This is a genomic window from Pantoea sp. SGAir0183 (assembly GCF_043545505.1).
Map to the genome: position 1 here is coordinate 2,699,049 of NZ_CP028053.1, position 57,179 is coordinate 2,756,227.

General features: G+C 53.8%; 56 protein-coding genes and 2 pseudogenes (2 of these 58 cut by a window edge). 33 read left to right on the forward strand and 25 right to left on the reverse strand.

The window, feature by feature from the left end; all coding sequences use genetic code 11:
- The 4 genes from C1N59_RS12515 to C1N59_RS12530 form a co-directional block, all read left to right on the forward strand.
- Positions 1-1,635 carry the 3' portion of a beta-glucoside-specific PTS transporter subunit IIABC gene (locus C1N59_RS12515; protein ID WP_394549646.1) on the forward strand. It extends 213 nt beyond the left edge of the window, so the window shows 1,635 of its 1,848 coding nt (coding positions 214-1,848); its start codon lies beyond the left edge, outside the window; it ends in the stop codon at positions 1,633-1,635.
- 10 nt (positions 1,636-1,645) lie between these two features.
- Complete coding sequence (locus C1N59_RS12520) at positions 1,646-3,118, forward strand: glycoside hydrolase family 1 protein (RefSeq protein ID WP_394549648.1); 1,473 nt, start codon at positions 1,646-1,648, stop codon at positions 3,116-3,118.
- Between the two features lie 127 nt (positions 3,119-3,245).
- Positions 3,246-4,196 carry an alpha/beta hydrolase gene (locus C1N59_RS12525; protein ID WP_394549649.1) on the forward strand — a complete coding sequence of 317 codons (951 nt, stop codon included), beginning with the start codon at positions 3,246-3,248 and terminating at the stop codon, positions 4,194-4,196.
- A gap of 51 nt (positions 4,197-4,247) precedes the next feature.
- Positions 4,248-4,940 carry a DUF4440 domain-containing protein gene (locus C1N59_RS12530; RefSeq protein ID WP_394549650.1) on the forward strand — a complete coding sequence of 231 codons (693 nt, stop codon included), beginning with the start codon at positions 4,248-4,250 and terminating at the stop codon, positions 4,938-4,940.
- Positions 4,941-4,982: 42 nt separating this feature from the next.
- Here C1N59_RS12530 and C1N59_RS12535 read toward each other — a convergent pair whose 3' ends face one another.
- The 3 genes from C1N59_RS12535 to C1N59_RS12545 form a co-directional block, all read right to left on the reverse strand.
- Entirely contained in the window at positions 4,983-6,191 is a 1,209-nt protein-coding gene (locus C1N59_RS12535) for a cupin domain-containing protein (RefSeq protein ID WP_033737503.1), read from the reverse strand.
- Between the two features lie 465 nt (positions 6,192-6,656).
- Positions 6,657-6,845, reverse strand: a complete 189-nt coding sequence (locus tag C1N59_RS12540) for a hypothetical protein (protein ID WP_006119695.1) — start codon at positions 6,843-6,845, stop codon at positions 6,657-6,659.
- A gap of 174 nt (positions 6,846-7,019) precedes the next feature.
- Positions 7,020-8,540 carry an acetaldehyde dehydrogenase ExaC gene (locus C1N59_RS12545; protein WP_394549651.1) on the reverse strand — a complete coding sequence of 507 codons (1,521 nt, stop codon included), beginning with the start codon at positions 8,538-8,540 and terminating at the stop codon, positions 7,020-7,022.
- Positions 8,541-8,774: 234 nt separating this feature from the next.
- Between C1N59_RS12545 and C1N59_RS12550 the strand changes: the two are divergent.
- Positions 8,775-9,336 (forward strand): annotated as a pseudogene (locus C1N59_RS12550) (class I SAM-dependent methyltransferase).
- On the opposite strand, the gene C1N59_RS12555 reads toward C1N59_RS12550, so the two are convergent.
- Positions 9,324-10,046: a glutamine amidotransferase gene (locus tag C1N59_RS12555; protein WP_058701362.1), complete on the reverse strand. Its 723-nt coding sequence runs from the start codon at positions 10,044-10,046 to the stop codon at positions 9,324-9,326. The pseudogene C1N59_RS12550 and the gene C1N59_RS12555 overlap by 13 nt on opposite strands.
- A 176-nt stretch (positions 10,047-10,222) precedes the next feature.
- Between C1N59_RS12555 and C1N59_RS12560 the strand changes: the two genes are divergently transcribed.
- Entirely contained in the window at positions 10,223-11,107 is an 885-nt protein-coding gene (locus C1N59_RS12560) for a DMT family transporter (protein ID WP_006119699.1), read from the forward strand.
- A 47-nt stretch (positions 11,108-11,154) separates the two neighbouring features.
- A complete protein-coding gene (locus C1N59_RS12565) occupies positions 11,155-12,516 on the forward strand; it encodes a CoA transferase (RefSeq protein WP_394549652.1) in 1,362 nt (453 codons plus the stop codon).
- A 1-nt stretch (position 12,517) separates the two neighbouring features.
- On the opposite strand, the gene C1N59_RS12570 is transcribed toward C1N59_RS12565, so the two are convergent.
- The 5 genes and pseudogenes from C1N59_RS12570 to ghrA form a co-directional block, all read right to left on the reverse strand.
- Positions 12,518-13,087 (reverse strand): TorD/DmsD family molecular chaperone, encoded by a 570-nt coding sequence (locus tag C1N59_RS12570; RefSeq protein WP_006119701.1) that lies wholly within the window; start codon positions 13,085-13,087, stop codon positions 12,518-12,520.
- Positions 13,088-13,114: 27 nt separating this feature from the next.
- Positions 13,115-13,309 (reverse strand): annotated as a pseudogene (locus C1N59_RS12575) (histidinol-phosphatase); the annotation flags it as partial.
- 149 nt (positions 13,310-13,458) lie between these two features.
- Positions 13,459-13,662 carry a hypothetical protein gene (locus C1N59_RS12580; protein WP_152998346.1) on the reverse strand — a complete coding sequence of 68 codons (204 nt, stop codon included), beginning with the start codon at positions 13,660-13,662 and terminating at the stop codon, positions 13,459-13,461.
- A gap of 413 nt (positions 13,663-14,075) precedes the next feature.
- Positions 14,076-14,813 (reverse strand): phosphatase, encoded by a 738-nt coding sequence (locus C1N59_RS12585; RefSeq protein WP_006119703.1) that lies wholly within the window; start codon positions 14,811-14,813, stop codon positions 14,076-14,078.
- 37 nt (positions 14,814-14,850) lie between these two features.
- A complete protein-coding gene (gene ghrA, locus C1N59_RS12590; protein WP_324028562.1) occupies positions 14,851-15,792 on the reverse strand; it encodes a glyoxylate/hydroxypyruvate reductase GhrA in 942 nt (313 codons plus the stop codon).
- Between the two features lie 216 nt (positions 15,793-16,008).
- Here ghrA and treA point away from each other — a divergent pair, with 216 nt between their 5' ends.
- The gene (gene treA / locus C1N59_RS12595) at positions 16,009-17,694 is read left to right on the forward strand and encodes an alpha,alpha-trehalase TreA (RefSeq protein ID WP_394549655.1); all 1,686 of its coding nucleotides are present in this window, start codon (positions 16,009-16,011) and stop codon (positions 17,692-17,694) included.
- A gap of 76 nt (positions 17,695-17,770) precedes the next feature.
- Here the strand turns inward: treA and C1N59_RS12600 are convergent, their stop codons facing one another.
- A complete protein-coding gene (locus C1N59_RS12600; protein ID WP_367143151.1) occupies positions 17,771-18,019 on the reverse strand; it encodes a GlsB/YeaQ/YmgE family stress response membrane protein in 249 nt (82 codons plus the stop codon).
- A gap of 211 nt (positions 18,020-18,230) precedes the next feature.
- On the opposite strand from C1N59_RS12600, the gene C1N59_RS12605 reads away from it, so the two are divergent.
- Both C1N59_RS12605 and C1N59_RS12610 read left to right on the forward strand, forming a co-directional pair.
- On the forward strand, positions 18,231-18,965 hold the full coding sequence (locus C1N59_RS12605) for a flagellar brake protein (protein WP_006119706.1): 735 nt from the start codon (positions 18,231-18,233) through the stop codon (positions 18,963-18,965).
- Positions 18,966-19,062: 97 nt separating this feature from the next.
- Entirely contained in the window at positions 19,063-20,196 is a 1,134-nt protein-coding gene (locus C1N59_RS12610; protein WP_110267667.1) for a mechanosensitive ion channel family protein, read from the forward strand.
- A gap of 49 nt (positions 20,197-20,245) precedes the next feature.
- Here C1N59_RS12610 and C1N59_RS12615 read toward each other — a convergent pair whose 3' ends face one another.
- From C1N59_RS12615 to C1N59_RS12625, 3 genes are read right to left on the reverse strand one after another with little or no spacing between them, the layout of a single operon-like run.
- A complete protein-coding gene (locus tag C1N59_RS12615; protein WP_394549656.1) occupies positions 20,246-21,733 on the reverse strand; it encodes an FGGY family carbohydrate kinase in 1,488 nt (495 codons plus the stop codon).
- A gap of 2 nt (positions 21,734-21,735) precedes the next feature.
- Positions 21,736-22,680: a transketolase family protein gene (locus C1N59_RS12620; RefSeq protein ID WP_033737517.1), complete on the reverse strand. Its 945-nt coding sequence runs from the start codon at positions 22,678-22,680 to the stop codon at positions 21,736-21,738.
- Entirely contained in the window at positions 22,673-23,503 is an 831-nt protein-coding gene (locus tag C1N59_RS12625) for a transketolase (RefSeq protein ID WP_394549658.1), read from the reverse strand. The genes C1N59_RS12620 and C1N59_RS12625 overlap by 8 nt, the downstream gene beginning before the upstream one ends.
- A gap of 310 nt (positions 23,504-23,813) precedes the next feature.
- Here C1N59_RS12625 and C1N59_RS12630 point away from each other — a divergent pair, with 310 nt between their 5' ends.
- Positions 23,814-24,761 carry a sugar-binding transcriptional regulator gene (locus tag C1N59_RS12630; RefSeq protein ID WP_033737518.1) on the forward strand — a complete coding sequence of 316 codons (948 nt, stop codon included), beginning with the start codon at positions 23,814-23,816 and terminating at the stop codon, positions 24,759-24,761.
- Between the two features lie 45 nt (positions 24,762-24,806).
- Here C1N59_RS12630 and emtA read toward each other — a convergent pair whose 3' ends face one another.
- Positions 24,807-25,439: a membrane-bound lytic murein transglycosylase EmtA gene (gene emtA, locus C1N59_RS12635; protein WP_006119712.1), complete on the reverse strand. Its 633-nt coding sequence runs from the start codon at positions 25,437-25,439 to the stop codon at positions 24,807-24,809.
- 155 nt (positions 25,440-25,594) lie between these two features.
- On the opposite strand from emtA, the gene ldcA reads away from it, so the two are divergent.
- Both ldcA and C1N59_RS12645 read left to right on the forward strand, forming a co-directional pair.
- Positions 25,595-26,518: a muramoyltetrapeptide carboxypeptidase gene (gene ldcA / locus C1N59_RS12640; protein ID WP_006119713.1), complete on the forward strand. Its 924-nt coding sequence runs from the start codon at positions 25,595-25,597 to the stop codon at positions 26,516-26,518.
- 22 nt (positions 26,519-26,540) lie between these two features.
- Complete coding sequence (locus C1N59_RS12645; RefSeq protein WP_394549660.1) at positions 26,541-27,206, forward strand: MBL fold metallo-hydrolase; 666 nt, start codon at positions 26,541-26,543, stop codon at positions 27,204-27,206.
- On the opposite strand, the gene C1N59_RS12650 is transcribed toward C1N59_RS12645, so the two are convergent.
- From C1N59_RS12650 to C1N59_RS12660, 3 genes are all read right to left on the reverse strand, one after another.
- Entirely contained in the window at positions 27,198-27,614 is a 417-nt protein-coding gene (locus C1N59_RS12650; RefSeq protein ID WP_283787189.1) for a GNAT family N-acetyltransferase, read from the reverse strand. The genes C1N59_RS12645 and C1N59_RS12650 overlap by 9 nt on opposite strands.
- Positions 27,615-27,636: 22 nt before the next feature.
- Positions 27,637-28,020 carry a hypothetical protein gene (locus C1N59_RS12655; RefSeq protein ID WP_033737521.1) on the reverse strand — a complete coding sequence of 128 codons (384 nt, stop codon included), beginning with the start codon at positions 28,018-28,020 and terminating at the stop codon, positions 27,637-27,639.
- Positions 28,021-28,214: 194 nt separating this feature from the next.
- Positions 28,215-28,394 carry a hypothetical protein gene (locus tag C1N59_RS12660; RefSeq protein ID WP_006119718.1) on the reverse strand — a complete coding sequence of 60 codons (180 nt, stop codon included), beginning with the start codon at positions 28,392-28,394 and terminating at the stop codon, positions 28,215-28,217.
- A gap of 208 nt (positions 28,395-28,602) precedes the next feature.
- Here C1N59_RS12660 and C1N59_RS12665 point away from each other — a divergent pair, with 208 nt between their 5' ends.
- The 3 genes from C1N59_RS12665 to C1N59_RS12675 all read left to right on the forward strand — a co-directional run bounded on the left by C1N59_RS12665 (position 28,603) and on the right by C1N59_RS12675 (position 30,041).
- Positions 28,603-28,932, forward strand: a complete 330-nt coding sequence (locus tag C1N59_RS12665) for a hypothetical protein (protein WP_394549661.1) — start codon at positions 28,603-28,605, stop codon at positions 28,930-28,932.
- A gap of 65 nt (positions 28,933-28,997) precedes the next feature.
- Positions 28,998-29,564, forward strand: a complete 567-nt coding sequence (locus tag C1N59_RS12670; protein WP_054634149.1) for a hypothetical protein — start codon at positions 28,998-29,000, stop codon at positions 29,562-29,564.
- A 228-nt stretch (positions 29,565-29,792) separates the two neighbouring features.
- Positions 29,793-30,041 carry a glycine zipper domain-containing protein gene (locus C1N59_RS12675; protein WP_006119721.1) on the forward strand — a complete coding sequence of 83 codons (249 nt, stop codon included), beginning with the start codon at positions 29,793-29,795 and terminating at the stop codon, positions 30,039-30,041.
- A gap of 34 nt (positions 30,042-30,075) precedes the next feature.
- Here C1N59_RS12675 and C1N59_RS12680 read toward each other — a convergent pair whose 3' ends face one another.
- The 3 genes from C1N59_RS12680 to C1N59_RS12690 all read right to left on the reverse strand — a co-directional run bounded on the left by C1N59_RS12680 (position 30,076) and on the right by C1N59_RS12690 (position 33,480).
- Positions 30,076-31,356: an MFS transporter gene (locus C1N59_RS12680; protein WP_394549663.1), complete on the reverse strand. Its 1,281-nt coding sequence runs from the start codon at positions 31,354-31,356 to the stop codon at positions 30,076-30,078.
- 546 nt (positions 31,357-31,902) lie between these two features.
- The gene (locus C1N59_RS12685) at positions 31,903-33,102 is read right to left on the reverse strand and encodes an FAD-dependent oxidoreductase (protein WP_283787200.1); all 1,200 of its coding nucleotides are present in this window, start codon (positions 33,100-33,102) and stop codon (positions 31,903-31,905) included.
- A 114-nt stretch (positions 33,103-33,216) separates the two neighbouring features.
- Positions 33,217-33,480, reverse strand: coding sequence for a hypothetical protein (locus C1N59_RS12690; protein ID WP_054634156.1), 264 nt, complete (start codon positions 33,478-33,480; stop codon positions 33,217-33,219).
- A gap of 859 nt (positions 33,481-34,339) precedes the next feature.
- On the opposite strand from C1N59_RS12690, the gene C1N59_RS12695 reads away from it, so the two are divergent.
- The 6 genes from C1N59_RS12695 to C1N59_RS12720 are packed head-to-tail and all read left to right on the forward strand — an operon-like array spanning position 34,340 to position 40,840.
- Positions 34,340-34,894 (forward strand): LuxR family transcriptional regulator, encoded by a 555-nt coding sequence (locus tag C1N59_RS12695; protein ID WP_283787202.1) that lies wholly within the window; start codon positions 34,340-34,342, stop codon positions 34,892-34,894.
- Between the two features lie 23 nt (positions 34,895-34,917).
- A complete protein-coding gene (locus tag C1N59_RS12700) occupies positions 34,918-35,457 on the forward strand; it encodes a fimbrial protein (protein ID WP_283787204.1) in 540 nt (179 codons plus the stop codon).
- A gap of 41 nt (positions 35,458-35,498) precedes the next feature.
- The gene (locus tag C1N59_RS12705; RefSeq protein ID WP_283787206.1) at positions 35,499-36,275 is read left to right on the forward strand and encodes a fimbria/pilus periplasmic chaperone; all 777 of its coding nucleotides are present in this window, start codon (positions 35,499-35,501) and stop codon (positions 36,273-36,275) included.
- Entirely contained in the window at positions 36,226-38,811 is a 2,586-nt protein-coding gene (locus C1N59_RS12710; RefSeq protein ID WP_394549664.1) for a fimbrial outer membrane usher protein, read from the forward strand. Before C1N59_RS12705 ends, C1N59_RS12710 begins: the two co-directional genes overlap by 50 nt.
- A gap of 3 nt (positions 38,812-38,814) precedes the next feature.
- Positions 38,815-40,146 carry a fimbrial usher protein StbD gene (gene stbD / locus C1N59_RS12715; protein WP_283787209.1) on the forward strand — a complete coding sequence of 444 codons (1,332 nt, stop codon included), beginning with the start codon at positions 38,815-38,817 and terminating at the stop codon, positions 40,144-40,146.
- On the forward strand, positions 40,112-40,840 hold the full coding sequence (locus C1N59_RS12720; protein ID WP_394549665.1) for a fimbrial assembly chaperone: 729 nt from the start codon (positions 40,112-40,114) through the stop codon (positions 40,838-40,840). Before stbD ends, C1N59_RS12720 begins: the two co-directional genes overlap by 35 nt.
- A gap of 112 nt (positions 40,841-40,952) precedes the next feature.
- Here C1N59_RS12720 and C1N59_RS12725 read toward each other — a convergent pair whose 3' ends face one another.
- Positions 40,953-41,444 (reverse strand): hypothetical protein, encoded by a 492-nt coding sequence (locus tag C1N59_RS12725; RefSeq protein WP_394549666.1) that lies wholly within the window; start codon positions 41,442-41,444, stop codon positions 40,953-40,955.
- Positions 41,445-42,470: 1,026 nt separating this feature from the next.
- Here C1N59_RS12725 and C1N59_RS12730 point away from each other — a divergent pair.
- From C1N59_RS12730 to C1N59_RS12740, 3 genes are all read left to right on the forward strand, one after another.
- Positions 42,471-43,073, forward strand: a complete 603-nt coding sequence (locus C1N59_RS12730; RefSeq protein ID WP_039341038.1) for a serine acetyltransferase — start codon at positions 42,471-42,473, stop codon at positions 43,071-43,073.
- A gap of 101 nt (positions 43,074-43,174) precedes the next feature.
- On the forward strand, positions 43,175-43,444 hold the full coding sequence (locus C1N59_RS12735) for an RNase A-like domain-containing protein (RefSeq protein WP_394549667.1): 270 nt from the start codon (positions 43,175-43,177) through the stop codon (positions 43,442-43,444).
- A complete protein-coding gene (locus C1N59_RS12740) occupies positions 43,413-43,733 on the forward strand; it encodes a contact-dependent growth inhibition system immunity protein (RefSeq protein WP_039341041.1) in 321 nt (106 codons plus the stop codon). Before C1N59_RS12735 ends, C1N59_RS12740 begins: the two co-directional genes overlap by 32 nt.
- A gap of 402 nt (positions 43,734-44,135) precedes the next feature.
- Here C1N59_RS12740 and icd read toward each other — a convergent pair whose 3' ends face one another.
- Positions 44,136-45,386, reverse strand: coding sequence for an NADP-dependent isocitrate dehydrogenase (icd, locus tag C1N59_RS12745; RefSeq protein WP_033737532.1), 1,251 nt, complete (start codon positions 45,384-45,386; stop codon positions 44,136-44,138).
- Positions 45,387-45,496: 110 nt separating this feature from the next.
- Here icd and rluE point away from each other — a divergent pair, with 110 nt between their 5' ends.
- The 8 genes from rluE to C1N59_RS12785 all read left to right on the forward strand — a co-directional run bounded on the left by rluE (position 45,497) and on the right by C1N59_RS12785 (position 53,349).
- Entirely contained in the window at positions 45,497-46,156 is a 660-nt protein-coding gene (gene rluE / locus C1N59_RS12750; RefSeq protein WP_394549668.1) for a 23S rRNA pseudouridine(2457) synthase RluE, read from the forward strand.
- A 48-nt stretch (positions 46,157-46,204) separates the two neighbouring features.
- Positions 46,205-46,678 (forward strand): NUDIX domain-containing protein, encoded by a 474-nt coding sequence (locus C1N59_RS12755; protein ID WP_033737534.1) that lies wholly within the window; start codon positions 46,205-46,207, stop codon positions 46,676-46,678.
- Positions 46,679-46,717: 39 nt separating this feature from the next.
- Positions 46,718-47,830 (forward strand): tRNA 2-thiouridine(34) synthase MnmA, encoded by a 1,113-nt coding sequence (gene mnmA / locus C1N59_RS12760; RefSeq protein ID WP_039341044.1) that lies wholly within the window; start codon positions 46,718-46,720, stop codon positions 47,828-47,830.
- 34 nt (positions 47,831-47,864) lie between these two features.
- Complete coding sequence (gene hflD, locus C1N59_RS12765) at positions 47,865-48,506, forward strand: high frequency lysogenization protein HflD (RefSeq protein ID WP_394549669.1); 642 nt, start codon at positions 47,865-47,867, stop codon at positions 48,504-48,506.
- Between the two features lie 43 nt (positions 48,507-48,549).
- The gene (gene purB / locus C1N59_RS12770; protein ID WP_039341046.1) at positions 48,550-49,920 is read left to right on the forward strand and encodes an adenylosuccinate lyase; all 1,371 of its coding nucleotides are present in this window, start codon (positions 48,550-48,552) and stop codon (positions 49,918-49,920) included.
- A 106-nt stretch (positions 49,921-50,026) separates the two neighbouring features.
- Positions 50,027-50,695 (forward strand): two-component system response regulator PhoP, encoded by a 669-nt coding sequence (gene phoP, locus C1N59_RS12775; protein WP_033737538.1) that lies wholly within the window; start codon positions 50,027-50,029, stop codon positions 50,693-50,695.
- A gap of 2 nt (positions 50,696-50,697) precedes the next feature.
- Entirely contained in the window at positions 50,698-52,167 is a 1,470-nt protein-coding gene (gene phoQ, locus C1N59_RS12780; RefSeq protein ID WP_394550852.1) for a two-component system sensor histidine kinase PhoQ, read from the forward strand.
- 57 nt (positions 52,168-52,224) lie between these two features.
- On the forward strand, positions 52,225-53,349 hold the full coding sequence (locus C1N59_RS12785; protein ID WP_394549670.1) for a ribosomal protein uL16 3-hydroxylase: 1,125 nt from the start codon (positions 52,225-52,227) through the stop codon (positions 53,347-53,349).
- 71 nt (positions 53,350-53,420) lie between these two features.
- On the opposite strand, the gene pepT is transcribed toward C1N59_RS12785, so the two are convergent.
- The 3 genes from pepT to lolE all read right to left on the reverse strand — a co-directional run.
- Positions 53,421-54,650, reverse strand: coding sequence for a peptidase T (pepT, locus tag C1N59_RS12790; protein WP_394549671.1), 1,230 nt, complete (start codon positions 54,648-54,650; stop codon positions 53,421-53,423).
- A gap of 582 nt (positions 54,651-55,232) precedes the next feature.
- On the reverse strand, positions 55,233-56,066 hold the full coding sequence (gene cobB / locus C1N59_RS12795) for a Sir2 family NAD+-dependent deacetylase (protein ID WP_394549673.1): 834 nt from the start codon (positions 56,064-56,066) through the stop codon (positions 55,233-55,235).
- A 121-nt stretch (positions 56,067-56,187) separates the two neighbouring features.
- Positions 56,188-57,179, reverse strand: partial view of a lipoprotein-releasing ABC transporter permease subunit LolE gene (gene lolE, locus C1N59_RS12800; RefSeq protein WP_033737541.1) — the 3' portion only. 253 nt of this gene lie beyond the right edge of the window; 992 of the gene's 1,245 nt are visible here — the last part of the coding sequence; its start codon lies beyond the right edge, outside the window — the gene reads right to left on this strand; its stop codon occupies positions 56,188-56,190.

Consider the following 57,179-nt stretch of genomic DNA (forward strand, 5'->3'; position numbering starts at 1 on the left):
CTGTGCGATGCGCTGCTCAGTCAGCTTCCGCTTCAGGAAGCTTCTGTCCGCCCTGCTTCGCGCTGTAACCCTGTTTCCGCAGTGCTTGAAGGGCTGTCCGGCATCTTCTCACCGATTATTCCGGCCATAGCGGGTGCAGGGATTCTCAAGGGCATTCTGGCGCTAATGGTGGCGTTTCACTGGCTGGAGACACAAAACCAGAGCTACCAGATCCTGCTGGCGATCAGTGATGGCGTGTTCTATTTTTTGCCGCTGGCGCTGGCGTTCAGTGCGGCAAAACGCTTTGGTGCCAATCCTTATGTCGCTGTTGCGCTGGCGGCATCACTCTTTCACCCTGCCCTGCAAACCCTCTTTACCGCAGGTGAGCCGATACGTTTTCTGGGTTTACCCGTTCCCACGGTGAACTATGCTTCGACAGTCATTCCGGTCCTGCTATCAATCTGGCTGTTGAGTTACGTGGAGCGCCTGATTGACCGCGTTATCCCTGCCGCCCTCAAAACCATGTTTGTTCCGCTTTTAAGCCTGCTTATCGTCACGCCGGTGACGCTGATCGCTATCGGGCCATTAGGGATTTTTGCCGGTAACGCGCTGACCGGGGGCATTATCTGGCTGGTCGAAAACATGGGCATTATCGCGGGCGTGGTGGTCGGCGGGACGTTGTCGCTGATTATTATTACCGGCATGCACTATGTGCTGGTGCCGGTCATGATCCATAACATCAGCCATATGGGATTCGACCCGTTTAAAATTCTTTTCTATGTGGCCAACCTTGGTCAGGCCGGTGCGGCGTTTGGCGTCTTTCTGCGGGCCCGGGATAAAAAGCTTAAATCGCTGGCGCTTACCACCAGCTTCAGTGCTGCCATGGGCATCACCGAGCCTGCGATGTACGGCATCAACATTCGCTACAAACGTCCCTTTGCCGCCGCTCTGCTTGGCGGTGCCTGTGGTGGCGCGTTTGCGATGGCGATGGGCGTAAAAACCTATGCGTTTGCACTCAGCGGCCTGCCCGGCATTCCCGCCCTGGTTGGTCCCACCTTCTTATCAGCACTGCTGAGTCTGGTCATTGCCTTTTCCAGTGCGGCCCTGCTGACCGTCATACTGGGTTTTGAGGAAGCGACCCGGAAGAACGTGGACAATACAGCCTCCTCACACTGTCATCATACGCAGGACCACGTAAGGCTTTTTGCGCCGGTCAGCGGTGAGATCACTCCGTTAAGCGCCTTAGCCGATCCGGTTTTTGCCGATGAAATTTTTGGCAAAGGGCTGGCGATTTATCCGACCGGCGGCAAGTTGCGCTCCCCCATTGATGGCCGCGTCGAGTCGCTCTTTGAAACCCACCACGCGCTGGGGCTGAAAAGTGACACTGGCGCGGAAATCCTGATCCACATTGGCATCGATACCGTGAAACTCGGCGGCCGCCATTTCACCAGCCATATTCAGCCGGGCCAGTTTATCCGCACCGGCGATCTGCTGATCACATTCGATCTGAACGCGCTTGAGGCCGAAGGCATCGATCCGAGCGTGATTGTAATCGTGACCAACTGCGAACGCTATGGCGAGGTTCGCCCGGTAAAAGCCGGGGGACATATCGCCTGCCGTGACGCTTTTCTGACACTCACCGCTGCGGCGGTTTAAGGAGCAAAGCATGACGTATTCACCCTCTTTTCCCGAAGGTTTTCTGTGGGGCGGTGCCACGGCCGCGAATCAGCTTGAGGGCGCCTGGCATGTCGGCGGTAAAGGACTGTCCGTATCGGATGTGTACACCTTTGACGCATCCACACCACAAGACCAGTGGCTGGATCAGTGGTTAAGCATGACCCATGCGCAGGTAGCGGAAGCACAGAATCCGGAGAGCAAAAAATATTATCCCAAACGTAAAGGCAACGGGTTTTACACCCACTTTAAAGAGGATATCGCGCTGTTCGCCGGGATGGGATTCAGGTGCTTCAGGATGTCGATTGCCTGGACGCGCATCTTTCCACGCGGCGATGAAGCAGAACCCAACGAGGCGGGCCTGCAGTTTTATGATGCAGTGCTGGATGCTCTGCTCGCTCACGGGATCGAACCGATTGTGTCATTGTCACATTACGAAATGCCGCTTGCGCTGGTGACGGATTACGGCGGCTGGCCCAATCGCCAACTGGTAGATTTCTATGTGCGTTTTGCCACCACAGTTTTCATGCGCTATCGCAAAAAAGTGAAATACTGGATGACGTTCAACGAGATCAACTGTGTTAAGCATCACCCTTACGTGAGCATTGGCGTAATTGAAGAAGGTCACCCGCATATTGAACAGGATAAATACCAGGGTGCCCATCATCAGTTTGTCGCCAGCGCGCTGGCGACAAAGGCTTGCCACGCCATTATTCCGAGTGCGCAGGTGGGCTGTATGATCAGCTATCAAATCCTGTATCCGCACACCTGCCATCCGGATGATGTGCAGGCGTGCGAAGAGATGCAGCGCGTGTCGTTGTTTTTTAGCGATGTGCAGGCACGCGGCTACTATCCGGCTTATGCAGAAAGAATGCTGGCGGAAAAAGGCGTACAGCTGATTAAAGCCGTAGGCGACGATGAAATCCTGCGGCAACATCCGGTGGACTTTGTTTCCTTTAGTTATTACATGTCCAGCACGGTCAGCGCCCATCCTGAAAAACTCACCGGCGCGCAGGGCAACCTGATCACAGGCGGCATCAGAAATCCGCACCTGGAAACCAGTGAATGGGGTTGGCAAATCGATCCCAAAGGCCTGCGACTGGCACTGAATCAGCTGTATGATCGCTATCAAAAGCCGCTCTTTATTGCCGAAAACGGCCTGGGCGCAGTGGATACCGTCAAGGCCGATGGCAGTATTGATGACGATTACCGCATTGACTACCTGCGCCAGCACGTCGCGCAAATGAAAGAGGCCATTGCAGATGGCGTTCCCCTGTTTGGCTACACCTGGTGGGGACCGATTGACGTGGTGAGCGCAGGTACGGCGCAGATGTCTAAACGTTATGGGTTTATCTACGTGGATCAGGACGATATGGGCAATGGCACGCAGAAACGTACCTTAAAAAAGAGCTATCACTGGTATAAAAAACTGATAGCCTCTAATGGCGAAGACACAGGTCATTAAGCCGGTTGAACGCCATTGCTGTGACCTGCTGGCAGTCGCTGTCAGCAGGTCATTTTGATCTCAGCCGCTACCATGCATATCTGGCAGAAACACGTTGCTGTCACATCAACCTGAAGAGAGGGTTAAGTTGAACACGCTGCATCTCGTCGATCCCGAGCTACGTCCCCTGCTCGCTAACAGCGCGCCGCTGGAACTCACGCCTGACGCAATCATTGCGCTACGCCAGCAGCGCCAGGATGCTGCGCTTAAGCAGGTCCAGTCGTACCGCGACCAGGGGCTGAACATTGATGAACACCTGATCGCGTTTCCCGGCCATCCGTCGGTCAGAGTCTGTGTGATCACGCCCGTTGCGGCCGCCGGTAAACGCATGGGCATATTACATCTTCATGGCGGCGGTCATCTGTTTGGCAGCCCGGAGCAGTCTCTGTCGCTGACCAGCGCGACGGCACGGCGACATAACTGTGTGGTGGTCTCGGTGGACTATCGGCTGTCACCGGAAACCGTATTTCCGGGATCGCTGGAAGACAGCTATCAGGTGCTGAACTGGATGGTGAATGAAGCCGCGATGCTGGGCATTGATCCGGCACGTATCGGTGTTATGGGCGACAGCGCCGGTGCCGGGCTGGCGGCCTCACTGGCGCTGTTCACCCGCGATCGGAATGGCCCCACGCTGGCCTTTCAGAATCTGATGTTCCCGATGCTGGATGACCGCACGGTCACCGAAACCCACCCCAATCCCGTGACCGGCGAGTTTGTCTGGACGCGGGAATACAACCGCATCGGCTGGTCGGCGCTGCTGGGCGAAGCGCCCGGTGGCGAAGCCGTTTCGCCTTATGCGGCCCCCGCTCGCGCCACAGACCTGCGCGGGCTTCCCCCGGCCTGGATTGGCGTGGGTACGCTGGATCTGTTTCTGGATGAGAACCTCGACTATGCACAGCGGTTAATCCGCGCCGGGGTTGCCGTGGAGTTGCACGTCTGGCCGGGCGCATTTCATGGTTTCCACGGCAGTGAGACGGCGGCAGTATCGTTGCAGGCCCGGGAACTCCGCCAAATCTGGCTGTCGCGCTTTGCGCCCTGATACTCAGCCAGGCCAGGGTAAACGTCCATCCAGGGCTCACGGAGTGAAGTGATGCAAATGCTGCACATTGTGCCTCGCCTGATGACAGCGGTGCGGGCGGGCAACAAACGCCATACGATATGCTGGCAGGAACAGGCCATTACGCCCGGTCCGCTGCGTTATATCAACCACGAAGATCCTGCTGACAGCGTCATTGTGACTGTTGAACGGGTTGTCATGATGCCGCTGTCATCCGTCGCGCAGCATCTGGGCAAAGATGAGGAATGGCCCGATGCGGAACTGCTGGCAGGCATGCAGGAGCACTATCCCGCGATTCAGCTCGATTCTCAGGTGGCAGTGATACATCACTCCGCCCCCTGTGAGACGGAGACAGGACGCTATCAGACACTGCTGGCCGCATTGACGGCGCTGGAATGCAGTCTGCATCAGGAAAAACGTTACGATGCAGCCTGGCTGGCGCAGCGACTGCATCCTGAATTTCAGGAAATTACCCGCTCGGGCGTGCGGGTGAATCGCGCGCAGACGATTGCGGCCTTACAAGCTGAAGCGCATGCGCCGGCAATCGTCAGCCGCGATTTTCAGCTGATACAGACAGGAACACATCACGCCCTGTTGCTTTACCGTACCGCAAGACCCGATGGCCGCCATGCCGCATGGCGGTCGTCCCATTGGGTGTACCACGCAACGCAAGGCTGGCAGATGATTTTTCATCAGGCCAGCCCCGCAGCAGAACCGGATTTTTAGTGCGGATACCGGCGCATCCTGAAGACGGATGCGCCCGCCTGGCTATTTCACTACCGGGTTTTTCTGCAACGACAGCGCATCCATAAACGCATCGTCCAGTTGCAGGTGTTGTTTCACCAGGTCGCGCGGCGTACCGGCCAGCCATTGATTCAGTGAAATGTCAGCGTAATAATCGCTTTTGAACAGCTCCAGGAAACGCAGCGGCCCCTTGCCGGTGTTTTCCACATAGTGCCCCATGGCGAACGGCACATAGCCGACATCTCCGGCCCGGTAATCAAAGGTTCTGGCCTGGCCGGATGAACCAAACACGCCCATGCGTCCTTCGCCTTCCAGATAGTATTGCCACTCATCGTTGTTTGGATGCCAGTGCAGCTCACGCAAGCCACCGGGTTCGATCTCGACCAGTGCCGCCGCAATGGTTTTGGAGACCTTAAAGGTGGAAGAGTCGGTGATGCGGACCGTGCCGCCTGGCGCTTTGATCGGGTCCTGCGCCAGCATACGGTGAGTAAAGGTGCGTTTGGCTTTGGTTGCCCCTTGCACCTGCACCGATGACAGGCTGCCGGGCACCGGTGCGGCAAAGATATATTCGTCCTGCGGTGACGGTAATTTCGCAAAGGTTGAGACAGGGACCTTAAAGTTTTTCGCCAGGATCTCGGGCGGAATATGTTTAAACCAGTCAGACAGCAGGAAGGTGCTGTCTTCATCGAATCCACCGTTATCAAAGGCCAGCAGGAACTCACAGCCGTCCGGCCCCAGGCCCTGAATAGAGTGCGGAATGCCCGGCGGGAAATACCACAAATCACCCACGCCAATATCGTCCACGAACCAGGTGCCGTCGGTATCAAACGCCGTGACGCGGGCGTTGCCGTAGGTCATGTACGCCCATTCGCCCTCTTTATGCCAGTGCAGCTCACGAATGCCCCCTGCATTGAGGCGCATATCCACGCCCGCAATCGTGGTGGAGACGCCGAGCTCACGTTGAGTGACCTGGCGGGTCCATCCACCGCTGCTTTTACGTACGTGCGCGTCACTGAAGGAAAAGCGCAGATTCGGTAACGTGCCGCTGTCCGTCGCCGGTGGATTCACAATATCCGGGTTTTCGGCTTCGCGGATCGGATCGTGCGGGCCGGGATCGCGGCCCCCGCCGGAAAAAGACTGGATGCTGTCATGCGCGTGCACCTGTCCGGCCGCCAGCGCGACGGTGCCGCCCGCCGCAAAAGCCATAAAACTTCTTCGGGTTAATTTACTCATAAATACACTACCTCGTTCCTTGCTGATAAAGTCGCCGACATGCACTGTCCTAAGGAATGTATAGCGGGGAAAGTTAAATTTTATTTATGTGATATGTAAATTTTGATGACAACCACAAGACAGGTATGGCGCAGAAGTTATCAACGCGTGCGAACTCTTTGCCGCTGGTTTAGGAATGGTTAATTTTTCTTATTGATACTGCCCCAGAACTGGCACGAAAAGATAATTTTCGCGTCCGGCCTTCGTATCGTTTTTGGTCACACTTTGTTACAGGTGCAGGCCAGTGAGTGCACCGGCGCAGGCGGGTGACTGAGCAGGCATAAGGTGAATTGACTGCATAACGGGCGATCAGGTTATCCGGCCAGCATGACGGTGGTGTCCTGACCGCCTGAACAGGGCGCAAATAAGTCGGAACAGTGCGGCGTCTGGCCGACATAACCTGCGTGACCCGACATGAACGTCCTGTCAGAACATGCCGTCCCGACGCGGTCTGGCGGCCTGTTGGGGTGCGCGTGCGGAGAAAGGCGCATCAGGTTGTTGCGCACAAGACGGGTAAGCGCTGTGCCGTTCAGGCAGGTTAACGATGATGATGCTCTCTTCCGGTCCGTCGAGCACCTCATCCATCAGGTTCAGATAGTCGTAAGCATTTTGCATAAATCGTCTCTGTTCAGTTATCCATAGTGAAGCAGGTAATCCAGTCAACACAGGCACGAAATGATCACTGCGAAGGATCGATAATAGCCGCTAATCACCCTGTCACAAGCAGATTACGCTTATATGACAACAATCAGAGGAAAATGCGGCGTGCACAGGGCACGCCGCACCAGGTCAGAAGAAGCCAAGTGGCTGAATGCTGTAACTCACTAGCAGGTTTTTAGTCTGCTGATAGTGATCAAGCATCATCTTGTGGGTTTCACGACCAATGCCCGATTTCTTGTACCCGCCAAAGGCGGCATGGGCAGGATAGAGATGGTAACAGTTAGTCCAGACGCGACCGGCTTTGATCGCACGGCCCACCCGATAGGCGCGGTTGATATCCCGCGTCCAGACGCCCGCGCCCAGCCCATAGATGGAATCATTGGCGATGGCGATGGCTTCTGCCTCGTCTTTGAAGGTGGTGATGCCGACAACCGGCCCAAAGATCTCCTCCTGGAAGACGCGCATGCTGTTGTTGCCTTTCAGCAGCGTCGGCTGGATGTAGTAGCCGCTGGCGAGCGCATCATCGAGCTTTTCAACGCCGCCGCCGGTGAGGATTTCGGCCCCTTCCTGACGGGCAATCTCCAGATACGAGAGTATCTTGTCGAACTGCTGCTGTGACGCCTGAGCACCGACCATGGTCTCCGTATCCAGCGGATCGCCGCGTCTGATGGTTTTGATACGTTTAAGCACCGCCGCCATAAAGGGCTCATAGATGGATTCCTGCACCAGCGCGCGCGACGGGCAGGTACAGACTTCGCCCTGATTCAGGAAGCCCAGCACTACGCCCTCTGCCGCTTTTTCAATGAAGCTCTCTTCGGCCTGCATAATGTCTTCGAAGAAGATGTTAGGTGATTTACCGCCCAGCTCAACGGTGGACGGGATCAGGCTTTTCGCCGCCAGCTCCAGAATGTGTCCGCCCGTCGCCGTCGATCCGGTAAAGGCCACCTTGGCAATACCGGGATGCGAGGCCAGCGCCTCACCGGCTTCTTTTCCGTAGCCGTGAACCACGTTCACCACACCGGGCGGCAGCAGATCTTGAATCAGTTCAACAAACAGCGTGATCGACAGCGGCGTTTGTTCTGCCGGTTTAAGCACCACGCAGTTGCCCGCACCCAGTGCCGGTGCCAGCTTCCAGGCCGCCATCAGCAGCGGGAAGTTCCACGGAATAATCTGCGCCACCACGCCCAGTGGCTCGTGGAAGTGATAGGCGGCGGTAAACTCGTCGATTTCAGCTGCGCTGCCCTCCTGCGCCCTGACGCAACCGGCGAAATAACGGAAATGATCCACCGCCAGCGGCATATCCGCAGCCAGCGTTTCCCGCACCGGCTTACCGTTATCCCAGGTTTCATTGACCGCCATGTATTCCAGATTTTCTTCCAGGCGGTCAGCAATTTTTAACAGTACCAGCGCACGTTGCTGAGGTGAGGTTTTGCCCCATGCGTCAGCGGCTGCGGCGGCGGCCGCCACGGCCTTATCGACATCGGCCTTGTCCGATCGGGGAAACTCGCCCACGGCTGAGCCGTTAACGGGGGACGTATTGGTAAAATAGTTACCGTTTACCGGGACGACGAACTCGCCGTTGATGAAATTGCCGTAGTGCTTCTGCAAAGTGATGAGAGAACCCTGTTCTCCTGGAGCGGCATAACGCATGCTGGATCTCCTTACGCTGTGTGATGTGAAACAACTATGAAACTTGTTGTTAACATATTCGATCAGCGCCAGCCTGACAGGTTTGTTGTCCCTAAACTGTGACCGCGGCGAAGGAAATACCCGCCAGAGCCACTACAGATAATTCCGACTTTTTACCGCTTCGCCTGTTAACTGGAAACTTTCGGCGCGAATGAGGTCAATATGAGGATATGTTCACTCTGGAGGTAGGTCAGCATGTTGGCTTCGGCTTTCACGTTAATGCGCGCAAAAGCAGATTTCGTCCACCAGTTCATCCGCAATCCGCGCAAGATGGGCAGCATCACGCCGTCTTCCGAAGCGCTGTGTCGCACTATGGTGGAAGCGGTCGACTGGCGTCATCAATTCCGGATCGCTGAGTTAGGCGCAGGCGATGGTGTGCTGACGCGTCGCCTGCTGGCAAAGATGGCACCTGAGGCCACACTGGACGTATTTGAAATCAGCAGCGCGCTGGCACAAAAGCTTAACGCTGGATGATGAACGCATGACGGTACGCACCTGTTCGGCGGAGTACCTGAACGGCAGCTATGACGCTATTTTTTCTGGCCTTCCGCTTCTGTCGCTGTCGCCGGAACTGCGCGAGGCGATTTTACAGGCGGTTTTCCACGCGCTGGGCCCAAACGGCGTCTTTGTACAGTTTCAGTACACATCCCTGACCCAGCCCGATTTGTCCCGTTACTTTACCTGGGAACGTCAGCGGGTTTTAAAAAACGTGCCGCCCGCCTGGGTTTACCGCTGCGCCCGTCACTATGCGCCCTGAGCGCTGTCGACCGCCGGGCGCGTTTGCAGCCAGAAATGGGTTAAAATGCTGCGTGCCCAGTCCGCCCCCTGCAGTTCGGCGCCATCGCTGTCTACATCGTCGGGCAGACAGGCATCCATAATCTGGCGATCAAATTCGGGATGGAACTGCATGGACAGCGCATTCGGCGAATAGCGCAATACCTGGCAGGGATCTTTTTCTGACTGTGCCAGAATCGTCGACTGCGGCGGCGGTATCACCACCGACTGACGATGAGAAAGCCAGGCCTCGAAGTGATCCGGCAGGGTCGCAAGCAGGGGATCGTGCTTCGCCGCGGTTGTCGTGTTCAGCGCCAGTAATCCCCGTTCCCAGCCATGAGGGTTGTCCGCGACTTTACCTCCCAGCGCATACGCCATGAGCTGATGGCCGTAACACACGCCCAGTAGTGGCAACTGCGCGTCCATCCCCGCGCGAACCCAGGCGGCGGTGCGTTCGCTCCACTCCTCATGGTCAGTCACCATTGCCCACGAACCGCTTAATACCGCGCCGGAGATTTCAGTAAACTGCGGCAACGGCTCACCCAGATGCGGACGGACGATAAGGTAATCTTCAGGCTGTAAATTCAGAGCATCAATAAACCAGACCGGCTGTTCACCGATTTTTTCGACCACACTGGCAGGAGGAACATCTAACTGAATCAGGGCAAGCGGCAAGGCAGGTGCATAAGTCATACCGAATCGGATCCTCACAGGCGTTAACGTTTCGGAAAATCAGTCTGACAGCAACTGTTGTAAAAGTCTTATGAATTTTTAGAGTTAACTAAATAAAAAAAACGTTAATCATTGTCTTAACCGCGCGGGTTCATGCCATGATTATCGGGTAACGTGTTTTTTCAAAGGATGACATTGTGGCAGTGCGGCATTTCTTTACGGTTCTGATGGTCGTGTCCATCTGGGCCTTTAATAACGTGGCGGTGAAATGGGGCTTAGTGGATTTACCGCCCCTGTTCCTGACCTGGATGCGGTTTTTCGTCGTGGCGATTGTCCTGGTACCGTTTTGCCGGATTAACCGTCAACAGTTTCCCTGGCTGTTACTGCTGGCCTTTACGTTTGGCTTTATGCACTTCTCACTGCTGTTTCTCGGCATGCGTTACACCGATGCCGGAACAGGAGCGATTGTGGTGCAACTGGGCACGCCGATTGCGATGCTGCTGGCGATGGTATTCCTGAAAGAGAAGCTGCGGCTTATCCAGCTTATCGGCATTATGATTTCGCTGAGCGGTGTAGTGGTGCTGTCCGGCAGCCCGACGATCCCCGCCTGGTGGGTGCTCTGTATCCTGCTGTGCAGCGCCACGGGCTGGGCGGTGAGCAATCTGATTGTGAAAAAATCGCCCCCGATTAAGCCGCTGACCATGACGGGCTGGATCGCGTTTCTGGCGTTGCCCATTGTCGGCGCGGCCAGCTATATGTCCGAATCACATCAGCTTTATGCCCTGCAACATGCGGGCTGGCGCGGCTGGTTTGCCATTCTCTACAGTGCGATTGCCTCTTCGGTAGTCGCCTATACCTTGTGGTATTCACTACTGAAGAAATACAACGTTAACCTGATTATGCCCTACTCCCTGCTGACACCGGTGCTGGCAGTGATCATGGGCATTGTGGTGCTGGGCGACAGCCTGAACAGTTTCAAAATTATTGGTGCCTCGCTGGTGATCCTCGGCACTACCATTGCGGTAATCAACCTGCGTAATCTGCGCATGCACGCCCGGTTTCCGCGCTTACGACGTCGTTAAAGGCACATGCTATGCTTCAGGAATCGTCCGCTTCAGGAGCCTGTAGCATGAATCATCTGGCCAACGCACTCTGGCAGCAGATGTGGCAAGGATTGCATGGCAACCCTGCGCCACACGCGCTGCCCGTTTTCACCGATCACGCGGCCTTTTCCTCCGCCTATGCCGTCAGTGAACTGGCGGCCACCAGTCTGGGATTAGCGACGCAGGGCATCGCTGAATTACTCAATCGTCCTGTCCGTGCACAGATCAATGTCCGCCTTGCCTCACGCTGGTTCCAGCACAGTTTTATGCCGCTTAACCGCCCTGCACCCGCACTGTGGGATGCCTTCGCGGGCGATTACGCCTGCCGCAACGGCTGGATCCGTCTGCATACCAATGCGCCCCACCATCGCCTGGCGATGGAGAGCGTGCTGGGTCAGCATCCGGATCGGGATGCGCTGGCGCGGGAAGTGGCGCAGTGGCAGGCTACCGAGCTGGAGCAGGCCGTGATTGACGCTGGCGGTTGCGCTGCAGAAATGCGCAGTGCTGAAGCCTGGCGACAGCATCCGCAGGGACTGGCCGTCATACATGAACCGTTGTTTGCCCTGCAGACCATGACCGAAGGCCCTGCGGTCGACTGGGCGTTGCCCGACGCGCGTCCGTTACTGGGCATCAGGGTGCTGGATCTGACGCGCATCATCGCGGGCCCGGTGGCCACGCGCTTTCTCGCCGGCCTGGGGGCAAATGTGTTGCGTATCGATCTACCCGGCTGGCAGGAGCCGGGCGCGGATGAAGAGCTTGCCTGCGGCAAGCGCCGCGCCGTGCTGGACCTGAAACAGCCCGCTGACCGTGCGCAGTTTATCTGGTTGCTGAAACAGGCCGATGTGCTTGTGCACGGTTACCGTGCCGATGCGCTGGAAAAGCTGGGATTTGATGCGGAATCGCTGCAAAGTCTGTGTCCCGGTCTGGTGGACGTGGGCCTGAATGCCTGGGGCTGGCAGGGCCCCTGGCGCAACCGGCGCGGTTTCGACAGTCTGGTGCAGATGGGTTGCGGTATTGCCGAACAGGGCATGCGCTGGAAGCAACATACTGCACCGGTGCCTCTGCCGGTTCAGGCGCTGGATCATGCCACGGGTTACCTGATAGCGGCGGCCGTGCTGGCCGGTCTGCGTCAGCGCCTTCATGAAGGCAGCGGAAGCCAGGCGCGCCTGTCGCTGGCGCGCACCGCCTGGCTGCTGGAGCAGCACCGTTACGCCAGCGACATGGCCCATTCGGGGATCATCCCGCAGCACAGCGACAATCAGCCCAGCCTGGAACTTACACCGTGGGGAATCGGCGTGCGTCTGCATTCCGCCGCATGGCTGCCCGGCACCGCCCTGAAGTGTGCCACGCCCGGCTGCCCACCCGGCAGCCATCCGGCGACGTGGTAAATCAGGCGTCGTCGCCCTGCTCGCTGGCGCTTTCCACCAGCTCATCGTACATGGCCTGAATCGCTTCACGGCTCAACTCGGCCAGGGTGCGGTAAAAGGCGGTAGTGGCATGCGCCTCGACTTTGCCCAGGAACGCGCCGCACCACGGCATCAGAAAGGTATCAAACAGCGCCAGTTGAGCGGCGCTTTCGTCTGCCGCAGACTGATCTTCCAGCCATGACGCCGCCAGCAACAGCGCGCCAAAATGGTCCGTCGGTGCTTCACCCAGCGGCATACCGCGCGAGGTTAAAAAGGCGCGGATCTCGGACTCCGGCTTTCCTTCCGGCCAGTGTGAGGCAAAGGGCGAAACGTTACATGATTCGCCAACAAACAGCGCCTCATAGTCGGCAGTCAGTGCCTGCGGATCGCTGCTCTGCTGCAACCGTTTCAACAGCGCATCCTGCTCCAGCGGCCACTGCGCCGCCAGTTTGCCTTCGCGAATCAGCGTAAACAGCGGTGCCAGCAGGGGATCCTGCGGATGGCGGTTAAACAGCGAGCCGATAATGCGGCACAGAATGGAAAACTCATTCATGAGTCAGAATTCCTTGAAGGAGAAAAATTAAAAGTCCGCCAGCTCGGGGATCGTCTTGCCCGTGCGCAGTGCCAGAAAATCGAGCAGGCGACGCGGCGTGACATTTAACACGCGATCCTCCGGAAAATCCACTTCTCTGGCGATACGCAGGCAGTGCTCAAAATTGCCCAGGGTAAATGCCGTATGGGAATCAGAGCCGACGGCTTCGGCAATCGCCCGGCACGCTGCCATAATGGATACTTTATTGATATCGCATTGCGTTTAACAACGTAGTGCTGGCCACTGCCGTTTCTTACAGCGCAATGTTAATGGTAACTTGATACAACGATAAGTCTGAAATCAGCCTCCTACAGCAAAAGCCCTCTCTTTTTTCACTCCTTATGCTCTCCTCTCGCTTTTCCAAGGTAATAAGCAGCAATAAAGCCTGCCAGAACTGAGCCTGCAAAGCCGCACAGTTTTAACGTCAGACTTTCAAAAAGGTACAGTGAAGTGAGGGCCAAAAAACTCATGATCACGGTTATCGTACCTTCAATAAGATGTACAGAGAGTTTTCCTGCCCAATTCACACATTTCATTATTTATCCTATAGCGTGTTTGCCAGTATTCACTCATTGAACCCATACAGGGCTTTAGCAGGTTATGAATTCATATCAATTAATATGTTGTGCTGAAGTGTTTTTACATTATACGGAGGGTTGAGGCGACTTCTTTGATAAGGGCCATACTGACAGCGAAACTGATGCCATCATACAACGATGCGTTGTATACGTAACACATGTGAGCATTCTTCGTGATTGCTAGTGTCAGAGACGCAACAAATTTGCTATTCCCCTCCCGCCTGAAAACTTGCACAAGCTAACTGATTGCGGAGAGGTTCTTTAACCTGCTCATCAGGTTTATTGCCTAACCCATAAAAGCCAAAGTAAGCAGGTAAGATTTACCGGAATGTTGGTGTATTCCTAAACCAACATTCCTTGATGAGGACGAACTAAAAGTCCGCCAGCTCGGGGATCGTCTTGCCCGTGCGCAGTGCCAGAAAATCGAGCAGGCGACGCGGCGTGACATTTAACACGCGATCCTCCGGAAAATCCACTTCTCTGGCGATACGCAGGCAGTGCTCAAAATTGCCCAGGGTAAACGCCGTATGGGAATCAGAGCCGAAGGCCAGCCGTCCACCCGCCTTGCCGACGGCTTCGGCAATCGCCCGGCAGTTCGGTTCGCTGCCCGGACGCGAATGGGTAAAGGAGGAATTGTTCAGCTCCAGCGCCACATCGTAGTGTGCGGCCGCTTCGGTAATCGCCGGGATATCAACGGGATATTTCGGGTTGCCGGGATGGCTGATGATGTGCACTAACCCTCCCGCCATGGCGGCAATCATCGCCTCGGTATTCTGAGTAAGGTCGCGCGGTGCATAGACGGGTTCGTGGAAGCCCGCCACAATCAGATCCAGCGATTCCAGCATCGGGCCGGAACAGTCGATTTCGCCCTGCTGGTTTTTGATGTTGGCCTCGATGCCGCGCAGGATCGCCACACCGTCAATGATGCGGGGCCAGATACGCATATTCACAAAGTGCCAGTAGTGCGGTGCATCGGCCATATCCGGGCCGTGATCGGTGATGGCAAACAGTTTCAGGCCGTTCAGTTTAGCCTGCGCGACATAATCATGTAGCGTGCTGTAGGCATGGGTGCTGGCAACCGTGTGCATGTGAAGATCGACGGGATACATTGTCTGCTCCTGTAGGGGCCGGTTACGGCCCGAATCGTTAATAGCCACGTTGGCGATCGACGTAGCCCTGTGGGTTTTCACCTGCTTCAAGTTGAGTAATCGCGCGGGCAATGTAGTCCATCGCTTCCTCTTTCAGGGTGACCGCCGCATTATGCGGAGTAATTGTGACGCGCGGATGGAACCACAACGGATGATCGGCAGGCAGTGGCTCGACCTGGAAAACATCCAGTGCGGCGCCCTTTATTTGCCCGCTATCCAGGGCGGTGAGCAAATCGGCTTCCACAACCTGATCCCCACGAGCGAGGTTAAGGAAAAACGCGCCCTGCGGCAACTGGGCTAACAGTTTCTGATCAATCAGATTGCGCGTTTCTGCGGTGCTGGGCAGCAGATTGATCAGTACCTGAGTGTCACGCAGGAAATCGTCCAGCGCGTCGCGCCCGGCGAAGCTGGTCACACCGGCAATCTGCTTGGCTGAACGGCTCCAGACGCGCACCGGGAATCCCCAGGCCGCCAGGCTTTTCGCCACCTGTTGCCCCAGCACGCCCGCGCCTAAAATCCCGATATGAAACTGGTCACGCGAATACGACGGCAGCGGTTGCCACTGGGCCGACTGCTGCTGCTGTTGGTAATCATCAAAGCGCCGAAACCAGCCCAGCACCCGACAGACCGCGTACTCCTGCATCTGTTGCGCCATGCCTGTGTCTTCCAGACGATAAAGGGGAACACTGTCTGCCAGCATGTCCGGGTTTTGCTGCAGCTGACGCAAAATTTCGTCTACGCCCGCCCCCAGCGCAAATACCCCTTTCAGGTCATTGCGGCCCCGCAGCATGGCCGGTGGCGGCGAACGGACCAGCGCATAATCTGCCGGGGACGTATCGTCGGTCGTCCAGTGACGGACACGTGCATGAGGTAAGCGCTGCTGTAATCCGCTGATCCAGTCGTCAGCAGGTTGCGATGGATGAAACCAGATGATGTCCATAGTGATCCTCTTTTTTTCTCAGCCTCGGGGAAAAGTGGTCTCAGGGCAAGCGGAGCCTGAAAAAAAAGCACAAAATTTCGCAGGCTATGATCATCAATAAGTTACGCGGCTTCACATTTCCGCGGGACGAAAGGGTGAAAATTGCGGTTAAGGTCTAAAGTTGGAGAGTGGTCAATGCGTGACACATGATCACATTTCGGACAAGGAGAAACACCGATGAGAAACACTGAGGTAACAACGACTAAACGGTCTCAACGTCATGCGCCCGTTTTGCTTGGCGTGTTGTTAAGTGCGACCGTTTTCAGCACCTGGGCAGCCGAGGATTCCCGATTACTGACCAGTCAACCCCAGCCGCCCGATGTCCGTTTAGGACCGTTGTTCAATGCCGTACAACAGGCAAAATTTTACCCTGACCAAAAGACGTTTGCAGATGCCGTGCCTAAATATGATCCGTCCTCCATTCTGGCCGACTGGCAGATGCAGAAGAATCAGCGCGGTTTTGATTTAAAGCGCTTCGTCGCCGCGAATTTCACCCTGCCCACCGACAGTGACAAATATGTGCCGCCTGCGGGCCAGAACCTTCGTGACCATATTAACGGCCTGTGGCCGGTGTTAACGCGGACGACAAGTAACACAGGAAAATATGACTCGTTGCTGCCGTTGCCCAAACCCTATGTGGTGCCAGGCGGGCGTTTCCGTGAGGTTTACTACTGGGACAGCTACTTTACCATGCTCGGCCTGGCGGAAAGCGGCCACTGGGATAAAGTGCAGGATATGGTGGACAACTTCGCCTCGCTGCTGGATCGCTATGGCCACATTCCCAACGGCAACCGCACTTACTATCTGAGTCGCTCGCAGCCGCCATTCTTTAGCCTGATGGTGGATCTGCTGGCGACGCATGAAGGCGATAACGTCTATGTGCGTTATTTGCCGCAGTTACAAAAAGAGTACGATTACTGGATGGCGGACAGCGACAGCGTCGCCGCAGGTAATGCCAGCAAGCGGGTGGTCAAACTGGCCGACGGGACAGTGCTGAACCGCTACTGGGACGCACGCGACGTGCCGCGTACCGAATCATGGATGGACGACATTGCAACGGCGAACAAAGCGCCACAGCGCAACAAAGCAGAGATATATCGCGATCTGCGCGCCGGTGCGGCATCGGGCTGGGATTTCAGCTCACGCTGGTTTACCGATGCGCATAACCTTTCGACCATCCGCACCACGCAACTGGCCCCGGTCGATCTCAACAGCCTGATGTTCCATCTGGAAAAAACGCTCTCGACGGCGTATCGCCTGAATAAACAGGATGCGCAGGCTAAAGCCTTTGCCGATCGGGCTGAAAAACGTCAAGCGGCGATTAACCGCTATCTGTGGAACAGCAAACAGGGCTGGTACGCCGACTACGACTGGAAAACGCGTAAGATTCATCCGCAGCTAACGGCTGCTACGCTGTTTCCGCTCTATATGCAGATTGCCAGTGACAAACAGGCTGACAGCACCGCCAGCGCGGTGGAAAAACAGCTGCTGAAACCGGGCGGTCTGGTGACCACCACAGTGAACAACGGCCAGCAATGGGACGCTCCCAACGGCTGGGCACCGCTGCAGTGGGTGGCCGTTGAAGGGCTGGAGCACTATAAAAAGCCGCAGCTGGCGCAGCAGGTGGGCCTGCGTTTCCTGCGTAACGTTCAGCTGACGTACGATAAAGAGCATAAGCTGGTCGAAAAATACGTGGTCGAAGGCAACAATCTTGGCGGCGGCGGCGGTGGTGAATATCCGCTTCAGGACGGTTTTGGCTGGACGAACGGGGTCACGTTAAAATTGCTGGATAAATATTGTCCGAAAGATAAAACCTGTAACAGCGCCCACGATATTCCCGAGGCGCAAAGCAGCGCGAAATAAAGCGAACAGGCGAGAGATCGCGTTAACATAAAAAAGGCCCGCTGCGAGGCGGGCCTTTTTTGGTTATCTGCGTACGTTAACTGCGTACTTTGCGGTAGATAAACAGCACAATAAGCGCGCCGATAACCGCGATAACGAAGCTACCGAAGTTGAATCCATCCACAGTTCCATAACCTAAGCGGGTACTGATCCATCCACCGACAACGGCACCCACGATACCCAGAATAATAGTAATGATGAATCCACCACCATCTTTGCCTGGCATGATCCACTTCGCCAGGATACCAGCGATTAAACCAAAGATGATCCATGAAATAATACCCATCTGTTACTCCTTCCTTTTGGTTAGTCAATGGCGATCGCCTGATTAATCAAGCGGTTCACGCGCTTAGTATAGTCGCAATTTTTAAAAATGCTGCGCGTGAAGGTTATGATAGTGGTTATTGTGTTAAAGCTTTATTATTGTCAGCCGATAACGAACGGGTAGTAACAGGATAAATACAAATGATAAAGCGTTGCTCATCGGGGGCCAGCAAGTGAAAGAAGCCGATAAAGAACATTATCTCAAACGTGGCACGCTGGCGGTTCTGGGCGTCATGAAAGACCTGCTTCAGGCGCAAACACCTTTGCTGGTGAATTTCTCACGTGGGCAGTTTATCAGCCGTATGCTGGCGGCGGATGAAAACCGCATTGTTTTTGATCTGGGCAGTAATAATCTGGATAACGACTACGCACTGCAGTGCAACGATATTACCGTGTTTGCCGAAACCCAGGGCGCGAAGGTTGAATTTGCCTTACCCGGGCTGGAGAAAACGGAATTCGACGGCCTGCCTGCATTTCAGGCAACGTTACCGGAGGTGCTGTGGCAAATTCAGCGGCGTGAATTCTTCCGCATCAGCGCACCGATGGACCCGCAGTTCTGGTGTCACTGCACATGGCCTGACGGCTCGGCTGCCCGACTGCGATTACAGGATTTATCGTTAGGCGGTATCGGCGTGCTGGTGGACGACGCGATGCCGGACGGCCTGAAAAGCGGCGACGATTTTAAAAATCTGCAGGTGGAACTGGGTGAATACGGTCAGTTCAACGTCAATGCGACGTTAATGCATATTGGTGAACGCAGCATGATTACCAGTAAAAATGAAACCAAAGTTACGCCGCGGCTGAGCTTCCGTTTTACGGCACTAGAACCCCATCAGGAACGGCAGTTGCAGCAGGTGATTTTTAGCCTGGAGCGGCTGGCGCGCGACAAAGCGCAACGCTTCCAGTAACCTCCGCTCTTTTTCCGCGCCGCACATCCGCGGCGCATCCAGGCTATGCTTTCCTTGCTTTCTCGTTTAACCGGAACCAGCAAGGAGACACTCCCCAATGGAAAACTGGCTCAGTTTGCGTCATTTTCAGTCCATTCTTTTTAATCAAACGCTGTGGATCAACAGCGCCATCGTCATCATTGCCACCCTCGTTATTTACTGGTTGCTGCGCAGCCTGATCAGTTTCGTGTCCAACCGCATTGCGCACTTCAGCGAAGACCGCCACGTCCGCTTTACCGGCATCCTGGTGGAAATACTGCGCAGCACCAGCCACCTGCTGCTGCTGATTTTTTCGCTGCTGATTGCCCTGCGTTTCATCGATTTGCCCGACTCGTGGCGCTCGACGGTTTCTCACAGCTGGTTCCTGGCGCTGATTGTGCAACTGGCGTTGTGGATCGACTGCGGCATTCGCCTGTGGTTAAAAAGCCTGCTGCGCGATCCGCTTCACGTGCGCAATCCGGTGACCACCGTCATTCTGGGGATTCTGTTGCGGGTCGTGGTGTGGGTCATGATGCTGCTGGCGATTCTGTCGAATATGGGCATCGACATCACGGCGCTGGTAGCCAGCCTGGGCGTGGGCGGTATTGCCATCGCCCTGGCGATTCAGACCGTCCTGAGTGATGTGTTTGCTTCCCTGGCGATTGGCTTTGATAAGCCTTTTGAGCACGGCGATTTTATCGTATTTGGCGATATTGCCGGCACTATTGAGCATATAGGCCTGAAAACCACGCGGCTGCGTAGCCTGAGCGGTGAGCAGATCGTCTGTTCCAATACCATTTTGTTGCAGCAGACAATTCATAACTACAAGCGGATGCAGCAACGTCGTCTGGTGTTTACATTCGGTATCAGCTACGCCACGCCGTCTGAGCAGGTGCGAGAAATCAGCGAACTGGTGAAAACCATCATTCAGGGTATTGAAATGACGCGCTTTGACCGCGCCCATTTTCTGGCCTTCGATGACTCGAAGCTGACCTTTGAAGTGGTCTACTTTGTGCTGAGCGCCGACTACAACGTCTATATGGATATTCAGCAGGAGATTAACCTGCAACTGATGGCGGCGCTGGAAGAACGCAATATTCGCTTTGCCTTTCCGATCCGTCAGGTCGAATTCAGCGGCGGAAGTTTACCGCCGGTCGATCTTAAACCGGTGCCGGACGATGAAGAGACTGTCCCGCAACGCGTCAGTCGTTAACCTCGCTGTACTGAGGGCTGGCTGTTACAGTCTGGCCCTCATTTTCCGTTCATTGTGGCTGATAGCGACAGCGGGTCACCGCGTTTTTCCAGCCCTGATAGTTATCCTGCATGTGCTGCGCCAGATGGGTTCGGGGCATGATGATCGGCCCGCCCTGCAAGGCCAGCATATCGTCGCCCTGCTGCCACCATCCCAGCCCTTTTCCTGCCAGCAGTGCCGCCCCCAGCGCAGAGGCTTCGGCGGTCGGCGCGCAGTGCAGCGGACGTTGCAATACGTCGGCCTGAAACTGCATCAGCCAGGGGTTTTGCGTGGCGCTGCCGTCAACGCACAAGGCCGGAAGCGCTGTGCCGCAGGCCTCTTCCATGGCAAAAAACACGTCAGCAATCTGCCAGCAGATGGATTCCAGCGCCACCCGCGCCAGTACGGCGGGCGTGGCCGCATCGGTCAGGCCGCAGATCAGGCCTCTGGCCTTGAGATCCCACCACGGCGCCCCCAGCCCCGACAGCGCCGGAACAAAATAGCAGCCCTGATTATCATCACAGCCTTCAGCCAGTGCCGTAAGTTGCCGGGGATCGTGAATGCCCAGCATCGTCCCCAGCCAGGCGGCCCCGGACCCGGTGTGCGTGATATTACCTTCAAAGGCAAAGCGCGCCTGGCCGTCGTGCCAGGCAACGGTGGTGCTGAGCCCGTTATCGGTCAGCAGCGGCGTGGCCATCGACATCATCAGCGATGATCCAGTGCCGTAAGTGGCTTTGACCACTTCCGCCGTGCCGCGTCGCTGAGCATAAAGCGCGGCATGAGAATCGCCGATGCGCGCCAGGATCGGTGTGCCGGGTGCGAGTCCCGGTATATCGCTCACGCATATCATGCCTGCCACGCTCGCCGACGCGACAATCTGTGGCAGCGCCGCACGCGGCAGGCTGAACAGTGACAGCAGTTCATCGTCCCAGTCATTGCGGTGCAGGCTGTAAAGCTGCGTGCGCGCGGCATTGGCATGATCGGTCACAAATGTCGTGCCCGCCGTCAGTTGCCAGGTCAGCCAGCTGTCCACGGTGCCGATGCACAGTTCCCCCGCCGCTGCCCGGGCGAAACCGTCCGGTATGGCTGCCAGCATACCGGTCAGTTTGGCGGCCGGGAACATCGGATCGACCGCCAGGCCCGTCAGAGCGCTGATGCGCGCGGCGCTGCCCGACTGCTGTAAATCCCGGCAAAACGATTCGGAACGGCGATCCTGCCAGCTCACCAGCGGCGTTAACGGCACGCCATCACGGCGCTGCCAGATCAGTACGGATTCGCGCTGGTTACTGATAGCCACCGCTGCCACGCTTGCTCCGTCGCACTGCGCCAGGCAGTCGATGATGGCCTGCCTGACAGCTGACCATATCGCCTGGGGATCCTGTTCTGCCAGGCCGGGTTGCGGATGTTGTAACGTTAAACCCTGACTGCCGCGCGCCACCATGCGTCCCTTTCGATCGACGGCTACCGCTTTGGCATTGGTGGTGCCTTCATCAATGGCCAGAATCACCGACTCCCGCATCGTCAGCCTCCTGCACAGAGGCGTAACGCCTGCGCGGCGATGCTGCTGGCATCAATGCCATGGTGCGCGCGCGTGGCGGGCCGATCGCCGGCTATGGCATATTCGCCGTTGGCAATCCCCAGCCGCAGAAGCTTAACCGGCAAGCCGTGTTCCGCCAGCACCTCCGCCACCAGGCTGCCTACGCCACCATTAATGTTATGCTCTTCCACCGTGATCACGGCGCGGAAGTGGCTGAGCAGATTGTGCAACTGCTGCGTATTACAGGGGCGAATGGACGGAACCGAAATCACGGCGGCAGAAACGCCCTGCTTTTCCAGTTGCTCTGCGGCGGTCACGGCTTCATGTACCGTCGAGCCCATGGCAACAAGCGCAATATCGTGGCCTTCTCGCAGCCGGTCAATCTGACCGGGCCGGAAGCGGTAATTTTCGTCGTGCAACGACGGCAGCGCTTTGCCGTCCAGCCGGATATAAACCGGCCCCCTGTGGTCAAGCGCATAGTCGATAATTTGGCGGCACTCGACTGGACAGGCGGGCGCATAAATTTCGATATTGCCGAATCCACGCATGACGGCGATGTCATCGATGCTGTGATGGGTGCTGGCAAGCGGACCATAGCTGGCACCGGCATTCAGTCCAAACAGCTTCACGTTAGTGTTGTTGTAGCAGACATCGATTTTGATCTGCTCATTTGCGCGCGAAATCAGAAAGGGCGCGGCGTTACAGGTCACGGCGATTTTGCCGCCCAGCGCCAGGCCAGCGGCTGTGCTGACCAGCGCCTGTTCAGCAATACCGACGTTAACCAGACGACCGGGAAAGGCGTCAATAAAGGGCGCAATCTTCGCCGTGGAGGTCGAATCCGCCACGACCGGCACCACATCGATGCCGCGATGTACGGCATCTGTTAACGCGTCGACCATGACGTTGGCCAGGTGTTGTGCATTACTCATCGTTTAATTCCTCCAGTGCCCGCGCAATCTCGTCCCCTTTCGGCACCCGATGGTGCCATTCGGCTTGTCCCTGAATAAACGAGATGCCAAAGCCCTTTTCGGTGTGCGCGATAATGACCTGTGGCTTACCGTTCACAGGCAGGTTTTCCAGCGTATTCACCACTGCGGCCATGTCATTGCCGTTGCATTCCCTGACCTCCAGACCAAAGGCGCGCCATTTTTCTGCCAGTGGATCGGTATTGAGAATGTCACGCGTTGCACCCGCCAGTTGCAGCTTGTTCTTGTCGTTTATGATGATGAGGTTATCCAGGCCATAGTGCGCGGCTACCAGCGCGGCTTCCCAGTTGCTGCCTTCTGCCAGCTCACCGTCGCCGGTCACCACAAACACACGGCGCGGGCTGTGGTTCTTTTTCGCCGCCAGCGCAATGCCCACCGCCACGGGCAATCCGTGACCCAGCGCACCGGTGTTGAGTTCAACGCCCGGAGTTTTCTGCCGTACAGGATGGCCCGGCAACGCAGAATCGGCATGTTGATAGGTAGGCAGCCAGTCCAGCGGGAAATAGCCGGCTTCCGCCAGCACGCAATAGTATCCTCCCACAGCATGACCTTTTGACTGGATATAGATATCACGTTGATCGTCTTCCGTTCGATCCGGTGCACAATTCAGAATGCGAAAATAGAGCGCGGTCAGAATCTCAACCTGTGACAGGTCGGCACCGGTATGCCCGCCTGCCGGACTGCCCGCGTTAAGCTGGATGATGCGGCGGCGTACGGCCCGGGCCTTTTTTTCGAGCGCATCCACAGAAAGCGTAAATGGATTCATATTTCACCTTTGAATTTTAAGTCGAACTTGAATATATATTCAGAGAGGGTACAACTCTCCCTTCTTCCGCCGTGATGACAGCAATAACCTACCCTTTCATCGCCTGCTATTACGCGCAGAAACACAACAGCCTTAACAATTATGAATATATATTCAATAATGATTTTATATTCATAGTTACTATGCGCCTGACGAACGACGGCGTCTATGCACGAAGTGATAAAAAGCGAAAACGATCACAAATTGCCCTGGATTGTGCTTTTCACGTCAGTGGTTAACAATGGCGGGCAGAATACGAGAGGAAAAACAGATGGCGAAGCAGGACGAACAGCGGCTCATGGTGAAAATTGCCACGCTCTACTATGTCGAAGGCAGGAAGCAATCCGATATTGCGCAGTTACTTAAGCTGTCCCAGTCGTTTGTTTCACGCATCCTGACCCGCAGTGTGAAAGAAGGCGTGGTGAAAATTAGCGTGGTTCCCCCCGCCAACGTTTTTCCTGAACTGGAAAAAGCGATCGAGCAAACCTATCAGTTACCTCAGGCCATCGTAGTGGATGTGGCAGAACAGGCTTCTGTCAGCGAAATTAAACAGGCGATTGGATCGGCGGCGGCTCACTATCTGGAGACGCGACTGCGTCCCGATGAGCTGATCGGCATCTCTTCCTGGAGCGGCACCATTCGCTGTATGGTCGATGCGTTGCATCCGCTGAATGCCTCATGCAAAGGGGTGATTCAGCTCCTGGGCGGCGTGGGGGCGAACGGCAACGTGCAGGCGACTATCCTGACGCAAAACCTGGCCGCCCTGCTGAACTGTCCGGCCTGGCTGCTGCCTTCGCAGTCGATTGAACATTCGGTGAGCGACCGTCAGCGGCTGGCGGCCAATCCGGAGGTGGCCGAGGTGCTGAATAAGTTCGGCGAAGTAGACCTGGCGATTGTCGGCATCGGCGACCTGGAGCCGTCCGCCCTGTTGCGCAACTCCGGTAACTATTACGATGCAACCATGTTGCGCACGCTGGCAGCGCGCGGTGCGGTCGGCGATATCTGTCTGCATTATTTTGACGAACAGGGCCAGCCCGTGCTGCAGGCCGACGAAGATCCGGTGATTGGTATGGAGCTGGAACAGGTCAGACAGTGTCCGCAGGTGGTGGCGCTGGCGGGTGGCAAAGAGAAGGCCCAGGCGATTCGCGGAGCCCTGCGCGGCGGTTATGTCAATGTGCTGATCGTCGATTATCCGACGGCCCGGCTGCTGGTGGGTTAAGTGTTTTCTCCTCACCTTCTGTCAGGTGAGGAGAAAAAACGCGACTCAGCTGATAGCCCGGTAGGCCGTGGTGACTTTCCATAAGTAACGCGGTGCCTGAGCAGCCGGATGCTTGTTCTGCACGTGCTGGTAGAATTCGTCCGGCGTCATGGCGTTAATCATGGCAATCGCGCGGTCACGATCGCGCGAGAACGTGCGAAGCAATGCCCCGGCACCGTTAGCGTAAGAAACAATCGTGGCATAACGCAGCGTGAGTGGATCGCGGATGCCGGACAGCGCAGACTGCTGGAGGATTTTGATATAGGCGGTGCCGATCTCAATATTCCTGGCGGGATCGCGTAACTCAGCGGTGGTCGGTTGACCCCGGCGCCCCTGGGTACGGTACACTTCACGTCCGGCCGTTGCCGCTTTGATTTGCATCAACCCGACAGCATTCGAACGGCTGACCACGCCCGGATTTCCTCCGGATTCCACATTAATAATCGCGCTAATCAGTTTCTCATCCACCCCGTACTGGCTGGCCGCGCTTTCGGTAAAGAGTGACCATGTGCCCGAAATACGCGACGGCGGTGCCTGCGTCAGCGGTGTATTCTTCTCTTTAACATACGTATGCGGCGGTTCACTGGCACAGCCTGTCAGCAATAATGCTGAAATGACAAAGTAGCGAATTTTAAGCAATTTTTTATCTCGTCGCAGAAGTGGCGGAAGCTATCATACCTGGCAGGGTAAATTGCAAAATTACCGTTTATCCTAATTACAGTAGTCGGATGACTTATTGGCACTTTTTCGTCATTATCGTGACGTCTGTCACTGACTAATTTCAGGAATTTACTATGACGTCACGTTCAATCCGTCTTATCGCCCCTTCAGGTTATTGCCACAATCAGCCTGCAGCCCATCTGGGGGTTGAACGCCTGCGCGCAGCGGGGCACCAGGTTGAAAATACGGGGGCAATCGCACGGCGTTTTCAACGTTTTGCCGGTACGGATTCGGAACGCTTAGACGATATCAATGCGCTGGCCGATCTGGCGACCTTACCTGATATTGTGCTGGCAGTGCGCGGCGGCTACGGTGCCACGCGCCTGCTGCCCTCAATCAACTATGCCGCGTTACAGCGCCGCTTAGCGGACCAGCCGCTGGCACTGTGTGGCCACAGCGACTTCACCGTGATTCAACTGGCCTTACTGCAACACGCCGGAATAATCAGCTTCAGTGGGCCAATGCTGGCGGGCAACTTTGGCGCTGCGGTTTTATCCGAATTTACCCTGCAGCACTTTTGGCAGGCGCTGACATCACCTACAGTCAGTGTGAACTGGAAAAGTGACACGCCCGATAACGGTACCTGGCACGGTACGTTATGGGGAGGAAACCTGGCGATGATCAGCTCGCTTATCGGTACGCCGTGGATGCCGGCCATCACAGACGGCATTCTGGTGATTGAGGATGTGAATGAGCATCCGTTCCGGATTGAACGTATGCTGCTGCAGCTCCACCAGTGTGGGATTCTGGCGCAGCAACGAGCGATTATCACCGGCAGTTTCACCAGCACCGCCTTGTCCGACTACGATAACGGGTTTGACTTCGCCACGGTCTGGCAGTACCTCCGCGATCTGAGCGGTCTGCCCGTTATCAGCGATCTGGATTTCGGTCACGGCCCTGACACCGTGACCCTGCCGTTGGGTGCCAGGGCGACCTTAGCGGTACATCAGGGACAGGTCAGTTTACAGGCAAGCGGGCATCCCGTATTGCGCACATAACTGGAGTTGCAGGAGATCGACATTGAAGCCGCTGTATGACGATTTGTGGATCTCTACGCCGGAGTTTCCGGAAGACGATGCCGTCGATATCATGATGCATGGGTTTTTACTGCGCCATCCGCGCGGTAATTTACTGATTGGCCGGGTGGAAAATCCGCTCGATCATGAAGTGCTGGCCGATGAGAACGGCGTGATTCGCCATTATCTGACTCACTGGCATGAATCTGCACCGGGCGCAGCGGTAATCCAGAAGCGTTTTAGCAGCGCGCTGTACTGTCACAGCCGCTCGCTCGGGCAAATCAGCCGCTTTGTGGAGCCGGACGATACTTTTACCCAGCAGGAAACCCATTTCGGTGATTTTCATCTGTTGCCCACGCCCGGCCATACGCCCGGCAGCTGCAGCTACCTCTACCATTCGCCGCAGGGGCCGACCTATTTATTTGTCGGGGATACGCTGACGCGTGATCATGACCGCTGGGTAACGGTGTTGGTACCCGACAGCAATCCTGCCGAACTGGCGGCGTCGCTGGAGCTTTACCGTAGCCTGCGTCCCGATGTGGTGCTGATGAGCACCACGCGTGGTCATCTGTCCTGGCAAAAGGTTACACTGCCCTGCTGGCTGGCCGCGATTGATGAGGCTGAGCAGCACGCGCTGGATTTGCGGCAGCAGGCGCTGCCCTCAGCATAGCGTTTTCGTCAGATAGTGACGCTGATGATGCATAATGTACTCGCCCAGCGTCAACCGGACACGGTAACCCAGCTTTTCGTAAAACGGCTTTGCCTGAAAGCTGCCTGTATCCACCTGTGCAAAATGGCAGCCGCGCTGGCGGGCTTCCTGCTCAGCCGCCAGGACCAACTGGCGACCGGTGCCTTGCCCACGCAGCGCCTGTGCGACCCAGAGTAAATCAATGCGTAGCCAGTTGCCGGTGGTCGTGCCGGTCAATCCGGCCAGTTTCCTGCCCTGCGCATCGCAGATGAACAGTCCAAGGGGTTTAATCAGGTCAGCATCGTAAAACTGACTGTTCCAGGCATTCAGGCCCAGCCGGATTTCATCCAGATCCTTACTGCTCACCGTGTCAGTCAGGGTAATCTGCATTTATCTTCCTTATCGCTGCGGGTCAGGAGTCGTTGCGCTGGCGATCATCGTAGCGCTCAAGGCTCAGCGCATCGACCTCACGCGTCGTGGTACGGCGGCACGGGATCAGATCGTCGCTGTCATGGTAGACAAAGAAGGTGTCGAGATTACTTTTGTTCACAATCAACTGATCGCCGTTGCGAAAGCGTGTAATCGCGACCTTGTCGCCGTTATCCGTGCGGGTTTGCAGCTGGCCTGCGGCAATCTGGAAATGCTGTTTCGGCCAGTAGAGCGTGCTGAGCCCATATTGCGCCCGCGAGACGGTCATAACGGGACGTCCGGGACACTGGATCTGAAACTCACTTTCGCTCCATGCGGATGCGCTGAAACCGGCGATCAGGCACAGGGCAAGACGGGCTGCTTTCATCTGATTCCTCCACTGAAAATAAGGGCGGCCACATGTCAGGTGGCGCTAAGACGCTGTAAGCAGGGGTAAAGCATCGCGCGGTGAGCGCGACCGCGCAATAAAAAACGGCACATCAGGCCGTAAGAGACGCGTGACTGGCTGCCGCCAGCGGGATGACACTCGCGCATGCGGATACCAGGCGCGACGGATGAAACTTACTCTGCCGCAACCTCCGCCGCGACCAGCATCAAGGCCAGACCGGCAGGTTCGTTGTCGAAACTGCTCATGACATCGCGGATTTCTGCCGCACAGGCAATCACCTGCTGCCTTTTCTCTGCGTCCAGCGCATCGATGGCATGGCGAATAATCATTAGACTGGCTTCTTCTTCTTTCATCTTTTATCCCTGAATTTGCTTAAGCGACGCGCAAAGATGGCAAGAATAACGTTTATTTGCACCGAAAGTCATCTTTTACATTCCCACTGCTTAACGATTGAACAAACGGCAAATCAACCCGGCGCGCGTAAACGCTATGATCATGTTATTTGTCGCGTTTCAGGCTAAAATCGATCATTCATTCTATGGACCGGGGCAGGAGCAGGCTATGTTGCGACCAGGATTTTTCATTTTTATGGCACTGCTCTCAGGCTGTTCCTCTTCGCCGAAAGGTGTGGAGTGTCCAGGCGACGTCAGCACAATTTACGGTCAGTCACTGAGGCAAACGCAGGGAACGGTATTCGATCTGGTCACCGCGTTCAGCGTCAGTCGGGATGGCGTAAACGTGCAGAGCGGGCCGCTTCAGTCGCTGGATCGCTTTCAGTATGTCCCCTCTGCGGTGACGTCTGAAGGTTACTACGCTCAACGCCTGTCCGATAAACAGTTTCGTCTGATCAACCCCTATCAGGACACCATGATTACCTGGACCTGTCCGTAAAGCGGGCAATCCTGACACTGCGTGATATAGTGTCAGGAAACGTCAAGCGACAGGTCAGGCTCATCATGGAAAAACGGCTGGATAACAACGGTTATATTGATTTCCCGTTCCCTGCTACCCGCAATGCAGATGGCTCTGTTAATCCCTGCGGTATCGACCTGACCCTGGAGACAGAACGGCTGGACGAGATCGCCGTGATTCGTCACTCCCCTAACCTGCAACGTTTACTGGAAGAGGTGAATCTGCAGGAAGGCCTGTTTATGACCCTGGCCTGCGACTGGCAGCAGCAGGAAAACGCGGTATGCGGATTCATTGATATCGCCTTTCGGCCCGAACTCCTTCACTGTTCTCACAAGGAGGCACTCCAGCTAGAAGCCGCCTTTTATGACTATCTGAAGGAACAAGAGCAGCAGCACGCGCTGGCAGCCGACACGCTGGTGAACTTTGCCCGTTGTGTACTTGACTGGGGCTGGTCACCGCTACAGCAACGCCAGCGCCATTATGAAAAAATTACGATTCAGTATTACTGCCAGCAGGCTGAGGATGCCGAGTGGTGCTTTGACCATCTGCGGCATTTTCTGGTGAGCTGGTATCCCAACACGCGATCCCATCCACTTCATCCCGTCAGGTGAAACAGCTGGTAATAATTTTCCTCGCCGGGCCCTCCGCGTGGTGGCGTTAACGCGCCCTGTCCGCTTCATGCCCGTCTCTCCGCGCCTTCCGCCAGTCCGATGGCCATTACCAGGCGGAGTTTTCATCTGGTCAATTCCCCTCTGACAGACGATTAATGCGTCTAAACGCAGCACAGTGGCGAAGGTTTGCTACGCTTTAAATGACTGTGATAACCAAGGAGATGAAGCATGTCAGGAAAAATTGAAGATGCCGTAAAAGAAGTCGCCGGTGCCGCAGAGCAACAATGGGGTGAAGTCACCGATTCGCCGCGTCACCGCGCCCGTGGTGCAGCCCGCCGCTACACCAACCAGGCATCCTATGCCGCACGCGATGCCGCCGATTGCATCAAAGATCAGATGCAGTCTAACCCGTTTGCGGGTCTGGCGGTCGCGGCCGGTGTGGGCGTCGTACTGGGCTTCCTGCTCGGTCGTAAGTAAGTTCAAAACGGGGGCGTTTGCTCCCGTTTTTCCTTTATGTCAGCTCCCGCGTGTGGTCGTCTTTATTGAGTGTCATCAGGGCCGGGATGGAAACCAGTGCCGTTGCCATCATATACCAAGCCGGAATATCCAGATTGCCCGTCTGCTTAATCAACCCTGTAATAATTAAACCCGCACAGCCGGAAAACACCGCATTGGATAACGCATAGGCGACACCCAGCCCGGTATAACGTACCGTTGTTGGAAACATTTCCGCCAGCATCGCAGGCCCCGGCCCGGCGAGCAAACCAACCAGTCCCCCCGCTATCAGCACCACCAGCGCTTTTAGCAGCAAACTCACGCCATCCGCCTGCACTATTTTCAATAGCGGCATCGCCATAAGTAGCAGGAGTACGCTGGCGCTAACCATGACACGACGCCGACCAACGCGATCACTGACGATGCCCGCCGGGATAATTGTCAATGCGAAGCCCACATTAGCGATCACGGCAATCAGCAGCGCCTGATTCATAACGGTATGTAGCGCCGACTGCAAATAGCCGGGCATGATCACCAGACAGGTATAGCCTGCGGAGGACCACAGCATGACGCGCGCGATCGCTAGGAAAATAATTTTTATCGTCTGGCGCGGTGCAGCCCTGACGCGCTGCTGTTGCTGGCGTGCAAAGTCCGGCGTTTCTGTGATTGCCAGACGCAACCATAGCGCAACCAGGCCCAGCGGTAACGCCAGCCAAAACGGAATGCGCCAGCCCCATGCCAGCATCGCCTGCGGGCTGAGCAGCCAGGACAGCAGCGCCACCAGCCCCACGCCGGCCAACAGGCCAAACGCCACGGTCAGCGACTGCCAGGCACCATAGCGTCCACGTTGACCGCGCGGCGCAAATTCGGTCATCAGCGCCACCGCCCCGCCATATTCGCCGCCGGCAAATAGCCCTTGCAGGATACGCAGTGCCGTAAGCAGCACGGGCGCGAGAATGCCCGCCGTCGCATAGGTAGGAATTAACCCGATAGCGGTGGTCGCCAGCGTCATCAATATCAGGACGGTAATCAGGACAGGCTTGCGGCCCAGGCGGTCGCCCAGTCGGCCAAACACCAGGGCGCCAAGGGGGCGAAAAAAGAACGCAATGGCAAAGGACGCCCAGGTCAGGATCAGGCCACTCAGCGCTGACTCGCCCTGAAGCTGAAAAAAATTGTGCGCAATAATTGTGGCGAGGAAACCGTAGATGGCAAATTCATACCATTCGATAAAGTTGCCTACCGCACCCGCGATCAGTGCGCGTATTGAGTGTTTTACGGGTGAAAGAGGCGTTTCCATTCAGGGTTCCTCCGGGATTTATGCAAAATCAGTACGGCGTTGACAGTGAGAGTATAGAATTTCAGCCGATACGATTTTGTCTCCCGGACGAAAATAATCACATCACACCCTGGCGCCCTGCCCTGCGCGCAGTGCCGACAGCAATATACCGCTGGACACTGTACGTAAAGAGTTGCTGCGTCATCAGGACATTCGGCCAGCCGGGCATGAAGTTTCTTACCCGTTGAATATTTTACGCATCACAGTACGTAAAGCGATGAATGCCTGACAGGACGGGAGCATTCGCGCGGCTGAGGCACGTACACTGGAATAGTCGCTAAACGCGTCGCAGGGCTTTACATAGCAGATCGTGTCAGGGGGAAAAACCGGATACCGCGTGGCAGCAAAACGCCGGATGCAAAAAGCCACCAGACAGCAGACACAGCCTGGCTGTCTTTTATAGCCTGGGGTTATGGCTCGCGGGTATAACGTTGCGCATCTTCCGCCATGCTGCCCGACGGCTCAGCCTTTAGTGCCGACTGTTCACGTCTGGCAGACAGCGAGCTGTCAACGGCATTCCCTCGGCCTTTCCGTTCTGAATCCTAAACCAATAAGCCGGCCAAATACGAAGCGCAGAAACGGGAATTTACGCATCATGGCGGGCATCTTACTTTGCCCGCTGGCACGTGGCTTGTTGCTGCTCATTTTAATTTGCAGGAACTGGGTCGCCACGGTAGGAAACTGACGGCGTTTCTGGACCTTATGGAGATCGCTTAACTTCAGCGTTCCCCTGCGCAGTGGTCGCGTTAACAGGTTCGCCGCCGCCACCGCATCCTGAATCGCCAGGTTAACCCCAACCCCGCCGATCGGTGACATAGCATGCGCCGCATCGCCAATGCACAGCACGCCCGGTTTTGCCCACTGATCCAGACGGTCTATCCGGATAGACAACAGTTTGAGTTTTTCCCAACTGTCGACCTCCGCCAGACGTGAAGCGGCAAAGGGCGAAACCGCCGCAATAGTGTCTTTAAGCGCATCCAGCCCCTGCGCCTGTAAGGCCTCAAACTGGCCTTTGGGAATGGTAAGACCACATTGCCAGTAATCCCCCCGATCAATGACGATAAAATTGTTGCGCGGGCCGGTATGGCCCATGCCGGTCAGCGGATCGTCGGGCTGTTTATTGAGGTGGAACCAGAGAACGTCGCGCGGCGCGCCAAAATGCTGGCTGCTGAGCCCGGCCTGGGCACGAATAACGGAATCCCGTCCGTCCGCTCCCACCACCAGACGGGCGCGAATTTCCATTGGCTGGCCTGCCTGCTCCGCCAGTACGCCGCACACCTGACCATTCTCGGTGATCAACTCACGACACACGGTCGATTTAAGCAGTGTAAAACCTGAAAACTGCGCGCTTTTCTCCGCCAGAAAATTCAGAAAGTCCCACTGCGGCATAAAGGCAATAAAGCGGCAACGCACCGGCAGGCGGGAGAAGTCGGCCATCGTGACCTCTTCACCGCCCATTTCTGCCTGCAGTTTTTCGACACGCTGATGCGGCAGCGTGAGCAGCGCATCAAGTAAGCCCAGATGGTGCATGATTTGAAGGGTGGAGGGATGAATGGTATCGCCACGAAAGTCGCGCAGAAAATCAGCGTGCTTCTCCAGCACTACCACCTGCAAACCGGCACGTGACAATAAATATCCCAGCATCAGACCTGCCGGGCCACCACCGACAATACAGCAATCGGAGGTTATGTGTTTGATGGATGGCATCGCTTAGCCCTCGTTGTATACGTGGTCAGTGTATGCCAGCCGGGAAAATTTGAATACCGAGGAAGTACAGGGATACTGCGACCTGTCCCGGACAGGCTTTATGTATAGCGCCTGTCATCCGGCGCTATCTTCTTTTACCTCCACCAGCACCAGCGGACATTTTCGGACCTGGCAGGCGTGATGATAAGCCAGGGAACACACTGAACAATAATCGGCAGAATCAGACTGGTACTCATATTCCTGGAAATAGCGAAACCCGCCATTATCAGCATCGGTACGCGCGCTGTAAAAAGCGTGATCAGCAAGCTGCTCATCCAGTTGCATGAATGTAAGTGGAGAGGGGTTGTGGTAGCCCACTTTAATACGATATGTCTTCATATCCCCATAGTCACGCTGACGGGGAGATGCGGCAAATTGTTATTATTGTTTAGTGTGATAGCCCGCGGTTATCAGAACTTTGCCTTATAATTCAGAACACACCATTACAGGCAATTTACATAAGCGCAACATAGCTTCTTATCGAGGCCTTAAAACGGCAATGCTGTCTTCTCATTATCATTGATCTGACAGGCCAAATATTGTGATAGCTTTTCATCAAGTTTGCATTTATGGTCTCATACCTTACAAACGAAGGCGAAACATTACAGCAGTGTCAAAAAGTTTAAGAAAAGTTCTCCAATTGTAAATGAACACGTATGGATCAAACCCCATCGCGTATCTCGTGCATTATTGCGCAAAAATTAATCAAGATAACATTTAAGCATAAATTATAAATATAACATCAAAATTTCGGCATTATTAATTACCAACACTAGGGATTTTAACATCACACCATGATTTATTATCATTTAAATATAACCATAACAGGAAATTAACCAGAAAAGTGATTTTATCTTAAAGTGCGATAATTTTATTGATCGTTTAAAAAGAATTAATTGAAAAATCCTGGAAAGCGCGGAATTATCTTACTTTCGAAAAAAAGTGCCATCTTTGACAGTTCGTATGAAATTGCCCTCTTGTGAGAAAAATCTCTTTTCGACACCGCTCAAAAATGAAACATAACTCTTTCGGATTATTCCGCACATATTATACACTGCGCCTTTCCAACGCGTTGAGTTATAAAGCTTAATGATGCTATGTTTACCTCACCTTTCTTAAAGAGCATCAGAATCAGCTTATGAGAAGGATTACACGAGAAAGGATTTCCTGTTTTAGCTGCCGCTATCGATGCGAATTAGTGAATGAACTTACAGCAGAAATCAAACGCTGTCCGATACAGAAAGTAGCCATCTGGCCAGCAAGGAATTCTTTTTTAGTTAAAGGAATTTTGTCAGTAGTCACTGGCCGTTATGAAAGCTTATATATGAAAGGTTGCATTTTTGTAGACTTTTCCGCACACAACATTCGCTACTTTACTAATCACAACTGGCTCGACTACCTGAAGTCTCCAGGTTTAATTATTATTCTGATTTGCGATCGCCGCCTGGCATCCTTAGCAGCCTTCTGGAAACAGCAGGATAAAAGCATCAATACGGTCATTTATCCGGGGACGGGCATTGCCGAGATAAAAAAATCTATTAACGCATGTTACTACGGTTTAAAAGGAGGTGAGAAAAAAGGTGTTAATCCGTTAACCAGCGATGAGGTTAATTTTTTGGAACTGGTGAATCATGGGTTATCTCTGGGTGAAATATCAAAAAAAATGCAACTTGGTGTAAAAAAGATCTACTGCATTAAAGATTCGGTGCGTCGTAAGACGGGAAGCAGCCTGAATCAGTTGTTCTCCAGTTAAAAATGTAAAAGGAAAATACAATCATGTTAAATACTAAAGCTATGACCTTACCTCTGTTGATTAGTGCAGCGCTGGTATCAGGACAAGCACTGGCGGATTCAGCTAACACTATTAATTTTAAAGGTGAAGTCAGTGATGAAACCTGTTCCGTTAGCGTGAATAGCAATGAGAGTGCACCGGTTGTACTCATGCCAACCGTAGGCGTAAACGAGTTGCTTAAAACCGGAGATATCGCTGGTAAGACGGATTTCACTGTCGCCATCAGTGGCTGTACCGGTTCAACAAATTCAACTCGCGTGTCCACTATTTTTATCGGTAACAACGTGAGCACTACCGGTAATTTGAAAAGCAATGGTAGTGCTGAAAACGTTGAAGTTCAGTTGCTGGACACGGAAGGTAAAGAAATAAATTTAACCGGAGGCTACGACGGTAATGGTGATTTAACCCTGAGCCCCGGCGAAACGGAAAAATCAGCGACCTATTCTGCACAATATTATGCTACTAACTCCGCTACTGCAGGTACCGTTAGCGCCTCACTTCAGTATGCCGTGACTTATCAGTAATTCTTACCTGGTGCACTCCCATTCAGCGGAGTGCACAATAAATGATTGAGAACCTGTCTATGTTTATTCGCAGACGCGCCATTGCGTTAAAATTTTTTTCAACATTATTTTCGGCCTTGTTATTGGCCCCTTGCACGAATGCCAGCGTGACAATTATGGGCAGTCGTATTATCTATCCCGAACAGGCACGCTCTATAGATGTTCAATTTAAAAACAATGATGCTGTTCCCTACGTTATTCAGAGCTGGTTCGATAATGGCGACGACAGCTCACAGCCAGAAAGCCGCGCAAATACACCGTTCATTATTACGCCACCGGTATTCCGCATTCAGCCCAAAGCTGGTCAGATTGCTAAAGTAATATTGAATAATCCCGCATCACAACCGCAGGATCGTGAATCTGTATACTGGTTTAATACACTTCAGATCCCACCTTCAAATATCGCTAAAGATAAAACGCAGAATGCAATGCTGGTGGTATTACGTAATCGTATGAAGATCTTTTATCGCCCTAAAAGTATTGGCGCGCCAAAAAATATTCTTAAAGGCATAAAGATAACACCTTTATATCAGTCGAATAAAGGGATGGGGATCGAAATTGACAACGCGCAGCCCTGGCACGCGTCATTAGTGGATGTTGTTTTAAAAGTGGGCAATCAGTCTTTAAAACAAGAGGCGGATATGGTCTCTCCTTTCTCCAGAAAGACTTACTGGTTCAGTAATAGTAAACGTCTTCAGGGCACAGGGGTGATTTCAGTCTCGGCAGTTAATGATCAGGGAGCTAAAATCAGTGAAAACTTTACGGTTGAAGTTAATTAGTCCGAAACTCATAGCTTTTACCGTGTCGGCCTGCTTTTCTTACTCTGTCTGTAGCGAAGAATATTATTTCGACTCCTCGCTTTTTCAAGGGGCGACATTTGGGAAAAACATCGAACAATTCAATCAAAACGAAATTGTCCAAGGCTATTACCTGGTTGATATTTACCTCAACAACAAGATGATTAAATCCGGGGTCAAAATTAACTTCAGGAAATTCAGCGACGAGGGCGAAGTCGAGCCCTGCCTGCCTGAAGATATCGTGACGCTAATGCAATTAAAAATCCCGCGCGCCGGGCAACCTACAGAGCGCTGTCAGCCATTAGCCGGCTGGACAGAGGCGGGCAGTTGGCGTTTCGATCAGTCATCGCTTCGTCTGCATTTTATGCTTCCACTGGCGAGCCTGAACCGTGCTCCCCGCGGCTACATTCCCACATCTGAATGGGATGAAGGCGTTACGGCCCTCTTTCTGCGTCACAACACCAACTTCATGTGGTCGGAAAACCGCTCGTCAAATTACCGGTATGAATATTTATGGAGCGGAATCACAGCAGGCACCAATCTGGAAAAGTGGCAGTTTCGTCATCAGGGTAATCTGCGTTATTTACGCAACAGCCGAGCCGGAAGCCGTTATCGATACAATCAGGTCAGAAGCTGGGTGCAACGGCCTTTAGAGGGCATAAACAGTCAGCTTGCTTTAGGTGATAACTACACGAGCAACTCTCTGTTCGGCAGCCTTGCGTTTAACGGCATCAAACTCGCCTCTGACGAACGCATGTGGCCGCAGGGCAAGCGAGGTTATGCGCCAGAAGTACAGGGTGTGGCGACTTCCGATGCCCGCGTTATCGTGCGTCAGCTCAATAACGTTGTCTATGAGACAAGCGTTCCACCCGGCCCCTTTGTCATTGACGACCTGTATAACACCAGCGGTCAGGGAGACCTGGAGGTTGAGGTTATTGAAGCTAACGGGAAGCGATCGACCTTTACGGTGCCCTACTCTTCTGTCCCGGATTCTGTTCGCCCTGGAAACTGGACATATGGCCTGGCATTGGGACGTGTACGTCAGTATTACAGTGTGGACAACACTTTTTTTGAAGGTGTCTTGCAGCGCGGCATCAGTAACCGCTTCACCGCAACGGCCGGTTCACGCATCGCGAAAGATTATCAGGCATGGCTGGCAGGCGGTGTATGGGGTTCACCGGTCGGAGCTATGGGTATAAACACCATTTTTTCACAAGCTCGCGTGGAGCAAAATAAAAAAACGACCGGCTGGCGTGCCGAACTGAGCTACAGTAAAACCTTCGAAACCGGCACAAATCTGGTATTAGCGGCCTACCGTTACTCCACCAGCGGTTTCCGCGATCTGCAGGACGTTTTGGGCGTCAGAAGGCAGAATGAGACAGGCATCAGCTACTATTCCGATTCGATGAACCAGCGTAACCGGTTATCCGCAACCCTGGGTCAGTCATTTGATAACGTCGGTATGTTCAGCCTGAGCGCCAGCACAGCCGATTACTACAACAATAAATCCCGCATCACTCAGTTGCAGCTTGGCTATAACAACAACTGGAAAAAGATCAGTTACGGCTTCAACGTCGCACGCCAGCGCACGACATGGAATACGACGCGATCCGACCTGGATCTCTTCAACCGGCAGGATGACTCTCGCGCACAACGTTATACCGAAAATACCTTCTCCTTTAATATCTCAATGCCTCTGGACTGGAACAACACCTCTTCTGTCTCCTATTACTATAACCAGTCAAAACAAACACGTAGCTCATCCCTGTCCCTGTCAGGCGCGGCGGGTGACAACAATGATGTGTCTTATTCTGTCTATGGCGGCAGCGAGCATTCTCGCAATGGCGATGGCAACAGCGGACACGCACTGAACTTTGGCGGGAACATTCAGCAGAATACGCGTCTGGGGGCTTTTCGTGCGAATTATGGCCAGGGCGAAGACTATCGCCAGGCTGGGTTGGGAGCATCTGGCACCGTGGTGCTTCATCGGGGCGGCATCACACTTGGCCCGTACAGCAGTGAGACGTTCGCTCTGGTTGAGGCCGATGGCGCACAGGGCGCGCTGGTGCGTAATGGTCAGAGAGCTGTCATCGATCGCTTCGGCTATGCCATTTTGCCTTCACTCAGTGCCTACCGCGAAAATAACATCAGCCTGGACACGCTGGATATGAATGCTGATGCCGAACTGACCGGTGGTAGTCAACGTGTTGTTCCCTATGCGGGGGCTGTTGTACGGGTAAATTTCGCCACCATTAAAGGCAAAGCAGTCTTGATCTCGCTCACCAGTAACGAAGGGGAAGCGCCCCCGATGGGCGCTGAAGTTCGTGATGCCGACAACACCGTCATTGGTGTTGTCGGCCAGGGCGGCCAGCTTTATGCGCGTGTCCCCCACGACTCCGGCACACTTAAAGTCAGTTGGGATAACGATGGACAACAAACCTGTCTTGTGAGTTATCAAATTACTGGAAAGCAAGACGATCACCTGATCCAGCTTCCCGGCTTATGTAATAAGGAGTAGCGCGTGTTTACAAGAACCCTGCTTTCGTTAATCATTACTTCACTGGTACCGCTTCCACTACTGGCGAATTGCACAAAAGTGACAAGTAAAAGCCAGCTTTCCCAGGCCGCTCAAGATGCCGGCTATACCGCAAAGGGATGGGAGGGTGCCTGTGATGAATGCACAGGGCGGCTGGCATTGCCTGCAATCATTAATATCAATTCCGGCAACCTCTTTCAGCCCTCGGGGACGTTGCTGGCCAGTGCGGTCGGCCATCCGCTCAATAACCCGATGAAGGATGCGTTTACGCCAAATCAGATTCTGTACCGCTGCGACATGGCTGATGCCGGCAAACTCTATGAAATGTATTCGACTAATGGCGACAGAGAAGAAGCTGGTAAATATGTCACCAGCGAGGTTGACGGCGCTTATTTTGATAAGTTCAAAAATGTGGCGGTGAGACTAACCAACCTTAGCACGGGTGAATATTACAGCCGCTACTGGAAAGGACGGCAGCTTAGTGCCAGCGACTGGTATACCGACGGGCAAAAAATCTACATCCCGGCCAGTATATTTAGCAGTGTGCTCTACGAGATATTTAAAATTGATGAAGGTAAACATTACGTCAATAGTGACAACTATTATTTTGAGACAAACAATCAACCCCGCGGATATATTGCATTTAAAGGTCCTGGACTGGAAAGTAATAATCTTTATATCGGTGCGGATCATGCCACGGTGTGGAATGGCTGGCACTATGACTGGCCTGTTGGCTGGAGTTCATGGAAGACAGTCACCTATGTTCGCGGCGCAGCCTGCGAGGTGTACGATTACCCTGCGGTCGTCTCTCTGCCATTGACCAGTATTGGCGTTTTAGCCGGTGGAGGCAGCAGCCAGGCACCTTTTTCCATTACCCTTCGCTGCGAAACCGGGGCAACATCCGGGATCCAGAACTCCACTCTGAAATCAGCCAACGTCGCGATGGGTTTTCTGGTAAATCAGCCTCAGGCTGTGGCCATGGCTCAGACGCTGGGTCTCACCACCAGTAGCGGTGGGTTAACCTGGCTGCTTGACACAAATTATGGGGAAAGCAACGGCAGTTCAGCCTCTGGCGTAGGGATAAAAATCTACAACAGTGCCGGTACTCCTCTCAACCTGTTGCCCGATATAAGCAGTACCGGCACAGGCAATACGCGTGGATGGTATGCCTATAAAGATTTAACCACACTTACGTCATCAGACAACGGTGAGATCTACAGCGGCGATTTTACTGCCTCCCTTGAGGCTATTCCCGGACAAGTTATCACTTCAGGAACCGTTAATGCACAGTTACAAGTGGTGGTCAGTTTTCAGTAGCAGCCTGTATTTACTCACGGCGTTATTGTCAACGCAGGCAGTTGCCGTTGTAAACATTGATAAAACCCGCATTATTTTCAACGCCAACGAGATTGCGCAATCCGTCAATCTGGTCAACAGTGAAAACAGCCCTGCCGTTTTACAAATCTGGACAGATGACGGCGATATCTATGCCCCGCCAGAGAAGAGTAAAACACCGGTCATGGCTATGCCGCCGGTCTTGAAAATGCAGCCCGGCGAATTACGCTCTATAAAGCTGATGCTGACCTCACGCGCTGGCTTGCCCACCGGGAAAGAAACCCTGTACTGGCTAAATCTCTACCAGATACCGGCGCTCAAAAAATCTGACAACCAACGCGATAAAAAAGTCGTTCTGCCGCTGCGTCTTCGCCTGAAGGTTTTTGTACGTCCGACAGGGCTGGGTGCACCCCGGCCGGAAGATGCACAAAAACTACGCTTTACCCGACAAAGCCAGCAAATCATGATTTCTAATCCTACGCCCTGGTATATGAGCCTGAACGCGAAAGTGGAAAAAGCGGTATTGAGAAATATTATGGTCGCACCGCTGTCTGATATTGTGGTTCCCGTCACCACTTCCGTTAACCCCGGTGCAAACGTCGAATATGAAGTGATTGACCAGAACGGTAACGTTGAGAAACATCGCAGCACGCTTCGCGCGACTGTTGGGAAGTAGCCGAATTACCTGTTTTTGGCACAAAGAGAGATGATATGGAACGCTGATGAGGCACTGAAATGCAGTGCCTCTGACAAGGTACGTTCTTCAATGAAGCGCATTTTTTATCTGTTTAATTTTTCGTAAGCGGGCAAAACACGGCATTCAACTGGAAAGTTTCATATTCGATATTATCTCTCTCATCTTCTTCGTTTTCATACACCATAATTGCTTCGGTAAACAGATAGCCATTAATGGGCAAAATAAACATGTTTTCATTAATTATACCGTCCTCGACAAGACTATGGTAAATTTTGACATTTTCCTTTTGATATTCCAGGAAGTCGCCGACAGTGTCGAACTTGTCAGCCGTAGTTCCATAAGGAAAAATATTTCGCGTACCGTTGTAGTTAATGAATACGTATCCAGGGCTGACAAATGGACCACCGGACCAGTGTATTATGCCAGTATCGCATCCGACTCGATAAAGGCGCATCGCTACCTTGTATTTTTTTGTGCCTCCGTAACGTCCGGATTGATTTCTACTGCCCCCATAGAAAGAACATCTCCGGGCTGGTGACCGTTCAGGCTCCACGGGATCATTTTTGCATTTCTGAAAAACCACATATATCGCTCCTTTTATAGTTAATAAATTAAGTCACTAAGAAAGACAGGCAACCTGCGGTGTTCGCACATCCGTTTTTGATCATTTTGAAACCACAATATCAAAAGGCGAGAAAAGGCCTTTCTCTTCCACATAAGCAAGCATTCAAAATGGAATCAGAAAAAATGAAGCCTTATGACGACATATTAGCTGGCTATGTCGGATAGATTCCGGATTGTTTACCTGGCTCCGTTCCCTAAATCAATAAACATATGAAAATGTAATCGATAACGTTTTATAAGGCTAACATATATTTTTATCATCAGTAATTATTGCCCCAGGACAATAAATGAACCGTCTTACTGATTCTGCTCCCTGAGAGTCAATAGCAGACAAGGAGTAACTGGCAGGTAAAGCTCATGGTGAACGCGATGGAATAGAGATGGCATTTTCACTCATTTAACTTTGTTATCTCTGAAATAATATTCGGTTAAAGTTTTTCATTTGAGCATTACAGCAACAGAAGCCGTTTTTTGCAGTTATATAGGGCATAAATAAAGCTTTTGGCCCTGACAAAAAACATCGCTGTACAGGGTAAGTAAGTTTGATTTTACAGTTCTGAAGAACGGTTGCTAACATGCGGATAATCTATCCAATGCTGTCTGTTCACCCCGTTGCCTTCATTCTGAAGGGCATGGATTGTGATCTGGATTAAGCATGTAAGAGGGTGATCATCACAGCGCATTACAATTATCACGCGATTTAATCTGCGCCCGACAGGGCGACCTACAAATAACCTATCTTTGACTTGCGGCTATCTTCTCAATCAATAACGGAATAAGCTGCACTCTCATTGAGAAAAAGAATGGTTTGCAAATGAACGGACACTTGCAGACTGACGGGTTCATGTCCTTTGCCAACAACAGAGATAAAACTATAAACGCCTAATTTTTTGCTTTGACATCAAGCTTATACCTGCTAATATTTTCATTCTGAAATATACCTGCGTCCCTTTCTGATTTACTCTCAGCCAAGAATGAATACTACATGAATGCTCACACGCAGCCAGTTGATACTGCTGAATTGATTAGAGACGACCTTTATCGTTACGCAGCTGACATCAGTTTTAAAACATTTATTAAAACCTTTCTTAAAAATGAAGCGTTTAATTTTTGTTTTTGGTTCAGAATGAGCACACATAAGAGTAAGACGTGCAGACGTATTGCTAAACGTGTTTTTAAGCGTAAGTGCAAAAAATTTCATATCTTTCTCTGCCCTTCTACCCGGATTGGGCCAGGGCTGTATATCGGTCATATCGACGTCGGAAGCATTGTGATCAATCCCGGCACCCAGATAGGCGCAAACTTCAACGTTTCGCCAAATGTCTGTATTGGTTCCAATACAGGAGACTGTGCCATCATTGGCGATAACGTCTATATCGCCCCGAACGTTTCTGTAGTTGAAGGTGTTAAGATAGGCAATGATGTTGTGATTGGCGCAGGTTCTGTTTTAACGAAAGACATTCCTCCCTATACTGTTGCTGCAGGCAATCCTGCAAAAGTGATTAAATCACATCATAAAAACCCGTTTATACAAAACAGGTGCGTCATACCAGAAAAAGCGGCCTCCACTGTTGAGTCATGTCGCTGATAGTCAGCGTTCTGACTATCAGTCGAGCAAGCAATGCGATTGGCAAAACAGGTTGCTATCCCAGATAAGGGATTACTCGCCCGTCTTTTAGGTGCGCACCAATGCAGTCGGTATTCTTTCCTTTCTCCTGTGAGCTGGCTGAAAAAACAATAAGTTCGGCTTTGAACGCTAACCGACTCAAATTCACATACTGGGCGAAAAATCCTGGGCCACTTGAGCTTGTTTACAGAAGTAAAACTGCAATTGGTTACGGTCTCAGGCAAGGCAGTTCAATCAAAGAAACCTGCTCAAGTGTGAGGGTTGTTTTGCTTCAAAAATTCTACAATGGGAAGTCATATTATGTTCTCACGTCTTATCCGTGGATGGGGTAAAGATAAAATGACGTACCCAGTCATGCGCGAGATTTTAACCGCCTCTTTCAGCTGTTATCACGACGATTTTGACAACGCTGTCGGTGAAACAGCCGCCTGCTATTTCGACACTAACGTCCTTTCAAAAGCAGATGCCCGCAATGAAATCGGTTCATTATTACGTATCTCTGACGATGAGGAACTAAAAACAACGTCAGAGCAGTTAGATTGCGATCATTTTCGTCCAGAACCATGGGGTGAAACATGGCGCAGTTTCCTGGAAAAAATTGCTAAGGCAATTCGATGGTAAGAACGAATAACCCTGACAGAGGGCTGTGAAATCGTTATTGTGATAAGATTTTAAGACTCGCAATCTATCTCAAGCCGCACATCAAGCTTGCCAGTTCCTTTCAACAAAACCCTCCGCCATTTGAAATTTAATGCGGTTCATTCCCTCTGAGAGCTTTAGTTTGCGGTACGCATTGTTCCTATCTAAGGACAAGCTGTTTACTGCGGCAGAACTGTTTACCGTAATGCTGTCTCTAAACCTAATTGCCAAGGTAATTAGCTGCGTGATTTTGGAAGCCAAAAAAACCTTAACGTTTATGATGAATAACCTGGTTTTGATAAATAATGTTGCTGAATGTTATTAACATACTAATAAAAAACGGGAACCAACCGGCTCCCGTTCTCGTTTAACCCAAATTCTGGATTACATATTCGCGATAATCGCGTCACCAAACTCTGAACATTTCAGCAGCTTAGCGCCATCCATCAGACGTTCGAAGTCATAGGTCACGGTCTTGGCAGCGATTGCGCCTTCCATGCCTTTAACAATCAGGTCTGCGGCTTCGAACCATTCCATATGACGCAGCATCATTTCAGCGGACAGAATCACGGAACCTGGGTTCACTTTATCCTGACCTGCGTACTTCGGTGCCGTACCGTGGGTGGCTTCGAACAGCGCACATTCGTCACCGATGTTTGCGCCTGGTGCAATACCGATACCGCCAACCTGCGCCGCCAGGGCGTCAGAGATGTAGTCACCGTTCAGGTTCATACAGGCGATAACGTCATATTCTGCCGGACGCAGCAGGATTTGCTGCAGGAAGGCATCGGCGATCACGTCTTTTACGATGATCTCTTTACCGGTGTTTGGATTTTTAAATTTCATCCATGGGCCGCCATCGATCAGCTCGCCGCCGAACTCGTCTTTCACTAACTGGTAACCCCAGTCTTTGAAGGAGCCTTCGGTGAACTTCATGATGTTGCCTTTGTGTACCAGCGTCAGTGAATCACGATCGTTAGTGATGGTATATTCCACTGCTGCACGGACCAGGCGCTTGGTGCCCTCTTCCGAACACGGTTTAACACCGATACCGCAGTTTTCTGGGAAGCGAATTTTCTTCACGCCCATTTCTTCACGCAGGAATTTGATGACTTTATCCGCTTCTGGCGTGCCCGCTTTCCATTCGATACCGGCATAGATATCTTCGGAGTTTTCGCGGAAGATCACCATATCCGTGTCTTCAGGACGTTTTACCGGGCTTGGTGTACCGGTATAGTAGCGCACCGGACGCAGGCAAACGTACAGATCCAGTTCCTGACGCAGCGCAACGTTCAGAGAACGGATGCCGCCGCCAACTGGCGTGGTCAGTGGGCCTTTGATCGCTACGCGGTATTCTTTAATTAAATCGAGGGTTTCTTGCGGCAGCCAGACATCCTGACCGTAGAGTTCAACCGATTTTTCACCGGTATAAATCTCCATCCAGGAGATTTTACGCTCGCCGTTGTAGGCTTTTTTCACAGCGGCATCAACCACTTTCAGCATCACTGGTGACACATCAACGCCGATACCATCCCCTTCGATGTAAGGGATAACCGGGTTATTTGGGACAACCAGTTTACCTTGATTCAGGGTGATTTTCTGACCTTCCGCCGGAACAACTACTTTGCTTTCCATTAACCTCTCCTTCGAGCGATTTTTTGTTAATGATTTGTAAGATGCGCGTCAATACTACTTGAATATTCACGCCACGCCAATCACCGCAATTTCGCGTTATAATGCGCTGAATGTTCCAGACTGCAAAGCGTATGCGAAAAACTAATCAGACTTCTCATCCAAATAAACGATTCAGCCAACAAACACGTCCCGTGCATCGCAAGGCGTCCTCGCCGCCTGCCGTCCGCCGCGTGCTTCTGTTCAACAAACCCTTCGATGTTCTGCCGCAATTTACCGATGAAGCCGGCCGCCGCACCCTCAAAGATTTTATCGACGTGAGTGACGTTTACGCGGCGGGCCGACTCGATCGCGACAGCGAAGGACTGATGGTCCTGACTAACGATGGTCCGCTACAGGCGGCGCTGACGCAGCCCGGCAAGCGCACCGGCAAGATTTACTATGTGCAGGTGGAAGGCGCGCCTGAGGAAACCGATCTACAACCTTTGCGCGATGGCGTTAATCTGAAAGATGGCCCGACGTTACCGGCTGGCGTCGAAAAAGTGGCTGAGCCCGACTGGTTGTGGCCGCGCCAGCCGCCGATTCGCGAGCGCAAAGCCATTCCAACACAGTGGCTGAAAATAACGCTTTTTGAAGGACGCAACCGTCAGGTCAGACGTATGACGGCCCATATTGGCTTTCCAACCCTGCGTCTGGTGCGCTATGCCATGGGCGAGTTTACGCTGGGCGATTTGGCGCCGGGTGCCTGGCGCGATATCAGCGCACAAGGTTGACTGCCATTATCATTTCCATAACTTTAAGTTAACAATTCAGGAGGATCGATGTTTAAACCGCATGTCACCGTCGCGTGCCTGGTGCAGGCTCGGGGTGCATTACTGGTCGTTGAAGAACGCGTCAACGGCATCGCCACCTGGAACCAGCCTGCCGGTCATCTTGAAGCCGATGAAACGCTGCATGAAGCCGCATCACGGGAATTGTTTGAAGAGACCGGCATTCGGGCCGAAATGCAGTATTTTATCGGCATAAACCAGTGGATCGCCCCGGATAATACGCCTTTTGTGCGGTTTCTGTTTGGCGTGGATCTGGACGATATCCAGCCAACGGCTCCGCAGGACAGCGACATTGATTGCTGTTGGTGGGTCGCGCCAGAGCAGATTCTGTCGGCCTCTAACCTGCGCTCGCCTCTGGTTGCCGAAAGCGTACGCCGCTGGCAACAGGGCGTACGCTATCCGCTCGACCTGATCAGCCCGTTCAACTGGCCGTTTCATGAAGGTGCGCACCCGCGTTCAGCGTGATAGAATGCGCCGCCTGTTTTACTGTTTTGCGAGCTTGTGATGTCTGATAACTGCCAGAAAAAAGTGATCGTCGGAATGTCCGGCGGCGTCGATTCTTCCGTTTCCGCCTGGTTACTGCAACAGCAGGGCTATCAGGTTGAAGGCCTGTTCATGAAGAACTGGGAGGAAGACGATGGCGAGGAATACTGTACCGCCGCTGACGATCTGGCGGATGCGCAAGCCGTGTGCGACAAGTTAGGTATTAAACTGCACAAAGTGAACTTTGCGGCAGAGTACTGGGACAATGTCTTTGAACACTTCCTGGAAGAGTACAAAGCGGGCCGCACTCCCAATCCCGATATCCTGTGTAATAAAGAAATCAAATTCAAGGCGTTTCTGGAGTTTGCCGCAGAGGATCTGGGTGCAGACTTCATCGCCACCGGGCACTATGTCCGCCGTCAGGATATCGATGGCCGCAGCCACCTGCTGCGCGGTCTGGATGGTAACAAAGACCAGAGCTATTTCCTTTACACACTCAGCCACCAGCAAATCGCGCAGAGCCTGTTCCCGGTCGGCGAGCTGGAAAAGCCTGAAGTGCGTCGCATCGCTGAACAACTTGAGCTGGTGACGGCGAAGAAAAAAGACTCCACCGGCATTTGCTTCATCGGTGAACGCAAGTTTACCGAATTCCTCGCGCGCTACCTCCCTGCCCAGCCGGGTGAAATTGAAACCGTCGACGGACAGGTTGTGGGTGAGCACCAGGGCCTGATGTATCACACGCTCGGCCAGCGTAAAGGGCTGGGCATTGGCGGTCTTAAAGAAAGCAAAGACGATCCCTGGTACGTCGTTGATAAAGACGTGGCGCGCAACCGCCTGATCGTGGCGCAGGGCGGCGACCATCCCCGACTGATGTCAGTGGGTCTGATTGCCCAGCAGTTACACTGGGTTGATCGTCAGCCGCTAACCGCACCGCTGCGTTGTACGGTGAAAACCCGCTACCGTCAGACCGATATCCCCTGCGAAATTATCCCGCACGGCGAGGATAAAATTGAAGTCCGGTTTGATGAGCCCGTTGCTGCGGTCACGCCGGGTCAGTCTGCGGTGTTCTACCTTGATGAAGTCTGCCTGGGTGGCGGTATCATCGAAGAACGTTTGCCTTGGGTTGCCGCATAATACCGGTGGGAATAACGCGTAAACAGGAGTAACCGTGGCAAAAAACTATCAGGACATTACCTTTGCACTGGCGGGAATTTGCCAGGCGGCCCATCTGGTGCAGCAGTTAGCCAATCAGGGACATTGTCAGCCGGAGGCGCTGACGGTGTCACTGCGCAGCGTACTGGACCTGAATCCTCCCTCGACCCTGGCGGTATTTGGTAACAACGAAGCCAACCTGCGCCTGGGGCTGGAAACCCTGATGGCCGTGTTGAACAGCACGCAACGTCAGGGCGCTGGTGCCGAACTGACCCGTTACACGTTGAGCCTGACGGTACTGGAGCGCAAGCTCAATGCGAACAAGCAGGCTATGAACACCCTGGCCCAGCGTATCAGCCAGCTCGATCGTCAGCTGGCGCATTACACGTTGGAATCCGACACTATTCTGAGCGCCATGGCGGGCATTTATGTCGATGTGATTAGCCCGCTCGGCCCACGTATTCAGGTAACCGGATCGCCGGCAGTGCTACAGAATTCCCTGCTACAGAGTAAAGTTCGCGCCACGCTGCTGGCCGGCATTCGTGCCGCCGTGTTGTGGCAACAGGTTGGCGGAGGCCGACTGCAGCTGATGTTTTCGCGCCAGCGTTTACTGCGCGAAGCCAAATCGATTTTATCCCGCCTGCCACTGACTTACTGAGTCAGTGAGGCAAACACCGTTAAATGAATCAGGAGTTGCACTGATGGAATTATCCTCTCTGACCGCCGTCTCACCTGTCGATGGTCGTTACGGCGATAAAGTCAGCCCGCTGCGCGCAATTTTCAGCGAATTTGGTTTGCTGAAGTTCCGCGTTGAGGTTGAAGTTCGCTGGTTACAAAAACTGGCTGCGACCGCAGAGATCAAGGAAGTTCCTGCATTTGATGCTGACGCAAACGCTTTCCTTGACGAGATCGTCGCCCGTTTCAGCGAAGCAGACGCCGCACGCATCAAAACCATTGAGCGCACCACCAACCATGACGTGAAAGCGGTTGAGTATTTCCTGAAAGAAAAAGTGGCGGATGTGCCCGCCCTGCATGCAGTGTCGGAATTTATTCATTTTGCCTGCACCTCTGAAGACATTAATAACCTGTCCCATGCGTTGATGCTGGAAACAGCACGCCGCGATGTCATTCTGCCTTACTGGCAGCAGCTGATCGCCGCCGTAAAAGGCCTGGCGCAGGAATACCGTGATATTCCCCTGCTGTCTCGCACGCACGGCCAGCCCGCTACGCCATCGACCATGGGTAAAGAGATGGCCAACGTAGCCTACCGCATGGAACGTCAGCTACGTCAGCTGTCGCAGATTGAAGTGCTGGGCAAAATCAACGGCGCCGTGGGCAACTACAACGCGCACATTGCGGCGTACCCGGAAGCCGACTGGCACCAGCTGAGTGAAGAGTTTGTTACCTCGCTGGGCATCACCTGGAATCCCTATACGACGCAAATCGAGCCGCACGACTACATTGCCGAGCTGTTTGACTGTATCGCCCGCTTTAACACCATCCTGATCGACTTTGATCGCGATATCTGGGGCTATGTGGCACTCAACCACTTCAAACAGAAAACCGTTGCGGGTGAAATCGGCTCGTCGACCATGCCGCATAAAGTAAACCCTATCGATTTTGAAAACTCGGAAGGCAATCTGGGCCTGGCCAACGCGGTCATGCAGCATCTGGCCAGCAAACTGCCGGTTTCCCGCTGGCAGCGTGATCTGACCGATTCTACCGTGCTGCGTAACCTGGGTGTCGGCGTAGGCTATGCGCTGATCGCCTATCAGGCCACCTTAAAAGGTATTTCAAAACTGGAAGTGAACCGCGAGCGCCTGCTGGATGAACTGGATCACAACTGGGAAGTGCTGGCCGAGCCGATTCAGACCGTGATGCGCCGTTACGGCATCGAAAAACCGTACGAGAAGCTGAAAGAGCTGACCCGCGGTAAACGTGTTGACGCCGCAGGCATGCAGGCCTTTATCGACAGCCTGGCGCTGCCTGAAGAAGAAAAAACCCGTTTAAAACAGATGACCCCGGCAAATTATCTTGGCCGTGCGATTCAAATGGTTGATGATCTGAAATAATATCCCTTCTGCAGACCGGTTCCCGCCGGTCTGCGTTAACCTGCTGTTTAATTCATTTCGCTTATACTTATTTAAATTCGTTTCGATCTGATGCTAAGGAAATCCTATGCGTGTTCTGGTTGTGGAAGATAATGCCCTGCTGCGCCACCATCTTTCAGTACAACTGCGAGAAATGGGTCATCAGGTTGATGCTGCTGAAGATGCCAAAGAAGCCGATTATTTTCTCCAGGAACATTTACCTGATATCGCGTTGGTTGATCTGGGCTTACCCGGTGAAGACGGCATGTCGTTAATTCGTCGCTGGCGCAATGATGCCGTGCGTCAGCCTATTCTGGTGCTGACCGCCCGTGAAGGCTGGCAGGCGAAAGTCGAAGCGCTGGAAGCCGGTGCGGATGATTACGTCACAAAACCGTTTCATATTGAAGAAGTTGCCGCACGCCTCCAGGCATTAATGCGCCGCAACAGTGGTCATGCGTCGCAAATTATTGCCATGCCGCCGTTTCAGGTCGATTTATCGCGTCGCGAACTGACGGTGAATGAAAGCCCGGTTAAGCTGACCGCCTTTGAATATACCATCGTGGAAACCTTAATTCGTAATGCGGGCAAAGTGGTGAGTAAAGATTCATTAATGTTGCAGCTGTATCCCGATGCCGAATTGCGTGAAAGCCACACGATCGATGTATTAATGGGCCGCCTGCGCAAAAAAATCCTCGCGCTGCATTCTGACGAAGTTATCGCTACCGTTCGCGGCCAGGGTTACCGCTTTGATCTCTGATGATGTCCTGGCTTAAACGTTATCGCCCTATTTCGCTGCGGACACGCTTTTTACTGGCCTCCGCAGCCATCGTTCTCATTCTCTCGCTTTCTTATGGCATGGTCGCCGTGATTGGCTATGTGGTGAGTTTTGATAAAAACACCTATCGCGTGATGCGAGGCGAGAGCAATTTATTTTTTACCCTGGCACAGTGGAAAGATAATAAGCTGACAATTGCGCAGCCCGAGCGCACCATGCTTAATTTCCCCACCCTGGTATTTATTTATGATGAACACGGCAAGCTGCTCTGGCAGCAGCGTGATGTGCCGGTAATTCGTGAGAAGATTCAACCCGAATGGCTGTTAAAACCTGATTTCTACGAGATTGATACCAACAACAGCACCAGCCGGGCCGCCATGGGCGACAATCTGACGGCACAGCAGCAGCTTCATGCGTGGGATGATAACGACGATGACGATCAGGATACGTTTACCCATTCGGTTGCCGTCAACCGCTACGATGCCACCACCAACCTGCCCGCCCTGACCATTGTGGTGGTCGATACCATTCCGCAAGAGCTACAGCACTCCGATGTGGTCTGGTCATGGTTCAGCTATGTTCTGGCCGCTAACCTGATTTTAATTGTCCCGCTGCTCTGGCTGGCGGCGCACTGGAGTTTACGGCCGATTGGGCATTTGACGCTTCAGGTACGCGAACTGGAAACCGGGCAGCGTGAGAATCTGGACGATAAGCCGCCGCAGGAGCTGCGTTCGCTGGTGCGTAACCTCAATCTGTTGCTGACCAACGAGCGTCAACGTTACACGCGTTACCGCACGACGCTGGCCGATCTGACCCACAGCCTGAAAACACCGCTGGCGGTCCTGCAAAGTACCCTGCGTTCGCTGCGCGGCGGAAAAGAGTTAACCATCGAACAGGCCGAGCCGGTGATGCTGGAGCAGATCAGCCGCATCTCTCAGCAGGTCGGTTATTACCTGCACCGAGCCAGCATGCAGGCCGATCATAATCCCCTGCAGCGTGATCTGCATTCGGTATCGGGTTTACTGGACAGCCTGTGCTCGGCACTGAATAAAGTGTATCAGCGTAAAGGGGTGGAAATTACCCTGGATATTTCCCCGGAAATCACCTTCTTTGGCGATCAGAACGACTTTATGGAAGTGATGGGCAATGTGCTGGATAACGCCTGCAAATACTGTCTGGAATTCATTGAGGTCAGTGCTCATCAGACCGAAGATGCGCTGCACATCTATATTGATGATGACGGTCCGGGCATTCCGGAAAGTAAACGCGACCTGATTTTCGTGCGGGGACAGCGCGTCGACACCATGCGACCAGGCCAGGGGCTGGGGCTGGCCGTGGTGCGTGATATCCTTGAGCAGTACGCCGGTAATGTCATCGCCTCCAGCAGCCCGTTAGGCGGTGCGCGCATGGAAGTCGTATTTCAGCGTCAGGAAATGGAACATCGCCGCGAGTAGTTCAGGCTGCGGGCTGTTATACTTGCAGCTATTTTCAGCCCTTAGCGGACTTTCTTTATGGATTATCAGCTCGATCTCAACTGGCCCGATTTTATTCAGCGTTACTGGCAAAAGCGCCCGGTAGTGCTGAAGCGTGGCTTTAAGAATTTTATCGATCCCATTTCGCCGGATGAACTGGCGGGCTTAGCCATGGAAAATGAGGTCGACAGTCGGCTGGTCAGCCAGCCAAACGGAAAATGGCAGGTCAGCCATGGTCCGTTTGAAAGCTACGATCACCTGGGCGAAAACAACTGGTCACTGCTGGTTCAGGCGGTCAATCACTGGCATGAGCCCTCTGCCGCACTGATGCGCCCTTTCCGCTTTCTGCCGGACTGGCGCATTGACGATCTGATGATCTCGTTCTCCGTGCCCGGCGGCGGCGTGGGTCCGCATTTCGATCAGTACGATGTGTTTATTATTCAGGGCACCGGCCGCCGCCGCTGGCGCGTCGGGGAAAAAGTGCCGATGAAACAGCACTGCCCGCATCCTGACCTGCTGCAGGTCGAGCCGTTTGACGCCATTATCGATGAAGAAATGGAACCGGGCGATATTCTCTATATTCCGCCGGGTTTCCCGCATGAAGGCTACTCCCTCGAAAATGCGTTGAACTACTCTGTAGGATTCCGCGCGCCCAGCGGACGTGAACTCATCAGCGGCTTCGCCGATTATGCGCTGGCCAATGAGCTGGGCAGCCTGCGTTATACCGATCCCGATGTGCCTTCGCGCGACTGCCCGTCGCTGATTTTGCCTGAAGAAGTGGAAGGCTTACGCAAGGTGATGCTGGATGTGGTGAATCAGCCTGCACACTTTGAGCAGTGGCTGGGCGAATTTATTTCACAATCACGCCACGAACTTGACATTGCGCCACCGGAACCGCCTTATCAGCCCGATGAAATCTATGATGCGCTGCAACAGGGCGATGTATTGTCTCGTCTGGGTGGATTACGTGTCCTGACGCTGGGCAATGCGATTTATATCAACGGCGAGCGCGTCGAATGCGCCGATCCGCGCGTGATGTCCGTGCTGGCACATCGTGATGAAATCACCCTGGATGATCTGGGAGAGGCTCTTGACGATCCGGCCGTGCTGGCGCAGATTGCCGGGCTGATTAACGCGGGTTACTGGTATTTCGGCGCTGAATAAACCGCCGGAGAAGTGGTGTTCCCATCCGTTTACGCCGTCTCCTCGCCCGGCCCGGACGAGGAGACGTTGTTTTAACCTTTCTTCTGACCGGCCAGTTCTGCCAGGCGAACGATGACGTCGACTGACTGCGCCATGATGTTCAGCGAGGCAAACTCGTGCTTGCCGTGGTAGTTATAGCCCCCGGTAAACAGGTTTGGACAGGGCAATCCTTTCCATGACAGGGACGAACCGTCCGTACCGCCGCGAATCGGTTTCACCACCGGCTCGATGCCGCAGTCGCGCATCGCCTGCAAGGCCAGATCGATAATGTGCGGGAAAGGTTCGACTTTTTCGCGCATATTGCGGTAGCTGTTGCTGATCTCTACCGTAATACCACAGCCGGGATGCAGGTCTTTATTGATCTCATCCGCAATTTGCTGCAGTGTGCGTTTGCGTTGTTCAAACGCCTCGGTATCAAAATCACGAATGATGTAGTGCAGCTCAGCGTGCTCAACCGTGCCTTTCATCTGGTGCAGATGAAAGAAGCCCTCATAACCGTCTGTCCATTCCGGCTTCTCTTTCGCAGGCAACGCTGCACTGAAACGCGTCGCCAGCTCCAGCGCATTGACCATGACATTTTTCGCAGACCCGGGATGAACATTGTTGCCCACGACTTTCACCAGCGCCGAGGCCGCATTGAAGTTTTCGTATTCGAATTCGCCCAGATCGCTGCCGTCGACGGTATAGGCCCAGTCAGCCGCAAAGCCTTCAACATCGAAATGCGACGTGCCCCGCCCAATCTCTTCGTCTGGGGTAAAGGCAACGCGAATGGCACCGTGCGGAATATCGCCTTCCGCCAGTCTGGCCATGGCCGTCATGATCTCGGCAATGCCCGCTTTATCATCCGCGCCCAGCAGGGTTTTGCCATCGGTGGTGATCAGGGTGTGACCGATAAGCTTATGCAACACGGGGAACATGACCGGTGACAGCACTTCATCACCATTGCCCAACGCGATATCGCCGCCCCGGTAGTTTTCGATGATTTGCGGATTAACATGTTTCGCGGTGAAATCTGGTGAGGTATCCATGTGCGAAATAAAGCCCACCACCGGCGTTGGCCAGTCCACATTGGCCGGTAGCGTGCCCATCACACAACAGTGATCTCTCAGGCTGACATCCACAAAACCCAGGGCCAGCAGTTCTTCCTGCAACTGGCGGGCCAGTACCCACTGACCTTCGCTGCTGGGCACCTGACGTGCCTGCGGTTTTGCCTGCGTCTCTACTGCCACATAACGCAAAAAGCGTTCTAATAGTTGCTTCATATGCCATCCTTAAAATTTACCGCCGGTCATTATTGATAAACCGGCAAGACATCGTGTTGCGTCAAATCATTATCGTTCAGGTTAAGGCTGCCGGGACATATTCCGCACGCCAGACAGCATAAAAAAACGGGTAATCGCTGGTTTTTGCGGCGGTTAACGCAATCCTGCGCTGCATCAGCCAGATTCAGAGTCAAAACCGGGGCGCGTTTTTCCCCACTATCGCGGCCCTTTTCTTTGCTGACAGGCTGCCGGGTCAGCAGACAGAAATATTAATAAGGCAAACACGCACAGCCGTTTCGGGCACCTGTAACCTTTGTGATGCCGATATGATGCGCCCCGGGAAGCATCCGGCTGCGCTCAAACATACGGCGGCGGGGTTTAACGCGGCTGAGGATGAGAGGAGGCAGGCAACAGCCGCATGCCGTTCGGAAACCGCACGCAGGCCGTTAACCCGTGCATCAACAGGCGGCCTGACTCCCTGCCGCCGCTGGGCTGCCGTAAACCCTGAGGCCGGCGTGTGGCGCGACCGTCTTACTGCTGAAAGTGTTTTCTTTCAGGTGTGCGGTGGCATCACACACAAGATTATTTGTGCAGCCCGTGCAACAGCTTATGTACGAAGGCGGGAACCACTTCACTTGCGAGCCCGTAGTGACTTTCGGCAAACTCATTGCCCACCTGACTGGGCTCCAGATTCAGTTCCACCGTGTGCGCGCCTTGCAGCTTTGCCTCATGGACAAAGCCCGCCGCGGGATACACGTGGCCTGAGGTGCCGATGGCGATAAACAGATCGGCCTGTTCCAGCGCCTGGTAGATGTCTTCCATACCCAGCGGCATTTCGCCAAACCAGACGACATGGGGGCGCAGGACAGAGGGAAACTGACAGCAGGTACACCGGTCGTTCTCCGTGACGTCTTCCTGCCAGTCGATCACCTGTCCGCTACTGGCACAGCGCACTTTTAACAATTCGCCGTGCATATGCAGCACACGGCTGTTGCCCGCGCGCTCGTGCAAGTTATCGATATTTTGCGTGACAAGGAAAAAGTTGTCGCCCAGCACCTGTTCCAGTTCTGCCAGCGCCAGATGCGCGGCATTGGGCTGGATCTCGGGCTGCTGAAGCTGCTGACGCCGCGCGTTATAAAAGCGCTGCACCAGCGCCGGATCGCGTCGGAAACCTTCTGGCGTGGCGACATCTTCAACCCGATGCTCTTCCCATAATCCGCCTGCGGCACGAAAGGTCCTGATACCGGATTCGGCGGATATCCCTGCCCCCGTTAACACGACGATGCGCGGCAACGGGTGCGCCGCCAGTTCGGCCTGACGATCGCGTTCGAAAATACGCTGGCGAAAGCGCTGATGCACTTTCCTGCGTGTTTTCTTCAGGCGGGCAAGTCGTATACGGCGACGAGGTGTACGCATAAAGTCTCCTGGTGCGGTGAGTAAAACGTCCGCAGGTCAATCAACAAAGTTTGGGCCAGTTGGCCCGACAATCCAAAGAACAGGGCCGACAGCGCAGCATGAACGGCGCTGTCTGGTACGACTACTGTCCACTCAGGACACGCGCCGGATCGATGCGGCTGGCGCGCCGTGCGGGATACCAACTTGCCAGCAGGCTTAGCACAATAGCGGTAATCAGTACTGAAAACACGTCCAGCCAGTGCAATTCAGACGGCAGGAAGTCGATGAAGTAGATATCGCCGGCTAACAAATGGTGACCGGTCAGCGTTTCAAGACCTTTCATCAGCGATGTCAGATTCAGCGCCACCAGTACACCGACCACCACGCCGCTCACGCTGCCCAGCAGGCCTGCCAGCAGGCCGTACCAGATAAAAATTGCCCGAATCAGGCCATCTTTTGCGCCCAGCGTCCGCAGAACGGCGATATCACTGCTCTTGTCTTTAACGGCCATCACCAGTGTCGACACAATGTTGAAACAGGCGACGCCGATCACCAGCACCATGGCCAGGTACATGATGGCGCGAATCATCTGGATATCGCGGTACATATAACCGTAGGTGCCAATCCAGCTTTTGATATACACGTAAGCGTGCGTCACTTCACCCGCCGCGCGCACCAGTTTGGCCGCCTGGAAGGGATCGTTCATCTTCAGCGCGATGCCGGTCACGCTGTCACCCATATCCAGATACTGCTGCGCGTCCGCCAGCGGCACCAGAGCCAGGCTATGATCCAGCATTCCGCTCAGCTGCAAAATACCGCTCACCTGCAGGCGAATACGTTTGGGTTGCAGGAGCTTATTCTCACCGTCGTTGTTCGGGATCATGATGGTGATCCAGTCGCCCTGCTTCACGTTGAGCGCCTTTGCGATACCACCACCGAGGATGATTTGTTGTTTCCCTGCCGCAAAGGATGACCAGGCATTGTCGGTGACAAAAGAAGGTAAGGCACTCAGCCGTGGCTCCTGTGCCGGATCCACGCCTTTCACCTGCAACGCTTCCATCTTCGCGCCACTTTCAATCAGGCCGGTAAAGTTGACATAGGGCGCGGCAGCCGCGATGCCAGGCACCTGCTCAA

Bases quoted from the DNA above. Each gene is read 5' to 3' on its own strand.
- cobB (WP_394549673.1), bottom strand. From the start codon at position 56,066: ATGCGTACACCTCGTCGCCGTATACGACTTGCCCGCCTGAAGAAAACA.
- C1N59_RS12545 (WP_394549651.1), bottom strand. From the start codon at position 8,540: ATGCGTTATGCCGCTCCAGGAGAACAGGGTTCTCTCATCACTTTGCAG.
- C1N59_RS12600 (WP_367143151.1), bottom strand. From the start codon at position 18,019: ATGGGTATTATTTCATGGATCATCTTTGGTTTAATCGCTGGTATCCTG.
- C1N59_RS12710 (WP_394549664.1), top strand. From the start codon at position 36,226: ATGATCAGGGAGCTAAAATCAGTGAAAACTTTACGGTTGAAGTTAATT.
- C1N59_RS12520 (WP_394549648.1), top strand. From the start codon at position 1,646: ATGACGTATTCACCCTCTTTTCCCGAAGGTTTTCTGTGGGGCGGTGCC.
- C1N59_RS12570 (WP_006119701.1), bottom strand. From the start codon at position 13,087: ATGAATGAGTTTTCCATTCTGTGCCGCATTATCGGCTCGCTGTTTAAC.
- C1N59_RS12585 (WP_006119703.1), bottom strand. From the start codon at position 14,813: ATGTATCCCGTCGATCTTCACATGCACACGGTTGCCAGCACCCATGCC.
- C1N59_RS12625 (WP_394549658.1), bottom strand. From the start codon at position 23,503: ATGAATCCATTTACGCTTTCTGTGGATGCGCTCGAAAAAAAGGCCCGG.
- C1N59_RS12705 (WP_283787206.1), top strand. From the start codon at position 35,499: ATGATTGAGAACCTGTCTATGTTTATTCGCAGACGCGCCATTGCGTTA.
- mnmA (WP_039341044.1), top strand. From the start codon at position 46,718: ATGTCTGATAACTGCCAGAAAAAAGTGATCGTCGGAATGTCCGGCGGC.
- C1N59_RS12530 (WP_394549650.1), top strand. From the start codon at position 4,248: ATGCAAATGCTGCACATTGTGCCTCGCCTGATGACAGCGGTGCGGGCG.
- C1N59_RS12580 (WP_152998346.1), bottom strand. From the start codon at position 13,662: ATGAAATGTGTGAATTGGGCAGGAAAACTCTCTGTACATCTTATTGAA.
- C1N59_RS12730 (WP_039341038.1), top strand. From the start codon at position 42,471: ATGAATGCTCACACGCAGCCAGTTGATACTGCTGAATTGATTAGAGAC.
- C1N59_RS12755 (WP_033737534.1), top strand. From the start codon at position 46,205: ATGTTTAAACCGCATGTCACCGTCGCGTGCCTGGTGCAGGCTCGGGGT.
- C1N59_RS12540 (WP_006119695.1), bottom strand. From the start codon at position 6,845: ATGCAAAATGCTTACGACTATCTGAACCTGATGGATGAGGTGCTCGAC.
- ldcA (WP_006119713.1), top strand. From the start codon at position 25,595: ATGACGTCACGTTCAATCCGTCTTATCGCCCCTTCAGGTTATTGCCAC.
- C1N59_RS12720 (WP_394549665.1), top strand. From the start codon at position 40,112: ATGCACAGTTACAAGTGGTGGTCAGTTTTCAGTAGCAGCCTGTATTTA.
- icd (WP_033737532.1), bottom strand. From the start codon at position 45,386: ATGGAAAGCAAAGTAGTTGTTCCGGCGGAAGGTCAGAAAATCACCCTG.
- C1N59_RS12620 (WP_033737517.1), bottom strand. From the start codon at position 22,680: ATGAGTAATGCACAACACCTGGCCAACGTCATGGTCGACGCGTTAACA.
- C1N59_RS12535 (WP_033737503.1), bottom strand. From the start codon at position 6,191: ATGAGTAAATTAACCCGAAGAAGTTTTATGGCTTTTGCGGCGGGCGGC.
- C1N59_RS12655 (WP_033737521.1), bottom strand. From the start codon at position 28,020: ATGAAAGCAGCCCGTCTTGCCCTGTGCCTGATCGCCGGTTTCAGCGCA.
- C1N59_RS12700 (WP_283787204.1), top strand. From the start codon at position 34,918: ATGTTAAATACTAAAGCTATGACCTTACCTCTGTTGATTAGTGCAGCG.
- C1N59_RS12675 (WP_006119721.1), top strand. From the start codon at position 29,793: ATGTCAGGAAAAATTGAAGATGCCGTAAAAGAAGTCGCCGGTGCCGCA.
- C1N59_RS12610 (WP_110267667.1), top strand. From the start codon at position 19,063: ATGGAAAACTGGCTCAGTTTGCGTCATTTTCAGTCCATTCTTTTTAAT.
- rluE (WP_394549668.1), top strand. From the start codon at position 45,497: ATGTTCCAGACTGCAAAGCGTATGCGAAAAACTAATCAGACTTCTCAT.
- C1N59_RS12615 (WP_394549656.1), bottom strand. From the start codon at position 21,733: ATGCGGGAGTCGGTGATTCTGGCCATTGATGAAGGCACCACCAATGCC.
- ghrA (WP_324028562.1), bottom strand. From the start codon at position 15,792: ATGGACATCATCTGGTTTCATCCATCGCAACCTGCTGACGACTGGATC.
- C1N59_RS12555 (WP_058701362.1), bottom strand. From the start codon at position 10,046: ATGACTTATGCACCTGCCTTGCCGCTTGCCCTGATTCAGTTAGATGTT.
- C1N59_RS12740 (WP_039341041.1), top strand. From the start codon at position 43,413: ATGTTCTCACGTCTTATCCGTGGATGGGGTAAAGATAAAATGACGTAC.
- C1N59_RS12685 (WP_283787200.1), bottom strand. From the start codon at position 33,102: ATGCCATCCATCAAACACATAACCTCCGATTGCTGTATTGTCGGTGGT.
- C1N59_RS12665 (WP_394549661.1), top strand. From the start codon at position 28,603: ATGTTGCGACCAGGATTTTTCATTTTTATGGCACTGCTCTCAGGCTGT.
- phoQ (WP_394550852.1), top strand. From the start codon at position 50,698: ATGTCCTGGCTTAAACGTTATCGCCCTATTTCGCTGCGGACACGCTTT.
- C1N59_RS12650 (WP_283787189.1), bottom strand. From the start codon at position 27,614: ATGCAGATTACCCTGACTGACACGGTGAGCAGTAAGGATCTGGATGAA.
- phoP (WP_033737538.1), top strand. From the start codon at position 50,027: ATGCGTGTTCTGGTTGTGGAAGATAATGCCCTGCTGCGCCACCATCTT.
- treA (WP_394549655.1), top strand. From the start codon at position 16,009: ATGAGAAACACTGAGGTAACAACGACTAAACGGTCTCAACGTCATGCG.
- C1N59_RS12660 (WP_006119718.1), bottom strand. From the start codon at position 28,394: ATGAAAGAAGAAGAAGCCAGTCTAATGATTATTCGCCATGCCATCGAT.
- C1N59_RS12785 (WP_394549670.1), top strand. From the start codon at position 52,225: ATGGATTATCAGCTCGATCTCAACTGGCCCGATTTTATTCAGCGTTAC.
- C1N59_RS12680 (WP_394549663.1), bottom strand. From the start codon at position 31,356: ATGGAAACGCCTCTTTCACCCGTAAAACACTCAATACGCGCACTGATC.
- purB (WP_039341046.1), top strand. From the start codon at position 48,550: ATGGAATTATCCTCTCTGACCGCCGTCTCACCTGTCGATGGTCGTTAC.
- C1N59_RS12630 (WP_033737518.1), top strand. From the start codon at position 23,814: ATGGCGAAGCAGGACGAACAGCGGCTCATGGTGAAAATTGCCACGCTC.
- C1N59_RS12565 (WP_394549652.1), top strand. From the start codon at position 11,155: ATGAATCATCTGGCCAACGCACTCTGGCAGCAGATGTGGCAAGGATTG.
- C1N59_RS12670 (WP_054634149.1), top strand. From the start codon at position 28,998: ATGGAAAAACGGCTGGATAACAACGGTTATATTGATTTCCCGTTCCCT.
- C1N59_RS12690 (WP_054634156.1), bottom strand. From the start codon at position 33,480: ATGAAGACATATCGTATTAAAGTGGGCTACCACAACCCCTCTCCACTT.
- pepT (WP_394549671.1), bottom strand. From the start codon at position 54,650: ATGAAGCAACTATTAGAACGCTTTTTGCGTTATGTGGCAGTAGAGACG.
- C1N59_RS12735 (WP_394549667.1), top strand. From the start codon at position 43,175: ATGCAGTCGGTATTCTTTCCTTTCTCCTGTGAGCTGGCTGAAAAAACA.